Raw genomic sequence first — 55488 nt, 5'->3', positions numbered from 1 at the left:
TTCCCCATGGACGAGCTCGACACCGCCCGTCCCGACGACCCCGAACCCGGCCCCGCCCTGCTCGGTGACGTCGTCCTGTGCCCAGCCGTGGCGGTCCGCCAGGCACGCGCTGCGGGGCACACCATGGACGACGAGCTGATCCTGCTGGCCACGCACGGCGTGCTGCACCTCCTCGGCTACGACCACATGGAGCCGGAGGAGGAGAAGGAGATGTTCGGTCTCCAGCAGAAGCTCATCGAGGGCTGGCGAGCCGCTCCCCGTCAACCGGTGACCGGTGAGCCCGCGACCCGGGAGCCGCGCGCCTGATGGGCAGAGCCTGATGGACTCCGGTGCGATCACCCTGCTCGTGGTCGCGGTCCTGCTCGTCCCGCTCGCCGGTCTCTTCGGGGCCATGGACGCCGCCCTCCAGCGGGTGTCGAAGGCCCGGGTCGAGGAGCTCCGCCGCGACGGCGTGAAGCGGGCGGCCGCCCTGGAGGAGGTCGTCCTCGAGCGTGCCCGCCACGTCGCCCTGCTCCTCCTGCTGCGCATCGTCTGCGAGATGGTCGCCGCGGTGCTGGTCACCGTCGTGCTCTACGACCTCTGGGGCGGCGGGTGGCAGACGTTCCTCACCGCGGCCGGGGTGATGACCGTGATCAGCTACGTGCTCGTCGGCGTCGGTCCGCGCACCCTGGGCCGGCAGCACGCGTACAGCACCGCGCTGGCCACGGCCGGCGTCGTGAGGCTGCTCGGGCGCGTGCTCGGCCCGGTGGCGACGCTGCTCATCCTGGTCGGCAACGCGATCACGCCCGGCCGGGGCTTCCGCGACGGCCCGTTCTCCTCGGAGGTCGAGCTGCGAGAGCTGGTCGACATGGCCGAGGAGCGCGGGGTGGTGGAGTCCGGCGAGCGGAACATGATCCACTCGGTGTTCGAGCTGGGCGACACCATCGCCCGCGAGGTCATGGTGCCGCGCACGGACGTCGTCTACATCGAGCGGCACAAGACGGTGCGCCAGGCGCTCGCGCTGGCCCTGCGCAGCGGCTTCAGCCGCATCCCGGTCATCGGCGAGAACGTCGACGACGTCGTCGGCGTCGTCTACCTCAAGGACCTCGTCCGCCGGTCGCAGAACAGCACCGACCAGCGCGGGCCCAAGGTCGAGGAGCTGATGCGGACGCCGGCCTTCGTGCCGGAATCCAAGCCGGTCGACGAGCTGCTGCGGGACATGCAGGCACGGCGCATCCACATCGCGATCGTGGTCGACGAGTACGGCGGCTTCGCCGGCCTGCTCACCATCGAGGACATCCTCGAAGAGATCGTCGGCGAGATCGCCGACGAGCACGACGCCTTCCAGCGCCCGCCGGTCGAGGAGCTGCCCGACGGGTCGATGCGGGTCACCGCCCGGCTTCCGGTCGAGGACCTCGCCGAGCTGTTCGGCGTCGAGCTGCCCGAGGACGACGACGTCGAGACCGTCGGCGGCCTGCTGGCCCGCGAGCTCGGCCGGGTGCCCATCGAGGGTTCCGCCGCGGAGATCGGCGGCCTGTGGCTCATGGCCGAGAGCACCGGCGGGCGCCGGAACCGCATCGACACGATGCTGGTCCGCCGCGTCGAGCAGCCGGCCGAGGACGAGAGCGCCGAGCCGCGCGGGTCCTCCGGTCGGGGGGCCACCCGCTACGAGGAGCCTGCCCCGGTGGAAAGCTGACGCCCCGTGCCTGACATGGATGCGCCCGACCTCGATCCCGAAGACGCGAAGCTGGTCACCCTCGCCCGGTCCGCCCGGAGCCGCACCGGTGCGGCCGAGGGTGCCGCCGTCCGCGACACCGACGGCCGCACCTACCTGGCCGCGACCGTGTCGCTCCCGTCGTTGACGCTCTCCGCGCTCCAGGCCGCGGTCGCTGCCGCGGTGTCCAGCGGGGTCGAGGGCCTGGAGGCCGCGGCGATCGTCTCGACGGGCGACGACGTGGACGCCGCCGGGCGGGCCGCCGTCCGTGACCTCGCGCCGTCGGCGCCGGTGCACCTGGCCGGTCCCGACGGGAACCTGCGCGCCACGGTCTAGCGGAGCGCACCGTCCAGCTGCCGGATCAGCTCGCCGACGCGTCCGCCCACGGGCGGCGCCGCGGGGTAGCGCCCGAGCACATCGACCACGGCCGGGGTGGCCCGCCGGCACGCGCGCGCCAGGTGGTCGGCGGCGTCGCCGGACGTGAGCTCTGCCGCCCGCGCCGCGTGGGCCGCCGCCCCCAGGATGTGCTTGACCTGGTGCGCGTCGGCCAAGGGGTGCAGGTAGGCGGCCCCGGCCGCGGCCATCGCCGAGCGCGCCGCGTGCTCGGCGGCCGGGGTGCCCGCCTCCCGGGCGGCCCGGAGCGCCGCCCACGCGGTGTCCCGCAGCGCCTTCCCGCGCCGGCCTCCCCCGGCGAAGGCCCGCGCGGCGTCGATGGCCTCGCGCGGGCGCCGGTCGCCCGGGTGCGTCGTTTCGAAGAGCGCCAGGACGTCCTGGGCGCTCCCGGCGGCGAAGGCCGTGACAGCGCGGAGGTCGCCGGTGCTCAGCTCGATCGCGTCGGTCACGGTCGCGGCAGCGGGCGTCCCAGCGCCTTCGCGAAGGCATCCGGGTCGCGCACCCACCGGGTGACGGTCTCCTCGGTCCCGCCGTCCACGCTGCCGTGGCGGACCGAGACGCGGGTGCGGCCGGGCAGCCAGCCGCCGCGGCGGGCCGCCGTCGGCCAGTCCTCCGGCGGATGTCCGAGGCGCACCCCCCGCACGAGGACCAGCGGGACGACGCCGGACGGCGGGGTGCGGGTGGCGCCGACGTCCAGGGACATGCCGTGCGCCGAGATCGTGAGCCGGCCGACGTTGCACAGCAGCACCAGCAGGCCGAGGCCCAGGGCCAGCGGCGCCTCGTCCAGCAGCGCGGCCCGCCCGCCGCCCCACGCGAAGACGGCCAGCCAGATGACGACGACCACGACCGTGAACAGGACGGGCGTGACGCGCGGGAGGTCGTACTGCCAGTACCGCAGCGGCGCAGGCACGGAGGTGGCCCGGCGCTTGGGCCCCTGTCCGGCGAGGAACCGGTACGCGCGGACCTGCTCCAGGTGGAGGTCCCGCTCCCTGGCCGCCCGCATCGGGGCACCCTGCTGTCGCGCCATGCTCCCGATCATCCCAGCCCGCGGTACCGGCTCCCGGATGCCGTCGCACCCCGGTGGGAGACTGGAGCGGTGACCACCCCGGACCAGCCGCCGCACCGCAGCGGTTTCGCCGCCCTCGTGGGCCGCCCCAACGCCGGGAAGACCACGCTGACCAACGCGCTGGTCGGCGAGAAGGTCGGCATCGTCAGCAACCGCCCGCAGACCACCCGGCACGCGATCCGCGGGGTGGTGCACAAGCCGGGCGGGCAGATCGTCCTCGTCGACACCCCCGGCCTGCACAAGCCGAAGAGCCTGCTCGGCAAGCGGCTCAACGACGTCGTCCGCGACACCCTCTCCGACGTCGACGTGATCGTGTTCTGCATCCCGGCCGACCAGCCCGTCGGCACCGGCGACCAGTTCATCGCCCGGCAGCTGCGCGAGGTGAAGGCCCCGATCGTCGTCGTCGTCACCAAGACCGACGTGGCCTCCAAGAAGCAGGTCGCCGAGCAGCTGGTCGCCGCCAGCCAGCTGGTCGAGGCCGCCGAGGTGGTCCCGCTCAGCGCCGTCAGCGGCGACCAGGTCGGGCTGCTCGAGAACCTGCTGATCGGCCTGCTCCCGGAGGGCCCGCCGCTCTACCCGGAGGAGCAGACCACCGACGAGGACGTCGAGCGGCAGATCGCCGAGCTGGTCCGCGAGGCGGCGCTGGAGAAGGTGCGCCAGGAGGTGCCGCACTCGCTGGCGGTGACCGTCGAGGAGATCGTCCGCCGGCCCGACCCGAAGAAGGCCGGCAGCGAGCTGGTCGAGGTGCACGCCCTGCTGCACGTCGAGCGCAACAGCCAGAAGCCGATGCTGCTGGGCAAGGGCGGGCAGATCATCAAGGCCATCGGCAGCGAGGCGCGCGCCGGCATGGAGACGCTGCTCGGCGCCCGCGTGCACCTGGAGCTGCACGTGACCGTGCTCGGCGAGTGGCAGGACGACCCGAAGAAGCTCAACCGGCTGGGGTACTGATGCGCGCCGAGGACGACGGAGGAGTCGAGCCATGAGCACGACCCCGAAGGCGCTGTACCGGGACGAGGGCATCGTGCTGCGCACCCAGAAGCTGGGCGAGGCCGACCGCATCGTCACGGTGCTGACCCGCCGGCACGGCAAGGTCCGGGCGGTCGCGAAGGGCGTGCGGCGCACCAAGAGCAAGTTCGGCTCCCGGCTGGAGCCCTTCAGCCACGTCGACCTGCAGTTCTACACGGGGCGCAACCTCGACATCGTCAACCAGGCGGAGTCCATCCGCTCCTACGGCAACGACGTCGTCGACGACTACCCCTGCTACACCGCCGGCACCGCGGTGCTGGAGACCGCCGACCGGCTGACGTCGGAGGAGAAGGAGCCCTCGCTCCGGCTGTTCCTGCTGGTCGTCGGGGCGCTGCGGGCGCTGGCCGAGCGCACCCACCCGGCCGGACTGGTCCTCGACGCGTTCCTGCTCCGCGCGATGTCGGTGGCGGGCTGGGAGCCGGCGCTCACCGACTGCGCGCGCTGCGCCGAGCCCGGCCCGCACCGGCACTTCTCCGTCCCGGCCGGCGGCACGGTCTGCCCCGCCTGCCGCCCGACCGGCTCGGCCATGCCCAACCCGGTGACCGTCGAGCTGCTCGACGCGCTGCTCACCGGCGAGTGGGAGCGCGCCGAGGCCAGCCAGGGGACCAACCGGCGGGAGGCCAGCGGCCTGGTGGCGGCGCTGCTGCAGTGGCACCTCGAGCGCGGGCTGCGGTCCCTCCCCCTGGTCGACCGGTCGGAGTCGGCCGTTCCGCGCCGGGAAGCGAGCCCCGCGTGAAGCGCGAGGTGAAGGCGCCCAACCCGCACCCGTCGGGTGCCCGCCCGCCGCAGATCCCGGCGGACAAGGTCCCGAAGCACGTGGCGATCGTCATGGACGGCAACGGGCGCTGGGCGAAGCAGCGCGGCCTGCCCCGGACCGCGGGTCACGAGGCGGGGGAGTCCTCGCTGTTCGACTGCGTCGAGGGGGCGATCGAGCTGGGGATCACCTCGATCAGCGCGTACGCCTTCTCCACCGAGAACTGGCGGCGCAGCCCCGACGAGGTCCGCTTCCTCATGGGCTTCAACCGCGACGTCATCCGCCGGCGGCGCGACGAGATGCACGAGCTCGGCGTGCGGGTGCGCTGGGCCGGTCGCCGCCCGCGGCTGTGGCGCAGCGTCATCAAGGAGCTCGAGGTCGCCGAGGAGCTGACCCGCGACAACGACGTCCTCACCCTGACCATGTGCGTGAACTACGGCGGGCGGGCGGAGATCGCCGACGCGGCGGCGGCCATCGGGCGCGAGGTCGCGGCCGGCCGGCTGAACCCGGAGAAGATCGACGAGTCGACGATCGCCCGGTTCCTCGACGAGCCCGACATGCCCGACGTCGACCTGTTCGTGCGCAGCTCGGGGGAGAACCGCACGAGCAACTTCCTGCTGTGGCAGTCGGCCTACGCGGAGCTGGTCTTCCTCGACACCCTCTGGCCCGACTTCGACCGCCGGCACCTCTGGGCCGCGTGCGAGGAGTACGCCTCGCGGCAGCGCCGCTTCGGCAGCGCCTGAGGAAACGTCCGGGGAAACGTGCGTGCCGGAGCCGTATCCCGGTGCGGGCAGGTCGGCTCCTGACTACGGTGCTGATCCTCCGGGCGAGCACCGCCCACCCGCGCGCCGTCCGAGAGAGTGCCCGAGAGCCATGACGCAGCCCCCCGGTCCGTACGGCCCCCCGTACGGCGAGCCCACCAACCCCTACGGGACCCCCGGTCAGCCGCCGCCGGCCTACGGGCAGCCGCCGCCCTACGGTCAGCCGGGCCCGTACGGGCCGCCGCCCGGTCAGCCGCAGCCACCGAAGAGGAACCTGCTGCCGTGGCTGATCGTCGCCGGTGCGCTCCTGGTGTCCGGTGCCGGCATCGCGCTCGTCCTCCTGCTCTCCGGCGGCGACTCCGGCACCGAGGACCGTGCCGATGCGAGCACGTCGTCCTCGTCCTCGTCCCGGACCCCGTCGACGTCCAGCCCGGCGAGCCCCACCAGCGAGCAGTCCCTGGGTGATCTCCCCGGCGGTGCGCAGGTCGCGGAGCCGACCCTCACCGCCGGCAACGCGTTCGGCGGTTCCGACGAGGTGGCCCTCGCCTTCGTCGACGCCCTCGCAGACGGCAACTGGCAGACCGCCTACGACCTCTCCTGCGCCGAGGTGCAGGACGCCTCCACCGCGGCGGCGGTCGAGAGCGGCGACCCGGCGTACGAGCTGGGGCGGTACTTCTACGAGCAGGTGCTCGGCGGGGTCGGCTTCACCGGCGGGACGTTCGACAGCATCCAGTACGACGACACGACGAACACCGACGTCGGGGCCTTCACGCTGGACCTCGAGAACGGGGAGACGTTCACCCTGCTGGTCTACGTGCAGGAGGACCTCACGGTCTGCGACTTCTTCTGACGCCCGCCGTCGGATGCTCCTCGAGGGACGTGGCAACGTCTGCGACCGACCGGACGAGGAACGGGAGGACGGCGTGTTCGCGGTGACGCGGTTCCGGGCCGACGGCGACGACGGCCAGGCCCTGGCGGCTGCCGTCGGGCCGCTGCTGACCGCTCTCTCGGGCCGCCCCGGGTATCTGCACGGGGAGCTGGGGCGGTCCGCGGACGACGCGTCGCTGTGGGCGCTGGTCACCCGCTGGGACGGAGTCGGCTCCTACCGCCGCGCCCTCTCCGCTGCGGAGGTCAAGATCGCCGGCGCACCCGTCTGGGTCCATGCGCTCGACGAGCCGGGCGCCTACCTCACCGACTGAGCCCGCGGCTCTACGCTGCGGCCGTGGTGGTCCAGACGCGCCGGGCGAGGAGCGCCCGCAAGCGCCGGAGCCGGATGGCACGCGTCGAGCACGACCTCACCGCCGAGCAGTGGACGGCGCTGACGGAGGCCTGGGGCGGTGGGTGTGCCTACTGCGGGGTGACCGGCACCCCGCTGCAACGCGACTGCGTGCTGCCCATCTCCCGCGGCGGGCGCTACACCCTGGACAACATCGCGCCGGCCTGCCGGTCCTGCAACGCCAGCAAGTGCAACGACGAGGTGACGGGCTGGCTGCGGCGCAAGCGGCTCGACGAGCGCGCTTTCCTCGTGCGCCATGCCGCCGTCCGCAACGCCCTGGTGGCGAGGTTCACGGAGACGGTGGTCGCACCCGGGGCGTGAGCCGGCGCGACCCGGGGCAAGGCCCCTCCAGGCCGGGATCCCGGCCGACGACGGAGGTGCCATGACCGACGCAGACCCCGGGGACGTGCGCCCCCCGACGGCTGCCGACCCCACGATGCGGGTCGCCCGGCCGCCGGTGCCGGGCCGTGCCGTCCGTGCGGACCTGGCCGCCGGGAACCTGACCGCACCCCCTGTGCGCGAGGACGACCCCACGGTGGCGCTCGACGCCGCCGCCCGCATGCCTCCGCACCGCACGCTGGAGTTCGGCACCCCGGCCCCGGTGACGGTCACCGTCGGTCCGCGGCCCCGACGCCGGCGCCGGTACCGCACCTGGCCCTGGATCGCCGCCGTCGTCGTCGCGATGCTCGTCCTGGGAGCCGTGCTGCTGGTCATGATGCTGCGCGGGGCCACGATCGACGGCGACACCGATCTCGTCGGACGGTCCGCCACCGCGCTGTCCGCGGTCGGGCTCAGCCCGCCGTCCGCGGCCTGAGCGGGGTCACCAGAGCGGCTGCGGCGCGGGGGTCACGAGCAGCCGGTAGCTGACGTCGACGGTGAACCCGTACCCGTCGGTCCCCACCGCCCGCAGGTGGTGCTCGCCCGCGGGAAGGGCCGGCACCCGCTTCCACAGTCCCCACACCGTGACCGGAACGGGCTTGCGCCGACCGGTGACGCCGTTGAGCCGGGCCCCGGCGACGGTGAAGGGCACCGGCGTCGAGATCTCGTCGAGGTCCATGGCCACGCCGTCCACGACGAGGGAGCCGGACGGCCCCTCGAGCACGTTCGGCGGGCCAGCCGCGGGCCACTCCCAGAAGTTGAACACCGGCAGGAACAGGTCGCGGCCGACCGGGACGACGCACTGCCGCTCCATGCGCCTGCCCGACGTGCCGGCGAGGAACCAGACGTCGTCGGGCTGGTTGAGGCCCGCGTGCTCACCGGTCTCGTCCTCGACCGGGTTCTTCACCGGGCCCGCGGCGGCGACCCACTGCACCCACCGGGCGGCGAGCCCCTCGGGGGACTCAAGGTGGTAGGGGAGCACAGGCGCCTCGTCGGCGGGGGTCTTCCGGCTGAGGAACGGCATGGGGACGCACGCTAGGTCACGACGGGCCGGATCCGGCGCTGCGTACGGGCATGTCGAGGCGGGGGAGGGCGACCGGCGGGCGGCAACTACCGTGGACGGGTCAACCACCGACCGCCAGCCGGATGGAGCCCCCCGCCGTGAGCGAGAGCACCGCCAAGCACGACCCCGCCCGTCTCGACAAGGTGGTGAACCTCTGCAAGCGACGGGGCTTCGTCTTCCCGTCGGGGGAGATCTACGGCGGCACCCGCTCCGCCTGGGACTACGGGCCGCTGGGCACCGAGCTCAAGGACAACATCAAGAAGCAGTGGTGGCGCACCGTCGTCCAGAGCCGGGACGACATCGTCGGCCTGGACTCCTCGGTGATCCTGCCCCGCCAGACCTGGGTGGCGTCGGGGCACGTCGGCGTCTTCACCGACCCCCTGACGGAGTGCCAGAGCTGCCACAAGCGCTTCCGGGCCGATCACCTGGAGGAGGCGTTCGAGGAGAAGAAGGGCCGGCCGCCGGAGAACGGCCTGGCCGACATCACCTGCCCGAACTGCGGCACGAAGGGCGCGTGGACCGAGCCGCGCGACTTCAACATGATGCTCAAGACCTACCTCGGCCCGGTCGAGGACGAGTCCGGCCTGCACTACCTGCGCCCCGAGACCGCCCAGGGCATCTTCGTGAACTTCGCCAACGTCATGGGCGCGGCCCGCAAGAAGCCGCCGTTCGGCATCGGCCAGATCGGCAAGTCCTTCCGCAACGAGATCACCCCGGGCAACTTCATCTTCCGGACGCGTGAGTTCGAGCAGATGGAGATGGAGTTCTTCGTCGAGCCGGGCACCGACGAGGAGTGGCACGAGTACTGGATCGAGCAGCGCACCGCCTGGTACACCGGGCTGGGGATCGACCCGGCGAACCTGCGGCACTTCGAGCACCCGAAGGAGAAGCTGTCGCACTACTCGAAGCGCACCGTGGACATCGAGTACCGCTTCGGCTTCCAGGGCTCGGAGTGGGGCGAGCTCGAGGGCATCGCCAACCGCACCGACTTCGACCTGAAGACCCACAGCGAGCACTCGGGCACCGACCTGTCCTACTTCGACCAGGCGAGCAACACCCGCTGGACGCCCTACGTCATCGAGCCGGCGGCCGGCCTCACCCGTTCGCTGATGGCCTTCCTCATCGAGGCCTACACCGAGGACGAGGCGCCCAACGCCAAGGGCGGCGTCGACACCCGGACGGTGCTCAAGCTCGACCCGCGGCTGGCGCCGGTGAAGGCCGCCGTCCTGCCGCTGTCGCGCAACGCCGACCTGTCGCCCAAGGCCCGGGACCTGGCCGCCACCCTGCGGCGGAACTGGAACGTCGACTTCGACGACGCCGGCGCGATCGGCCGCCGGTACCGGCGTCAGGACGAGGTCGGGACGCCGTACTGCATCACGGTCGACTTCGACACCCTGGAGGACCAGGCCGTGACCATCCGCGAGCGGGACGCGATGAGCCAGGAGCGCGTCGGCCTGGACGCCGTCGAGGCCTATCTGGCGGCGCGCCTGCCCGGCTGCTGACCGATCGGCACCCGCCCACCCGACGCCCGGCTCCGAATCCACGGGAGCCGGGCGTCGGCGCGTCCGGGCGCATGTCCGGATCCGGCAAGCCGTGTGTCCCGCAGGTGGAAGACCGCGGCGCCGGGGGCGTCTTCACTTCTCCTCGCACCCGCCGACCCCGAGGAGGACCCCATGCCCGAGACGCCCGGTACCGAGTTCTGGCGCGACCTCAAGCCGATCGCGAACTCCATGAAGCCCGACGCGCAGCAGGAGGTCTTCCACCAGTTCGCGCCGCTGGAGGACGAGCGCTACTACGTGCCGCTGAGCCCGACCGTCGGCTCGCGCCCGCTGTGGATCTCCCCGCGCGACAACCGCTGGGCCGACATCCTCTGGGCGAAGGAGGCCGGCCTGGTCAACCGCCACTACCACCCGCACGAGGTCTTCGCGTACACGATCAGCGGCACGTGGGGCTACCTCGAGCAGCCCTGGACGGCGACGCAGGGGTCCTTCGTCTACGAGACCCCGGGTGAGGGCCACACGCTGGTGGCCTACGAGTCCGACGAGCCGATGCGCGCGTTCTTCGTCGTCACCGGGCCGCTGATCTGGCTGGACGAGGACGGCAACAGCGACGGTCACTTCGACGTCCACGACTACCTCGCGCTGTGCCGGAAGCACTACGACGAGGTCGGCATCGGCGCCGACTACATCGAGACGCTCATCCGCTGAGCCGGCGGGGCAGCCGAGGAGCTCTGGGTACCGTGTGCTGGTTCACACCCTCCCGGAGGTCCCCGTGCCTGCTGCCGCAGTGCTGTCGTCGGTGTCCACGCTGGGCGTCGAGCAGGGCGAACGGCTCGCGTTCTGGGAGCGCTACAACGCCGAGGCGCTGGTGGGGCTGACCTGCCGCACCTACGAGGCCGAGGGGCTGATCGCCCGCCAGGTCAACGTGGGCCTGGGCCGGCTGCGCGTCGCCGACATCGCCGGCAACGCGCACGTGATCGAGCGGCCCCCGGGCCTGGTGGAGGCGCGACCGAAGGACGCCACCTTCGTGAGCGTGCTGTTGGAGGGGGCGGGCTTCTTCTACTCCTCGGACAGCTGCCTGGCGCTCGCCGCGGGCGACGTCGTGGTCTACCGCACCGACCGCCCGTACCTCTTCGGGTTCAGCGGGCCGATGCGGCAGATCCTGGTCGACGTGCCGCACGGTCTGCTGCAGGAGCGGGACGTGGACGTCGAGGGCCCGCACCCGATCTCGGGAGCGGGACGCGGGCCGGCGGCCCGCCAGGCGCATTGTCTCCGTGAGCTCCTGCTGGGCGCCGTGTCCGGGACGGCGCAGGCGGGGCAGTCCGTGGCCGATCAGGTCCTGGACCTGGTCGGGGCGATGACGGGCGCTCCCGGCGGGACGACGGACGCCGTGCGCCTGCGGGCGGCGACAGCGCACATCGACGGCCACCTGCGGGATCCCGCCCTGTGCGCGGACGCCGTGGCGCGTGCGGTCGGTGTCACGGCCCGGCACCTCAACCGGGCCTTCGCCGCCGAGGGCACCACGGTCACCCGGTACATCCAGGGCCAGCGCCTGGAGCACGCCCGTCGGGACCTGTCCCGGTCCTCGCTGCCCACCGACCGCATCGTGGATGTCGCCAGTCGCTGGGGCTTCGTCTCGCAGGCGCACTTCGCCCGGCTCTTCCGCGACGCCTACGGCTGTACCCCGACGCAGTACCGGGCCGGGCACCCGCCGCGCACCTGACCTCCCCGACGGGGCCGGACGCGCAGCCGCTAGGTCCGACCATCCGCTCGCCCGACGAGGAGAACGATGTCCCACCCCAGCGCACCCACGTCCGAGGAGCCGCTGGCCTGGACCATGGCCGAGGCGGGGGAGCGGCTGGCGGCCGGAGAGCTGTCGCCCGTGGAGCTCACCGAGGCCTACCTGGCGGCGATCGCCGAGCGGGACGACAGCGTCAACGCCTACCTGACCGTCACGGCCGACCGGGCGCGCGAGGACGCCGTCCGGGCGGAGCAGGAACTGCGCAGCGGCGCCCGGCGCGGCCCGCTGCACGGCGTCCCGGTGGCGCTCAAGGACCTCATCGAGACCGCCGGCATCCGCACGACGGGCGGCTCCCGGATCCTGGCCGACCACGTGCCGCGGCGGGACGCGGTCCTGGCGCAGAACCTGCGGGCTGCGGGCACGGTGCTGCTCGGCAAGACGAGCACCCACGAGTACGCCTACGGCGGGACGAGCAACAACCCGCACTACGGGCCGACCCGGAACCCCTGGGACCGGGACCGGATCCCCGGCGGCTCCTCCGGCGGATCGGCTGCCGCGGTGGTGAGCGGGACCGCGCCCGGGGCCGTGGGCACCGACACCTGCGGCAGCGTGCGCATCCCGGCCGCGCTGTGCGGCTGCGTGGGCCTCAAGCCGACGCGCGGCCGGGTGAACCTGGACGGGATCCTGCCGCTGGCGCCGAGCCTGGACCACGGCGGTCCGATCACTCGGTCGGTGCGCGACGCCGCGCTGCTGCTGGACGCCATGACCGGGACGACGTCGGAGTGGACGGCCGCCACCGACGTGCCGGATCTGCGCGGCACCACCGTGGGCGTGCCGACGCGGTACTTCTTCGAGCTGGTCGATCCCGGCGTCCGCGCGGCGGTGCAGGCGTCGCTGGACCTGATGGCCGACGCCGGGGCGACCGTGCGGCCGGTGGACGTCGGCGACCTGCGTCCGCTGGTCGCGGCGATCTTCCTGCGGGTCGGGGCCGAGGCGCAGGAGGTGCACCGGGCGACGTTCCCCTCCCGCCGGGAGGACTACGGACCCGACCTGGTCGAGAACCTCTCCCGCCCGGCCCCGACCGAGGCCCGTCTCGCGGCCGCCGAGCAGGTGATCGCCGAGGGCGTCGCGGCGCTGCTGGCGGCCCTCGGCGAGGTCGACGTGCTCGCCACGCCGACCACGCCCCTGACGGCTCCGCCGATCGGGGCCCAGCGGGTCGAGGTCGCCGGGGAGGACCTGCACATCGAGGAGATGCTCACCGGCTTCACCTCCGCCTTCAACGCCGCGGGCGTGCCGGCCCTGACCGTCCCCTGCGGCCTCGTCGGCGGCCTCCCCACCGGGCTGCAGCTGGTCGGCCGGGCGGGGTCGGAGCCGACCGTGGTGCGGGTGGGTGCGGCCTACGAGGCGCTGCGCGGCCCGGCGCCGTGGCCGTTCCCCGGTCCGTCGTGAGGCCCGGCTCAGAAGGGGAACGAGCGGTCCTGCTCCCGCGAGGTGATCCACTGCAGGTCGCTGAACTCCTCGGCCGCGAAGCCGAGGCCGAAGCGGCCCCAGCCGCTGTCCTTGACCCCGCCGAAGGGCATGTGCGGCTCGTCGTTCACCGGCTGGTCGTTCACGTGGACGCTGCCGGCGTCCAGCCGCTGGGCGAGCTCCAGCCCGAGGTAGGTGTTGCCGGTGATGATCGACGCCGCGAGCCCGAGGTCGCTCTCGTTGGCCCGGGCCACCGCCTCCTCGGCGGAGTCCACGGCCTCCACGAGCACGACCGGTCCGAACGTCTCACCGAGGGCGAGCTCGGCGTCGTCGGGGACGTCGGTGAGCACGGTGGCCGGGTAGCACGGGGGAGCGGGGGTGCCGCCGGCGAGCACGCGCGCGCCCATCGACACCGCCTCGTCGACCCGGCGCTGCAGCAGCGCCAGGGCCCACTCGTTGATCACCGGCCCGACGACTGTTGCCGGGTCCCGCGGGTCGCCGGTGGGCAGTTGGGCCACCTTCGCGGCGAACGCCGCCATGAACCGGTCGGCCAGCGGGCGCTCGACGTAGATCCGGCGCGCGCACATGCAGACCTGGCCCTGGTGGATGAAGGCGCCGTAGGTGGCGGCGTCCACCGCGTAGTCCAGGTCCGCGTCGGCCAGCACGATCAAGGGGTTCTGGCCGCTGAGCTGCAGCACGGTCCGCTTGAGGTGGCTGCCCGCCTTCTCGGCGAGGCGACGGCCGGTGGGGGTCGAGCCGGTGAAGTTGAGCCGCCGGACGTGCCGGTGGGCGAGCATCGCGTCCCCGATGGCCCCCGCCTCCCCGGGCGCGTGGGTGACCACGTTGAACGCGCCGTCGGGGAGGCCGGCCTCCTGCAGGATCTCGGCCCAGAGCGCCCCGCCGGTGTAGGGGGACTCCTCCGAGGGCTTGAGGACGACGGTGTTGCCGAGGGACAGCGGACCGATGCTCGCCCGGCCGGCGAGCACGAGCGAGGAGTTCCACGGCGCGATGGCGGCCACCACGCCGACCGGACGGCGCACGGCCATCGCCCGCGTCCCCGGGACGTCGGAGGGCATGAGCTGCCCTGCGGGCTGGTAGCCCTGGGCGGCCGCCTGGCGGAGCAGGGCTGCCGCGAAGTCGACCTGGACGCGGCCGAAGTGGATGCCGCAGCCGGTCTCCAGGGCCAGCGCGAGCAGGATCTCGTCGCGGCGTCGCTCGATGATGTCGGCGGCCCGGAGGAAGACCCGCTGCCGCTGCGCCGGTGTCACGGCCGCCCACCCCGGGAAGGCGGCCTGCGCGGCGTCGATCGCGCGGCGGGTGTCCTCGCCGTCGCCGGCCGCCACGTTGCCCAGCACCTCGCCCGACCACGGCGAGTGGTTGGGGTACCAGCGGCCCGATTCCGCCTCCACCCAGGCGCCGGCGATGAAGTGGGTGACGTCCCGCTTCTGCCAGGCTGCCCCGGCATGCTCCGAGCGACTCATCGAACCCGTCTCCTTGCCCGCGCTGCCGTGCGACGACCGTGGCACCCGACGCTAGTCGCGGGTGCCCGCGCGGCTCCTCGGGGAACAGTCATGGAGGCATCGGACGCGGTCAACGCAGTGTTCGACCCAGTGGAACGCATCGACGCTATTCTGACCGCATGAGCAGCCCGCCGTCCACGCCCGGCGCCAAGGCCGACTTCTCGGTGTCCCTCGAGCGCGGGCTGAGCATCCTGTCGGCCTTCAGCGGGAACCGGCCGGTCCTCGGCATCGCCGACCTCGCGCGGGCGGTCGGGCTGACCAAGAGCACCACCCACCGGTACATCGCCACGCTGGTCAAGCTCGACTACGTCCAGCAGGACCCCGACACGAAGAAGTACTACCTGGGACCCCGCGTGGTGGACCTCGGGTTCGCCGCCATCGACTCGATGGAGCTCACCCGCGTCGCCGCCCCGTCGCTGCAGGCGCTGGCCGACGAGACGGGGTACACGGCCAGCATGGCGCTCTGCGACGGACCGGAGATCGTCTACATCGACCGCCGGCGCAGCGGACGGCGGCGCGCGCCCATGGCCATGGACCTCAACGTGCACATCGGGTCCCGGCTGCCCGCGTACTGCACGGCACTGGGCAAGGCGATGCTCGCGTACAAGGATCCGGCGACCTTGCGCGAGATCCTCGACCGGACCGACATGGCGCGGCGCGGGCCGAACACGATCACCAACCGGGAGCAGCTGATGGCAGCGCTCGCCAAGGTCCGGTCCACCGGGGTCGCGGTGAACAACGAGGAGCTGGCCCCGGGCCTGCGGTCGTTCGCCGCCCCCGTGCGCGACCGGACCGGCGCGGTGGTGGCCGCCGTGAACATCGCGGTGCACCTGAGCGTCGCGTCGTCCTCGGCGGAGGCGCTGGCCGGACGGCTGGAACCCCCGCTGCGACGCACCGCCGCCGAGATCTCCCGACGCCTGGGGCACCGCCCCGCGTCCTGAAGTGTTCGAGCCAGTGAATTCGCGTTCCGAAGGACCGAACACCTGCTTGTCGCGTGTGTGACGGCCCTCATACGGTTCGCCCGCTTCGCATGATCCGCTCCCTCCCCACCCGCCGCCGCGGGTGCGGCGAGGTGGCCCTCCCCGGCAGGGGAGCGCCGGCGGTCGCGCGGCGGACAGAACTCACACGCGGCTCGCCGCGCGATCCCCCAGGAGCACCCAGGTGACGAGCAGTACCACCGACGCGCCGCGCCAGGACGTCGACCCCGCCCCGGGCGCGACGTCCGGCGGAGGCCCTCTCGGCCTGATCAAGCGGGCCTTCGGCATGGAGTCCGCGAGCGTGCTCGTCGCCACCGTCGTGCTGATCCTGGTGATCGGCGCCATCCACCCGGACTTCCTGGACCCCCGCCAGCTGCGCGACGTGCTGCAGCAGTCGGTCTACGTGGCCGTGCTCGCGGCCGGCGTCGCCTTCCTGCTCGCCATGCGCGAGATCGACCTCTCCGTGGGTGCGATCTTCGGCCTCTCGCTCATCTGCTCGGCGATGCTGATGCGCGACGGGTGGAACCCCTGGGTCGCCGCCGTCGCGGGCATCGTGCTGGGCGCCCTGCTCGGCCTGGCCAACGCCGCCATCGTGCAGGTGTTCAGGATCCCGGCCATCGTGGCCACGCTGGCCACCCTGTCGATGTTCCGCGGGCTGTCGCTGGCGCTCAGCGAAGGGCAGCAGGTCGTCGGGCTGCCGCTGGACCACACCTTCTTCGAGTTCTTCGGTGGCCGGCTGTTCGGCATCCCGGTGAGCGTGCTGGTGCTGGTCGTCGTGGCGATCGTGCTGACGTTCGTCCTGCGCACGACACCGTTCGGCTACCGGGTCCGCTCCATCGGCTCCAACCCCGACGCCGCGGCCTTCTCCGGCATCTCCCTCGCCCGGGTGCGCATCCAGGCGCTGATGCTCATGGGCGGTCTCGCCGGTCTCGCCGGCATGCTCGGCCTGGCCTACTTCGGCTCCGGTGACCCGAACATCGGCAGCGGCTTCGAGCTGCTGGCCATCGCCGCCGCCGTCATCGGTGGCACCCCGCTGCGGGGCGGTGCCGCGACCGTCGTGGGCGCCATGCTCGGTGCGGTGCTGCTCAGCGTCGTGACCAGCGGACTCGTCTACTTCGACATCCCGGTGAACTGGAGCTCCTTCGCCACCGGCGCGGTCATCCTCATCGCGGTGGGGATTGACAGCCTCCTGCGGCGCCGGCGCGAGGCGCGTGCCGCCGCGGCCGGCCTCTGACCTCCGGCCCCCGCCGGACGCTCCACCCGCACCACTCCAGCAGCACCACTCCACCAGCACCCCGCAACGGCCCGCCGTCCACGGCGACGCCGCCCTCCGCCCTACCCGCTCCCAGAGAGAGAAGGCCCCATGCGATCCCTCCTCACCGCCGCACCGTCGCGGCGGCGTAACGCAGTCGTCGCGTTCGCGATCACGTCCACGATGGCCCTGACCGCGGCATGCGGATCGGAGGGCGGCGGCGACTCCGGTTCCGGGGGCTCGGCCGAGGAGGTCGACCTGTCCTTCGTCTACGCCACCTCCACCATCAACGCGATGCAGGAGATGGCCCTGGGCGCCAAGGCCGCAGCCGCCGAGCGCGAGGGCGTCAACTACAGCGAGGCCGCCCCGGCCGGCATCAACGGGCCGCAGCAGGTGTCCATGTTCCAGTCCGCCATGCAGACCTCCAAGGACGGCATCCTCTTCGAGACGCTGACCCCGGACCTGTTCACCCGCCCGCTCGAGCAGGCCACCAGCAGCGACATCCCGATCGTCTCGATCGACACCGCCCCGCCGGAGGGCAGCGGCGTCGAGTTCTTCGTCGGCAACAGCAACGAGGACGTGGGCCGCATCCTCGCCGAGGAGCTCGTGCGGCAGCTGCCGGAGGGACAGGGCGGCAAGGTCGTCCTCGCCAACGCCATCCCCGGCCTGCCCACCCTCGAGGAGCGCCTCGCGGGCATGGTGGACGTGCTCAAGACCGAGCGCCCCGACCTGGAGATCGTCGGCCCGCTCGCCACGGCGAACGAGCCGACCGAGAACTACAACGCCTGGAACAACCTGCTCAAGGCGCACCCGGACGCCGTCGCCTACCTCGGTGCCGGCGCGCAGGACTCCGTCTCGCTCGCCCGACTGCACGAGAGCACCGGCGGCACCTGGCTCGGCGGTGCCTGCGACCTGGACCCGGCCGCCCTGGAGGGCCTGAAGAACGGCCACCTGTTCGCGATCTCATCCCCGGAGCACTGGCTGAAGGGCTACATCGGCCTGCGGCTGCTGGCCCTCAACGCCCAGGAGGGCGAGGAGCTGCCCACCGGCTGGTGGAACCCCGGTGAGCTGCTCGTGACCGCGGACAACGTCGACGAGATCATCGAGCGGCAGACGGACGAGGCCTCGCGGCTCGCGTGGTTCGAGGACGTCGCCGAGGAGCAGTTCGCCAACATGGACGAGTACCTCACCGAGCTGGAGAACTGATGCTGTCCCTCGAGGCGCAGCACGTGCGCAAGACCTACGGCGGCGTCACCGCACTGGCCGACGCCGGGCTCCGGGTCCGCCCGGGCACCGTGCACGCCCTGCTGGGTGAGAACGGTGCGGGCAAGTCGACGCTGGTGAAGATCATCACCGGTGCGGTGCGCCCCGATGCCGGCGTGCTGCGCCTCGAGGGAACCGACGTCTCCTTCTCCGACACGGCCGACGCCGCCCGGCACGGGGTCGCCGTCGTCTCCCAGGAGCTGAGCCTCTTCCCGGACCTCGACGTCCTGAGCAACATGTTCCCGATGCGCGAGCCGCGGCGCGGCCCGTTCGTCGACCGCGGCCGGATGGCCGAGCTGGCCCGGCCGATCCTGGACCAGCTCGGCCTCCGCGTCTCGCTGCGCGACAAGGTCGGCGACCTGTCCCTGGCCCAGCGGCAGCTGCTCGAGGTGGCCAAGGCCCTGGTCACCGACCCCCGCGTCCTGATCCTCGACGAGCCCACCTCGGCGCTGGACTCGAAGACGGCGGAGGTCCTGCTCGACATCCTCCGCGTGCTCCGCGACCGGCAGGTCGCCGTCGTCTTCGTGTCGCACATCCTCGAGGAGGTCATGGCGCTCTGCGACGAGGTCACCGTGCTGCGGGACGGGAGCACCGTGCTGGACGCCGCACCGCTGGCCGGCCTCACCATCCCGAAGATCGTCGAGTCGATGCTGGGCGAGCGGCACGCGGAGCTCGCCGAGGTGCGCCCGCGCGCCACGGTCGACCTCAGCGGCGCGGTCGCCGCCCCCCGGGGCAGCGGCGCCCTGCGGGTGGAGAACGTCTCGGTGGAGGACCGGCTGAGCGACGTCTCCGTGACCGCGACCCCCGGGGAGGTCGTCGGACTGGCCGGTGTCGCCGGTGCCGGGCACCAGACGGTCCTCGAGCTGGCGGCCGGCCTGCGCCGTCCCACCGCCGGGTCCGTCCTGCTGCCGGACGGCAAGCCGGCACCCAGGGGTCTGCGCGCCGCCATCGCACGCGGCGTGGCGCTGGTGACGGGTGACCGCCGCCGGCTCGGGCTGATGCTGGACAAGCCCATCTGGGACAACGCCGGGCAGGTCCGGTCGGTCGCACTGGCCCGCGACGGTCTGCTCGTCCGCAAGCGGACGCTTCGCGAGCGGGCGGCCGAGCACGCCTCCCGCGTCAACCTGCGCACGTCGTCCCTGGAGAAGAGCGCGGGCCTGCTCTCCGGCGGCAACCAGCAGAAGGTCGTGCTGATGAAGTGGCTGCAGACGCACCCCTCGGTGCTGCTGCTCGACGACCCCACGCGCGGGGTGGACATCGGGGCCAAGGCCGAGATGCACGGCCTGGTCCGCTCGGTGGCCGACGCCGGCGCGGTGGTCCTCATGTGCTCCACGGACCTCGACGAGCTGGCGACCCTCTGCGACCGCGTCTACGTCCTGCACCACGGCCGCGTGTGCGCCGAGCTGGCGGGGGAGACGCTGCGCCAGCACGAGATCCTCGCCGCGATGAACACCGGCACCGTCCCGACCGCCTGACCCGCTCCACCACGCGGCCGACCTGCGCCCGGGCGGACGATGGGGTTGCCCCGTCGTCCGCCGGTCGCTGCGCCGGCCGCCGAACGACCCGACCCGTACTCATCCAGTTCCAGGAGTGACCGTGTTCGAGACCAGCCTGCTCATCGGCAGTGAGCCGTCGTCCGCCACCGGCGGACGGACCTTCACCCGCGCCAACCCGGTCTCCGGCGAGGTGGTGACGGTGTCGCCCGCCGCCGGCGTCGAGGACGCGGTCCGCGCCGTCGAGGCGGCCGCCGCGGCGTTCGAGTCCTGGGCCGCCGCCACCCCCAGCACGCGGCGCATGCTCCTGCTGAAGGCCGCCGACCTGCTCGAGGCGAGCACCGACCGTTTCGTCGAGCGGATGGCCGCCGAGTGCGGCGCCACCACCGGCTGGGGTCACTTCAACGTGCACCTCGCCGCGGGCATCCTCCGCGAGGCGGCGGGCCTCACCACCTCCGTCGGCGGCCAGGTCATCCCCTCCGACGTGCCCGGCAGCCTGAGCATGGGCATCCGCCAGCCCGCGGGCGTGGTCGTCGGCATGGCGCCGTGGAACGCGCCGGTGATCCTCTCGACCCGCGCCGTCGCCTTCCCGCTCGCCGCCGGCAACACCGTCGTCCTCAAGTGCTCCGAGCTCTCCCCGGCCACGCACATGCTCCTCGGGGAGGTCCTCCTGGAGGCCGGCTTCCCGGAGGGCGTCGTCAACGTCATCACCGTCGCCCCCGAGGACGCGGCCGACGTCACCGAGGCGATGGTCGCCCACCCGGCGGTGCGCCGGCTCAACTTCACCGGCTCCACCCGGGTGGGTCGCATCATCGGCGAGGTCTGCGCCCGGCACCTCGTGCCCGCGGTCCTGGAGCTCGGCGGCAAGAACCCGCTGCTCGTGCTCGACGACGCCGACATCGACGCCGCCGTCCAGGGGGCGACCTTCGGTGGCTTCGTGAACCAGGGCCACGTCTGCATGTCGACCGACAAGATCATCGTGGACGACTCGATCGCTGACGAGTTCGTGGCGAAGCTCGTGGCCAGGGTGGAGTCGCTGCCCATCGGCGACCCGCGCGAGGGCGACGTCGTCCTCGGCTCGGTCATCGGGCAGAGCACCGTCGACCACATCGGCCGGCTGGTCGACGACGCCGTCGCCAAGGGCGCGAAGGTGCTGACCTCGGGCGCGCCGGAGGGCACGATCATGCCCGGCGTCGTGCTGGACCACGTGACGCCGGAGATGGAGATCTTCTCGGAGGAGATCTTCGGCCCGGCCGTGACGATCACCCGGGTCGGCAACCAGGACGAGGCGATCGCCGCCGCCAACGACAGCGCGTACGGCCTGTCCGCCGCCGTGTTCACCCGGGACGCCGCTCGTGGCTTCCAGGTGGCCCGGCGCATCGAGTCCGGCATCTGCCACATCAACGCGCCCACGGTGCACGACGAGGCGCAGATGCCCTTCGGTGGCGTGAAGGACAGCGGCTACGGGCGGTTCGGGGGCCAGGCCGGCATCGACGCCTTCACCGAGCTGCGGTGGATCAGCATGCAGGTGGAGCCCCGCGTCTACCCCTTCTGACGGGAGCGCGACGGTCCGAGTGAGCAGTTGTGGTCGCCGACACCGCACGACCCGCCGGTAAGGCGGACCACAACTGCTCACTCGGCCGGGCGGCGAGATCCGGGCGGGCCGACGCCTACCCTGGACGCCGTGATCACGACGTCCCTGCCTGCCCTGAAGCTGGGCACGCTCGTCGTCGACCCCGCGGTCGTGCTCGCGCCCATGGCCGGCATCACCAACCCGGCGTTCCGCACGCTCTGCCGGGAGTTCGGGGCCGGGCTCTACGTCTGCGAGATGATCACCACGCGGGCGCTGGTCGAGCGCAACGAGAAGACGCTCCGGATGATCCGGGCGACCGCGGACGAGAAGGACGCGTTCTCCGTCCAGCTCTACGGGGTCGACCCGGCCACCGTGGGTCGCGCGGTCGAGATGCTGGTCGACGAGGGTGTGGCCGGTACCCGGCCCGCGCACATCGACCTCAACTTCGGCTGCCCGGTGCCCAAGGTGACTCGCAAGGGCGGGGGCTCGGCGCTGCCGTGGCGGCGGGTGCTCCTCCGCGACATCGTCCGCTCGGCCGTGCGCGCCGCCGGGGACGTGCCGGTCACCATCAAGACCCGCATCGGCATCGACGCCGACCACGTGACCTACCTCGACGCCGGCCGGATCGCCCAGGACGAGGGCGCCGCGGCGATCACCCTGCACGGGCGCACCGCCGATCAGCTCTACAGCGGGACGGCTGACTGGTCACCGATCGCCCGGCTGGTCGAGACCGTCGACATCCCGGTGCTCGGCAACGGCGACATCTGGGAGGCCGACGACGCCCTGCGCATGGTCGCCGAGACCGGCTGCGCGGGCGTGGTCATCGGCCGCGGCTGCCTGGGCCGGCCGTGGTTGTTCGGGGACCTGGCCGCAGCCTTCGCCGGCACACCGCGCCGCGCGCTGCCCACCCTCCGCGAGGTCGCCGCCGTCATGCACCGGCACGCCACGCTGCTCGCCGAGGAGCACGGCGAGCGGTACGGCTGCTCCGACTTCCGCAAGCACGTCGCCTGGTACCTGAAGGGCTTCTCGGTGGGCTCCGACACCCGCCGGGCGCTGGCGATGGTGAGCCGTCTCGACGAGCTGGCCGAGCTGCTGGCCGGCATCCCCGACCAGCCGTATCCGGCCGCCGTCCTGGGCGCACCGCGCGGGCGCACCACGGCTCCTCGCCCGGTCGCCCTGCCCCAGGGCTGGCTGGCCGACCGCGACGACCCCCGCCCGCCGGCGGGCGCCGAACTCGAGGTGAGCGGCGGATGACGGCTCCGGAAGGTCCGTACCTCTACGACGAGGGGCCCGCGCCCCTGCACACCGGAACCCCGCGCCGCAGGTCGGGCACGCTCCTGCTCGTCTTCGGCGGCACCGCGGCCTTCGCCGTCCTCATGGTGGTCCTGACCCTCCTGCTCAAGGGGTCCGGGTCCGACCAGGCGAAGGAGGTGGCCGGCGTCTTCGTCGCGGCTCTCGCGGCGGACGACGTCGAGACCGCCTACGACCTCCTCTGCCAGGAGGAGCGGGTCCGCCTGTCGCCCGAGGAGCTCGCTGCCGCCTACCTGGGCGAGGGCGCCGCCGAGGTGGGCACCCCCGTCCGCGACGGCGACGCCCGCCTGGTGCCGGTGGAGTGGGCGGACGGGACGACGACGGAGCTGACCGTCGTCGGCGAGGACGGCCTCCGGATCTGCGGGACCGCACCCGGCTCCTGAGCGACGGGCGCGGGTGATCCGTGTCACCCGGCGCGGGGTCGCGTCCATGGCGGTTGTCGGTCACGATCGACGCCTACGTCGATGGGACGTTTAGGACGTCTTGCCCGCAGGCGACAGGTCGGACGGAACGTGCCCGCCGAGGGCCGACGGATGCGGAGGTGTGCGGTGGCCGGGAAGAAGTGGGTCTACGACTTCAGCGAGGGCAGCAAGGACCAGAAGGACCTACTGGGTGGCAAGGGCGCCAACCTGGCGGAGATGACCAACCTGGGCCTGCCGGTCCCACCCGGTTTCACCATCACCACCGATGCCTGCCGGTACTACCTCGAGCACGCCGGCACCCCGCCCGAGCTCGACGCCCAGGTGACCGAGCACCTCGCGGCGCTGCAGGATGCCATGGGCAAGACGCTCGGCGACCCGGCCGACCCGCTCCTGGTCTCGGTGCGCTCCGGAGCGGCGGCCTCGATGCCCGGGATGATGGAGACCGTCCTCAACGTGGGTCTCAACGACGAGTCGGTCCAGGGCCTGGCGCAGCAGTCGGGCAGCGAGCGCTTCGCCTGGGACTCCTACCGCCGGCTGATCCAGATGTTCGGCAAGACCGTGCTCGGCATCGAGGGCGAGCTCTTCGACGACGCCCTGGACGCGGTGAAGGCCGAGCAGGGCACCGAACTCGACCTCGACCTGGACGCCGAGCACCTGAAGGACGTCGTCGACAGGTTCAAGGCGATCGTCCGGGAGCACACCGGCAACGACTTCCCGCAGGACCCGCGGGAGCAGATGGACATGGCGATCAACGCCGTCTTCGACTCGTGGAACTCCGATCGCGCGATCATCTACCGCCGCCGGGAGCGCATCCCCAGCGACGCCGGCACCGCCGTGAACGTCTGCTCCATGGTGTTCGGCAACCTCGGCTCGGACTCCGGCACCGGCGTCGCCTTCACCCGTGACCCCGGCAGCGGGGCGCAGGGCGTCTACGGCGACTACCTGCAGAACGCCCAGGGCGAGGACGTCGTCGCCGGCATCCGGAACACGGTGCCCCTGGCCGACCTCGAGCAGATCGACGCGGACGCCTACGACGAGCTGATGACGACGATGTCGCGCCTGGAGTCGCACTACCGCGACCTGTGCGACATCGAGTTCACGATCGAGCGCAATAAGCTCTGGATGCTGCAGACCCGCGTCGGCAAGCGGGGAGCAGCCGCCGCGTTCGTCATCGCGACCCAGCTGGTCGACGAGGGCCTCATCGACATGGACGAGGCCGTCCGCCGGGTGACCGGCGACCAGCTGGCCCAGCTGATGTTCCCGCGCTTCGTCTCCGGCGGGGACGCCACGCAGCTGACCCAGGGCATGAACGCCTCACCGGGCGCCGCCGTGGGCAAGGCGGTCTTCTCCTCGGAGGAGGCCGTGAAGTGGGCCGACCGCGGGGAGGACGTCGTCCTCGTCCGCCGGGAGACCAACCCCGACGACCTCTCCGGGATGATCGCCGCCCAGGGCGTGCTGACCAGCCGCGGCGGCAAGACCTCCCACGCCGCGGTCGTCGCTCGCGGCATGGGCAAGACCTGCGTGTGCGGCGCCGAGGAGCTGCAGGTCGACACCAAGGGCAGGAAGTTCACCGCACCCGGCGGGTCGGTGGTCAACGAGGGCGACGTCATCTCCATCGACGGCTCGACCGGCCGCGTGTGGCTGGGCGAGGTGCCCGTGGAGCCGTCGTCGGTCGTCCGGTACTTCGAGGGCGAGATCGATCCTGAGGCATCGGACACCGACGACGTCGTCCGCAGCGTCCACCGGATCCTCGCCCACGCCGACGAGCAGCGGCGGCTCGACGTCCGCACGAACGCCGACACCCCCGAGGACTCCGCCCGCGCCCGGCGCTTCGGCGCCCAGGGGATCGGCCTCTGCCGGACCGAGCACATGTTCCTGGGCAGCGACCGGCGGAAGCTGGTCGAGAAGCTCATCCTGGCCGACGGCCCCGAGGAGCGGCAGTCGGCACTGGACGCCCTGGAGCCGCTGCAGAAGCAGGACTTCCTCGAGATCTTCGAGGAGATGGACGGGCTGCCCGTGACCGTGCGGCTGCTCGACCCGCCGCTGCACGAGTTCCTGCCCGACCTCACCGAGTTGTCGGTCCGCGTCGCCCTCGCCGAGGAGCGCGGGGAACCCGACGAGGGCAGCCTGCGCCTGCTCGCGGCGGTGCGCGGCATGCACGAGTCCAACCCGATGCTGGGCCTGCGCGGCGTCCGGCTGGGCCTCGTCGTGCCGGGCCTGTTCGCCATGCAGGTACGGGCGATCGCCGAGGCGGCCTGCGACCGCCGCAAGGCCGGCGGCGACCCGCGGCCGGAGATCATGATCCCGCTGGTCGGCGCGGTGCAGGAGCTCGAGGCGATCCGCGAGGAGTCCGAGCGGGTGCTCGCCGAGGTCTGCGAGGCCGAGGGCGTGGACGTGCAGGCGACGATCGGCACGATGATCGAGGTGCCGCGGGCCGCCCTCACGGCCGGGGAGATCGCCGCCTACGCCGAGTTCTTCTCCTTCGGCACCAACGACCTCACCCAGATGACGTGGGGTTTCTCCCGGGACGACGTCGAGGCGGCGTTCTTCCACCAGTACCTGGACAAGGGGATCTTCGGGATCTCGCCGTTCGAGTCGCTGGACCGGGAAGGGGTCGGCCGGCTCGTGCAGATCGCCTCGGACGCCGGCCGGGCAGCACGGGAGGACCTGAAGCTCGGGATCTGCGGGGAGCACGGCGGTGACCCCGACTCGGTGCACTTCTTCCACGACGTGGGGCTCGACTACGTGTCGTGCTCGCCGTTCCGCGTCCCGGTCGCCCGGCTGGAGGCCGGCCGGGCGGCACTGGGCGGGGAGCGCGCCGGCTCCTGAGCGGTCACCTCCCGTCGACGGCGGTGCACCCGACGGAGATCAGCAGTCCACGGGGCAGCGGCACCTGCATCGTCATCCGGGTCGGTGGGTCGACCGGGAAGAAGTCGGCGAAGACGGCGTTCATCGCGGGGAAGTCGGCGTGGTCGGAGACCAGGACCGTCGTGCTGACCACGAGGCCCGGTCCGCTGCCCGCGACGCCCAGGACGGCCACCAGGTTGCTGAACGCCTGGCGCGCCTGCGGCTCGAAGGCGTCGGGCACCTCACCGGTCACCGGATCGATGCCGGGCTGCCCGGCGACGAAGACGAACCCGCCGGCGCGCACCGCGTGCGAGTAGGGGCCGATCTGCGGGGGGAGTCCTTCGCCCGTGACGACATGACGCTCCATGTCCCGGTCCTTCCGACGGCTGGTGCGGGCTGTCGGCGGGAGCCTCCTCCTCCGGGGCGCCCCATGGGGTGTGGACGACGACGCCACGGATCCCCAGGGGCCGCAGCACGTCAGGGCGGCGTGGTACCCATGACGCGTGGGGGTGCGCATCGGGAACCTGCTGAACCGGGTCGCCGGTGCCGCCGTCCTGGCCAGCATCCTGCTGGTCGTGTCGACCGGGCTGGCGATCTGGTGGACCGCCCGGCAGGACTCCCGTCCGGCGTCGGACGCGATCGTGGTCCTCGGCACGGCGCAGTACAACGGCGTCCCGTCCTCCTTCTTCGAGGCGCGGCTGGAGCACGCCATCTCGCTCTACGAGGCCGGCGTCGCCCCGGTGATCGTGACCGTCGGCGGCCGCGCGGAGGGCGACGAGTTCTCCGAGGCCGAGGCCGGCCGCGCCTACCTCGCCGCGGGCGGTGTGCCGGAGGACGCTCTGCTCGCCGTGGAGGAGGGCGTGGACACCCTGGAGAGCATGCGTGTGGTGTCGACGGCCTTCGCCGAGCGCGGCTGGGCGAGCGCGGTCCTGGTCACCGACCCGTGGCACGCCATGCGCGCCCAGCGGATGGCCGAGGACTCCGGCATCGAGGCGGAGAGCTCGCCGACCCGGCAGGGCCCGGCCGTCCAGACCCGCGCCACGCAGTTCCGCTACATCCTGCGGGAGACTGCTGCCTATCTGCTCTACCGCGTGACCGGCGAGAGCGTCGCCGGCGCACCCGGCATCGGCTGAGGGGGAGACGCGTGCTCGAACTGGGGAAGGCCGGGACGGCAGGGACCGAGAAGGGCGTCCTGCCGGTGTTCCGCGACGGGTCCGTCGTCGCGACCCTGCGCGCCTCGGACTGGAAGGAGGCAGCCACGGCCGTCGTCGGCGACCGGGAGTGGCTGTTCAGCAAGCGCAAGGGCGAGCTCCGGGGCCGCTGGGCCGCCGAGCCGGAGGACTCCGCACGTCTGCGTGCCCGGCAGACGTCGATGTGGAAGGGCACCTGGACGGCGGATCTCGACGGGACGCAGGTCCAGGTGCAGAGCCTGTCCTACTGGAAGGGCACGCACCGCTTCGTCTCCGGCGGCCGTCAGGTCGCCGAGAGCGGCTCGACCGGTGGGTGGTCGCCTCGACCCACGCTGAGCCCCGAGCCGGACCTTCCCCTCGACCACCAGGTGTTCCTGCTCTGGCTGGAACTGGTCATCAGCCGACGCAACACGGCCGCGGTGACCGCGGCGACGACGGCCGGCGCAGTGGGCAGCAGCTGATGGCGGGCCGGGGACGCATCCGGGCCGCCGACATCGCGCTGGTCCGCGAGCGGTCGAAGATCGACGAGATCGTCGGGGAGCACCTGCAGCTCAAGCGCGCCGGCGGGGGCAGCCTCAAGGGGCTCTGTCCTTTCCACGACGAGAAGTCGCCGTCCTTCCAGGTCACCCCTTCGCGCGGGCTGTGGCACTGCTTCGGGTGCGGGATGGGCGGCGACGTCATCTCGTTCATCCAGCAGATCGACCACCTCTCGTTCTCGGAGTCGGTCGAGTTGCTGGCCGGCCGGGCCAACGTCGAACTCCACTACGAGGACGACAGCGGCCGCGCCACCGGTGCTCCCGACCGGGCGAACGTCGGCCAGCGGGCCCGCCTGGTCGCCGCCAACACCGCCGCCGCGAACTTCTTCGTCGAGCAGCTCGGCACGCCCGACGCCGCGCCGGCCCGCCAGTTCCTCGCCGAACGGGGCTTCGACCGGCAGGTGGCCGTCGACTTCGGCTGCGGCTACGCCCCCGGCGGCTGGGACGGCCTGACCCGGCACCTGCGCGGCAAGGGGTTCACCCAGGCCGAGCTGGTCACCGGCGGGCTGGCCAAGGAGTCCTCGCGCGGCACGCTCATCGACCGCTTCCACCGGCGCCTCGTGTGGCCGATCCGCGACATCACCGGCGACGTCATCGGGTTCGGCGCCCGCAAGCTCATGGACGACGACCCGGGCCCCAAGTACCTGAACACCCCCGAGACGCCGCTCTACAAGAAGAGCACCGTGCTGTACGGCATCGAACGGGCCAAGCGCGACATCGCCCGCCGGCACCAGGCCGTGGTCGTCGAGGGTTACACCGACGTCATGGCATGCCACCTGGCCGGCGTCACCACCGCGGTCGCCTCCTGCGGGACCGCGTTCGGCGGTGAGCACATCAGCGTGCTGCGCCGGCTGCTCATGGACCAGGACGAGTTCCGGGGCGAGGTCGTCTACACCTTCGACGGCGACGCCGCGGGCCAGGCGGCGGCCATGAAGACCTTCGCCGAGGACCAGCGCTTCGTCGGGCAGACCTTCGTCGCGGTCGAGCCGAACGGCAACGACCCGTGCGAGCTGCGCCAGGAGCACGGCGACGCCGCGGTCCGCGACCTCATCGCCCGCCGGACGCCGCTGATCGAGTTCGTGCTCAAGACGACGCTGGCCGAGTACGACCTCGACACCGTCGAGGGGCGCGTGCACGCGCTGGAGAAGACCGCGCCGCTGCTCGCGCAGATCAAGGACCACGCCCTCCGTCCCGCCTATGCCCGCCGCCTGGCCGGACTGCTCGGGCTGCCGGACGAGTCGGAGGTCATGGAGCGTCTCCGCCGGTTGTCGGGCGGCGCCGAGGAGCGCCCGCGGCAGCGGCAGCGCAGTCCCCAGCGGACCCCCGACGACGCCGCGGTCGAGGTCGAGCGTGAGGCGGTGAAGGCCGCGCTGCAGGTGCCGGAGATCGCCGGCCCGTCCTTCGACGCGATCCCGTTCGACGCCTACACCGACCCGGACTACTCGGCGGTGGCTGCCGCGGTCGCCGCTGCCGGGGGAGCGGCGGCTGCCCGGGTGACCGGTCCGGAGTGGCTGGACCAGGTCGCCGCCGAGTGCCCGCGCGAGTCGGCACGAGCCCAGCTGACGGCGCTCGCCGTCGAGCCGATGCGCTCGGTCGGCGAGGCGGACGCGCACTACGTGAACGCCGTCATGGCCCGGCTGCAGGAGATGGCGACCGTCCGCCAGGTGGCCACCCTCAAGGGGAAGCTGCAGCGGATGAACCCGGTCGAGGCCCCCGACGAGTACACGAAGGTCTTCGGCCGTCTCGTCGCGCTCGAGGCCCAGGCCCGGTCGCTGCGCGAACGCGCGATGGGTGGGCTGACGCCGTGAGCCTCGTCGACAAGGTCAAGCGCCGGTTCGCCCGGCCGCCGGAGCCGGTGCGGGTCGCCGTCCTGGCGTCGTCGGACCCGGACGAGCGGGTGCTCGCCTGGGGAACGCTGGCCCGCGACGAGGGCTGGCTGGTCGCCACCTCGCGCGGCCTGCGCGCGGTGCCGCTCGAGGTCACGTCGGTCGAGGACGTGCGGGTGCTCCGCTGGCACGAGGTCGCCGAGGCCCGCTGGACGGCGACCGGCGACGGCGGAGGCAGCTTCGTCGTGACCGCCCTGGTCGAGGTGGAGCCGGGGGTCCAGGCGCGGGAGCGGGCGCAGCGCCACGTGCTCACCGATGCCGGCGATCTGCCGGCGATCGTGCGCCGGCGGGTCGACGAGACGGTGGTCGCCAGCCAGCGGTCACCGCTGCCCGGCGGGGGAGGGGTGCTGCTGGTGGCCCGGCGGATCCCCGGTCAGCCTGTCCGGGAGTGGACCGTCGTCTTCGACGACGACGAGCGGCGCAGCGATCCGGAGGCCCGCGAGGCGGCCCGCAGGAAGCTCGCCGACCTGGTGGCGGCCGACCAGGTCGACTGACCGGCCGGGCGGATCAGCGGGGCGGCTCGCCGCCCATGCGGGTGCGCAGCGAAGCGAGTGCGTCGTCGGCCTTGGCCTGGGCGACGCCGGCGATGCTCTGCAGGCGGGGGTCGTCCTTGGCCTGCTCCCAGCCGCGGCGGATCTGCTCGTACCGCTCGCGGCCGGCCTTCGAGCCGAGGACGTAGCCGGCGCCGAATCCGGCGATAAAGGACAGCTTGGCCACGAGAACCTCCACAGGCGGACGAGCGAGTTCGATGATCACGCTACCCGGGCCGCGCGCGTCACGAACCTGGGCGAGGGGGTCCCGGGAGGGCCGCCGGCCGTGGGGTAGTCTCGTCGGGCCAGCGGGTCGTACCCGCTCGTCCCCCGTAGCTCAATTGGCAGAGCATGCGACTGTTAATCGCAGGGTTATAGGTTCAAGTCCTATCGGGGGAGCAACACAAGGCCCTTGACCAGCGGAGACGCCGGTCCGGGGCCTTTGTCGCTCTCGGTACAGGTTCGGAGACGCGACTTTCTCCCGACTGACGTCTGCCGGCCTCTGCTTGCGAGCGGTGGTTCGGTGGCGTGTCACCGGACGACTCGTCCTCGTGCGACGAGTGCGCTGCGACCATCGCCGGGTGAGCATCGACCTGCACGTCTTCGGCCGCAGCGAGAAGGTCGCCTCGGCGCTCGTCGACGTTCTGCGTGACCAGATCGTCGAGGGGAGCGAGGGCTTCCGACTTGTGTCCCGCAGGGTCCGCGGAGCAGTACGTCCGGCCTTCTCCATAGAAGGACCCCTGCGCGTCGAACGCGAGGACGTTCCGGCTGAGGTGCTCACACGCATCATGGGACCGGACGTGCAGTTCCAGGTATCCGTCTCGGAAGCCTCCGGGACGTCGATCACGCTGGCTCGCCGCACGTGCCTTGCTCTGGCCAAAGCCATCGACGGCGCTCTCTACGACCCTCAGGACGACGACGTCGTATGGCCCGCCTCATCCAGGCGGCGAGCGGCGGCGGTGCCGCAGAACACCGATCGGATAGATGCGCTGGTCATCGAGTGGACGACGCTTCGTGCTCCTACGCAGGACACGGTCACCGGGTTGCTGAACCTGTTGCTGTCGCTGCCGGAGGCAGCCCCCGTCCGGTTCGGTCCGTTCGAGCCGCTGCAGTACAGGTTGGACACTGACGGCCCCGATGCTTTCGTGCGGGCTGTGATGGAGGAGGACCATCTCTCCTGGCGAGCCCGGCGTCCCTTCGTGTGGGGACACACCGGCCGGATGACCTGGCCGGGTGCGCCGACCGAAAGGCGTCCCCTCTACGTCGTCGGGCTCAACTTGCTCCTGCCGGCGCTGGACGATGCCGGGTGGCGGTAGGAGGTCGTGCACCTGTTCCGGCGGGTCGCCGAACAACTCGACTGCTTCCACGCCCAGGCGGCCGTGAGTCGGGATCACTGCGGCACCGGCCTGGCCAGCGACACCCGAACGGTTCTGCCGACGAACCTGGGGAACGTCCACGGGTGGCGCGGGTTGCCCGACCACCCGGTGTGGCTGACGTGGTTCGGCGAGCCCTACGCGTCACTGGTCGCGCCGCACGTCGGGACGCTGCCCCTCCTGCGTACGGCTGAGCACCCGAACGACGCCCACCCGCTGCCCGTGCCGTCGGAACTGCAGTTGTCGGGCTTTCGCAACGTCGACGGGGAACCTGAAGGCACGCCGGCGCGGCTCGTGCCGCTAGCTTTGCCCGCCTACAGGCCGCCTCCTGCCCGTGACTGGTGAGTGACCGGCGTCAGTGACCGGAGACAGTCACAGGCCGTTCGGAGCACGTCCGCCGCACCCCCCAGAAGGACCGCTATCATCGCCCGATGACGATGACAGCGTCCGACGTCGTGGTTCGTCGAGCACCTGGAGGTGAGCTCTCCGCGTTGTCCGCAGCCGGCTGCATGTTCCGCAGTCTCGGGGATCCCGCCCGGCTCGCGATCCTGCGCCACCTGGCCGCAGGAGAGCACAAGGTGGTCGACCTGACCGCACACCTCGGCCTCGCGCAGTCGACGGTGTCGGCCCATCTCGCCTGCCTCCGCGACTGCGGCCTGGTCGCGTCCCGGCCGCAGGGGCGCGCGTCGCTGTGGTCGCTGACCACGGCGCCCGAACTGCTCGATCTCCTGGCCACCGCGGAGCGCCTGCTGGCCGTGACCGGCGACGCCGTCGCCCTGTGCCCGGTCTACGGCGAGCAGGCGTGACGACCGTCGTGCGCGACGCCGACCAGCGCGCGCGGCTGGGCCGCCGGGCGCAGCTGCTCGCCGGGGCGTCGGTCACCTACAACGTCGTCGAGGCGGTCATCGCCGTGAGCGCCGGTCTCGCGGCAGGGTCCGTCGCGCTCGTCGGGTTCGGGCTGGACTCGGTGGTCGAGGTGTCCAGCGGACTGATCATCCTGTGGCAGTTCCGCCACCGGCTGCCGGAGAGCCGCGAACGTCAGGCGCTCCGCCTCATGGCCGTTGCCTTCTTCGCCCTGGCGGCCTTCGTCGCGGTCGAGTCGGCCCGGGCGCTGTTCTCGGGCAGCGAGCCGGACGCCTCGCCGGTCGGCATCGGCCTGGCGGTGGCGTCCCTGGTCGTCATGCCGTTCCTGTCGTGGGCCCAGCGCCGCACCGGCCGGGCACTCGGCTCCGGCGCGGTGGTCGCCGACGGCACGCAGACACTGCTCTGCACGTACCTGTCCGCGGTCCTGCTCGTCGGGCTCGTCCTCAACGCGACGCTCGGCTGGGGATGGGCCGACCCGGTCGCCGGCCTCGTCATCGCCGTGGTCGCCGCACGGGAGGGTGTCGCGGCGTGGCGTGGCGAGTCCTGCTGCGCGCCCGTCCCGGGCGCGGCGGAGGACGGGTGCGGCTGCGCCGGGTCCTGCTGTGCCGCCACGGCGCGGGAGCAGTCGACTCCCGCGCCGTGACGCCCGCGAGCGCTCAGCCGCAGGTGAGGCCCCGGCGGAGAGCCGTCAGGTTCGCCGCCATCAGCTCCGGATAGGTCTCGTCCGCCGTCACGCGCTCGATCGGGTGCAGCACGTCGGTGGCCAGCCCGAGGTCGGCGGCCAGGACCTCGGCCACGGACGACCCCGCCGCCGCCTCGAAGAAGATCGTCCGCGCGCCGGTCTCCTGGACCGCCTCGGCGGCGTCGCGCAGCCGGCTGGGCGGTGGCTCGACGTGCGGGTCGAGCCCGGCCACGCCCACCTGTCGCAGGCCGTAGCGCTCGGTCAGGTAACCGAACGCCTCGTGCGCCGCGACGAGGGTGGCTCCGCGGCAGGGGGCCAGCGTGTCGGCGTACTCCCGGTCCAGCTCCTGCAGCGACCGGGTGAGGCGCTCACCCCGCGCGGCGTAGTCCGCCGCGTGCTCGGGGTCGACCTCCGCGAGCTCGTCGGCGACCTGCTCGCCCAGAGCGGCCAGTCGGAGCGGGTCGAGCCAGAAGTGCGGGTCCGCACCCCGGTCGGCCACCGATGCGGCGTCGACCAGGTGGTCCGGCCGCTCCTGGGCCAGCGCCTGGTCGACCGCGGGCTGCATGCCGCCCGACAGGTGGACCACCAGGTCGGCCTCCCCGAGCGCCGCGACGTCGCGGGGTGCCGGTTCCAGGCCGTGCGTGTCGCCGCCCGGCGGCGTCAGGTTCGCGACGGTCACCTGCGCACCGCCGACCTCCTCCACGACGTACTGCAGCGGGTAGGACGAGACGAGCACCTCCAGCCGCTCGTCGCCGTCGGACGCCGTCCCGCCGCAACCGGCGACGGCGGCCAGGAGCAGCCCGGCCACGGCGGCGCGCGACCGGCTCACTCGTCGTGCTCGTCGTCGTGGTCGTGGTCGGCGTGCTCGTCGGCGTCACCCGAGACCCCGGACAGCTCGTTCGGGACCACGTCGAGCTGGGTGGACTTCCAGATCTCGCCGGTCGCGACGTCGACGGCGTGCAGCATCTGGGCGGCCGGCTCGGTCACGTACGCGATGCCGTCGACCACGACGACGTTCGGGTGCGGGTCCTGCCAGTCGTCGGACTCCTCCCACGGGGCGGTGACCGGGATGGAGCGGGTCACGGTGCCGGAGACGGGGTCGATCACCTGCAGAGCGCCGTCGTAGGTGAGGACCAGGCCCTCGCCGTCCGCCCCCCGCGCGAAGGAGCGGTACCAGTACGGCGCGGGGAGATCGACCAGGCGCAGCTGCGCGGTCGTGGTGTCGATGAGGGCGACCGTGCTGGACCTGTCCTCCGCGCTGCGTTCGTAGTCACCGAGCACGATCGGCGAGTCCTCGGTGCCGAACTGGTTGCCGATGCGGCCGTAGGCGTCCGGGCTGGCGATCTTGGTCAGTTCGCCGCCGGCGTACAGCACGGCGCCGTTCTCGCAGCCGATGACGATCGCCTCGTCCGCGGCCACGGTCTCGCCGTGCACGGCGGGGCAGTCGTCGGTGGCGGCGATCTCCTCGCCGTCGGCGTCCAGGATGCGGACGCCGGTGCGCTCGTCCTCGGTGCCCTCGGAGACGAGCATCCTGCCGTCCTCGAGCTCGACGGCGACGCCGTGGTGCGCCTCGGGGGTGGAGAACTGGAGCATCTCGCGGTCCGGGTCGGCGAGGTCCGCGCTGTCGAAGGCGGTGACCTCTCCGGTGCCGTCGTCGAACAGCACCGTCCGGCCGGCGTGCGCGACCACGTGTCCCGGCTTCTCGGCGTCGAACATGACGTCGGTCAGCTCGGGCTCGACGGTGTAGTAGTGCGCGTGGTCGCCGTGCGGCTCGCCCCACGCCCCGCCGTCGAGCAACTGGAACCCGCCCTGCGTCGACACCAGGAAGTGCCGGTCGTCGCCGGCGGGGTTCAGCCGGTTGAAGCCCTCCAGCGACTCGTCCGCGAGCACCTCGAGCGTCGTGGCGTCCAGGACCTGGATGCCGCCGTCGTAGGTGAGGGCGAGCCGGGGGGAGGCGGCGCCGACCTCGGTGGGTTCGGCGGACGCGGGGGACGAGGACGAGGACGCGGCCTGGTCGCCGTCGTCGGAGGCGCAGGCGGCGACGAGGAGGATCGGCAGCGCCGCGGCGACCGCGGCGGTTCGGCGGGAGAGGGACGGGAGGGGACGCACGGGTTGCTCCTGACGTGGCGGGTAGAGACCGTGTCAGGTTAGCGCGAGTGAGAATCGTTCCCAACTAGGGGGGCCGGCGGCTCCACCGGCAGTCGGCTCAGACGCCGGCGCCACCCGCGCGCTGCCGGACCCGGGAGGCGGCTGCCAGCTCCTCGAGGAGGGCCTCCGTGGTGGCCGGGTCGACGCAGGCGTCGGTGACGCTCGTGCCGTACGCCAGCGCCTCGGGATGCTCCTGGTCGAGGTCCTGCCGTCCCGCGACCAGATTGCTCTCCACCATCACGCCTCGGATCGCGGCCTCACCGCCCGCGATCTGCCCGGCCAGGTCGTGCACGACGTCGATCTGGCGGAGGTGGTTCTTCTGGCTGTTGCCGTGCGAGGCGTCGACGACGAGCACCTCCGGCAGCCCGCGCGCCCGGAGCCGCTCCCGGGTGTGCGCGATGTGGGCGGCGGAGTAGTTGGGGCCGTCCTTGTCCCCGCGCAGGATCACGTGGCCGGTGTCGTTGCCCGTCGTCGACAGCTGGGCGGAGATCCCGTGCCGGTCCACCCCGAGGAACTCGTGCGGTGCCCGGGCGGCGATGACGGCCGAGATCGCGGCGTCGATGCTCCCCTCCGGGGAGTTCTTGAACCCGACGACGGCGGAGAACCCCGACACCCGCTCCCGCGCCGTCTGGTCGGTGACGTTGCGCGCGCCGACACCGTTGTAGGTCACCAGACCGTTCACGTACTGCGGCGTGAGGGCGTTCAGCGGCTCGGCGGCGACCGGCACCCCGAGCGCCGTGATCCGGCACATGAGCATCCGGGTGGCGACCAGACCGACGCTGATGCGGTTGGACCCGTCGAGGTAGGGGTCGTAGGCGAACCCCTTCCAGTCCACCTCCGTCCGCGGCTTCTCCGTGTAGGTGCGCATCACGATCTCGAGGTCGTCCGCGTGCCGGGCGCGCATCCGCTGCAGGAACTCGGCGTACTCCAGCGTCGCGACCGGGTCGTGGATGGAGCACGGGCCGGCGACGACGGCGAGCCGCCCGTCCCGGCCGCCGATGATGTCGGTCATCGCCCGCCGCCCGGCCCGGGTGGTCGCGGCCGACGCCTCCGTGAGCGGCACGACGGAGGCCACCGCCTCCGGGGTGACGACGATGCTCATGCCGGCGATCCGGGCGTTCATCAGGCCGGCCAGGTCGACGGTCTCGGTGTCCTCCAGGCCGAGCTGCGCGCGGACGCCGGGCAGCAGCTCGGCGTGCATCGCGTCGATCTGCCGGTTCACCTGCCGCTGCACCTCGAGCAGCTGGTCGGCGATGCGGGCCGCGACGTCGAGGATCCGCGTCGCCGGGGTGTCCTCGTGCTGGGCCATCGATGCACTCCTCCGATCGGCGCGGCAGGGGACCGCCGCGCTCAGCGGGAGTTTCCCACCGCCGCCTCGGCCACCCGTGGGCCGGCCGCCGGCGACGGCGTCCCGGCGAGGTCCACGACGTCGCCGACGACCCAGACGGCGGGTGGCCGGACGGCCTCGTGGGCCATGGTCGCGCCGAGCCCGGCGAGCGTCGTGCGCAGCACCCGCTGGGTCGGGCTCGCCCCGTCCACGACCACGGCGACGGGCGTCGCCGGCGCCCGGCCGTGCTCCACCAGGGCCTCGGCGATCCGGGCGGCGGTGTCCACGCCCATGAGGACGACGACGGTGCCCCGGAGCCTGCCGAGCGCTGCCCAGTCGACCAGGGACGACGGATCGCCCGGCGGCACGTGGCCGGAGACCACCACGAACTCGTGGGTCAGCCCGCGGTGGGTGACCGGCACGCCCGCCAGGGCGGGGACGGCGACGGCGCTGGTCACGCCGGGGACGACCTCGACGGGGACGCCGGCCGCGGTGCACGCCTCGAGCTCCTCCATGCCGCGGCCGAAGACGAACGGGTCGCCGCCCTTGAGCCGGACGACGCGTCGCCCCGCCCGCGCGTGCGCCACCAGCAGCTCGTTGATCCGCTCCTGCGCCATGGCCCGGCCGCGCGGGAGCTTGGACGCGTCCACGACCTCCACGTGCGGCGCCAGCGACGAGAGCAGGCCCTGCGGCGCGAGGTGGTCGACGACGACGACGTCGGCCTCGTCGAGGGCCCGCTGCCCCCGCACGGTGATCAGCCCTGGGTCGCCCGGACCGCCCCCGACGAGCACGACGCCTCCGGACGACGGCAGGTCCGGCGCCGGTCGCGTCTCGTCCCAGGTGTAGTGGATCCGCGCCGCCTCGGCGTCGCGGGCCACGACCGCGTCGACGGCGGGATCGCCGGTCGCCGCGACGGCGAACCAGGCGCCGTCGAGATCGCCCGTCGCGTACCGGCGCGGCCGCCGGTCCACGCGCCCAGCGGCGACCAGCGACTCGAGCGCCGGTGTGAGCGCGGGCGCGACCAGCGTGACCCGGGCGCCGGCCGCGACGAGCCCGGCCACGTGCCGATGTGCGGCTCCGCTGCCACCGACGACCACCACGCGCCGGCCGGAGAGCTGCAGCTCCGCGGGGTACGGCGTCATCGCCCCGCCTCCAGCACCTCGGCGAGCGCCCGCGCGAAGGCCCGGGACGTCTCCGGATCCCGGACGGCGACGCGCAGGTGATCGGGGGAGAGGCCGGGAAAGGTGTCGCCGCGCCGCACGGCCCAGCCGCGGCCGCGCAGCGCCGCCCGCACCCGCTGGCCGTCGGGCACCCGGAGCAGCACGAAGGACGACGCCGGGCTGCCCTCGACGGACACCCCCGCGGGCAGTGCGTCGAGCAGCGCGGCGCGGTGCCCGGCGAGTGCCCGGGCGGCGGCCCCGGCCTCCGCGCGGGCGTCCGGGGCGCTGCAGGCCGCGAGTGCCGCCAGCGCCGGGCTGGACACCGGCCAGTGCGGCTGCTCGGCGGCCAGCGCGGTGACCAGGTCGGCAGCGCCGAGCGCGTAGCCGACGCGCAGCCCGGCCAGCGCCCAGGTCTTGGTCAGGCTGCGGACCACCAGCAGCCCCGGGAGGTCCGTGCGGGCGGCCAGTGACTCCGGCTCCCCGGGCACGGTGTCGGCGAACGCCTCGTCCACGACGACGACGCGGCCGGGTCGCGTCAGCCGGGCCAGGTCGGCGGCCGGGTGCAGCACCGACGTCGGGTTGGTCGGGTTGCCGATCACGACGAGGTCCGCGTCGTCGGGCACCGCGGCGGGGTCCAGCCGGTAGCCCTCCTGGGCGCGCAGCTGCAGCCGGGTCACCGGGTGCCCGGCCCGGCGCAGTGCCAGCTCCGGCTCGGTGAAGGACGGGTGGACCACCACGGCACGGCGCGGCGCGAGGGCGCGGGCGAGCAGGACGAAGACCTCGGCCGCCCCGGCGGCGAGCAGCACCTCGTCCGGGGAGCGTCCGTGCGCCGCCGCGACAGCGGCCCGGGCGGGCGCCGGATCGGGATAGGCGGCGCTGTCGTCGACGGCCCGGTGGAGCACGCGGCGCAGCCACTCCGGCGGACCGCCCGCGCGCACGTTCACCGCCAGGTCGACCAGTCCGGGCGCCAGTTCGGCGTCCCCGTGGTGGCGCAGGTCGACGTCCCGCGCCACCGCGACGGTGACCCGGCCGTGCACCGTCTTGCCGACGACGAGGTCGCCCCCGCCGAGCAGCGCCGCCGCCTCCGCGACCGAGGGCGTCCCGACGAGCGAGGCGACCCGAGCCGACGGAGCCGGGACCGCGATCGTGGCCAGCTCGGCGGCGGGATGGCCGGTCAGCGCCCAGCCCCGCTCGACCGCGGCCGCCCGCGCCCCCGGCTCGGCGGCGCGGGCATCCAGGGTGGCCAGCCGGACGCCCGCGGCCCCGGGCGGCAGCACGGCGTCCACGGCGGCGAGCACCTCCTCGGCCGTCACTCCGGGGACGGCGCCGAAGCCGACGGTGATCACGACAGCACCCCCGGGTGCTCGGGCAGGGCGGCGAGCAGTCCGGCGGCGTCGCGGGGGAGCGACGGCCCGGTCAGCAGGCCGAGGTCGCGCAGCCGGGCGCCGACGGTGAGCGTCCAGGGCCGTTCGAGCCGGGCGCGGACGAGCAGGCCGTCGTCGCCGAGCACGTCCTGCGGCTCGCCCTGCACCACGGCGCGGTCGACGACGACGGCGACCTCGTCGGCCCAGCGCAGCGCGAGGTCCACGTCATGGGTGCTCATCACCACGGTGGAGTCGTGCTCCTGGAGGCGGGCGAGCGCGGCGAGGGTCTCCGCGACCGCGGAGGGGTCGAGGCCGGCGGTCGGCTCGTCGAGCAGCAGGACGCAGGGCCGCATCGCCACCGCGCCGGCGATCGCCACCCGCTTCCGCTCGCCGAACGACAGCTGGTGGGTGGGTCGCGCGGCCAGCGAGTCGACGGCCAGGAGGGCCAGGGCCTCGGCGACCCGCGCGCGGACGTCGTCCTCCGGCAGTCCCAGGTTGAGCGGGCCGAACGACACGTCCTGCGCGACCGAGGCGCTGAACAGCTGGTCGTCGGGATCCTGGAGCACCAGCTGCACCTCCTGCCGGTGCGCCCGCAGCCCGCGCCGCGAGTGCTCCAGCGGCACGCCGTCCAGGGCGACGGTGCCTGCGGCCGGCCGCAGGGCACCGGACAGGCACCGCAGCAGGGTGGTCTTGCCGGACCCGTTGGCCCCGAGCACGGCGAGCCGGCGGCCGGCGGGGACGGTCAGCGACGCGCCGTCCAGCACCGGCCGGCCGCGCTCGTACCCGGCGACGAGCGCCTCCGCGGTCAGGTGGCGGTGGCTCATGGGACGAGCACGCTCGCCGCGACGATCCCGGCGAGGCCGGTCACCGAGGTGGCGAGGAAGGCCCGCGACGACGGCAGCACCTCGGGCAGGACCCGCAGGCCGGTCTCCATCCCGCGCCCGGCCAGCCCCTCCTGCATCCGCCGGGCGCGGTCCCACGAGCGGGTGAGCACCGCGGCGGCCAGCACGCCGGTGGAGCGGTAGGAACGGCGCAGCGACGAGTGACCCATCCGCGCGGTCTGCGCCTCCCGGATCGTGCGGAGGCTCTGCAGCAGCACGAACAGCAGCCGGTAGACGACCGAGGCGACCTCCACGACCGCCGCCGGCACCCGCAGCCGCCGCAGCGCCGGGAGCAGGTCCGACATCGGCGTCGTGGTGGCCAGCAGCAGCACCGCCGCGCCCCCGGCGACGGAGTGCCCGAGGAGCGACGCCGCGCGGCTCGCCGCGTCAGGCGCCCAGCCGAGCCCGTCGCCGGACACGGAGACCACGGCGGTCAGGGCACCGACGGTGACGAACGCCAGCGGCAGCCGGACCGCGCGCCCGAAGGTGCGGGCGGGGACCCGCGCCGGGCCGAGCGCCAGGCCGACCGCGACCAGACCGACGAGGACGCTGCCGGGCCACGCCGGCAGCACGAGGGCGCAGCCGACGAGACCGCCGCAGAGCAGCAGCTTGTCGCCGGGGGAGCGGCGCCGCCAGGCGCTGCTCCACGCGGCGTCGTCGACGGCCAGCCCGGTCACGGCGCCGCGGTCCCCGCGTCCTGCGCCAGCCGTCGGCCGCGCAGCCGGCCCAGGACGTAGCCCAGCGCGCCGCCGCCGATCGCGGCCTGCAGCGCGAACAGTCCCGACTCGACCTCGCCGGCCGGGCTGAACAGCGAGTCGAACCAGGGCGTGTAGCCGTCCGCCTCGAGTTCCTGGGTGACCGTGGCGTCGGTGCCGCCGTACTCCGAGGTCCCGCCGTCGAGCAGCAGCGGAACGGCGAACAGCGCGACCACGGCGAGGACGATCAGGGCGTCGACCAGCGAGCGGCGGTTCACGCGGCACCTCCGGCAGCCGGGACCGGAGCGGGGGACAGCAGTCCGAGCCGTTCCAGCTCGGGACGGGCGTTGACCGTCAGGACCCGGAAGAGCAGGACGCCGAGCAGCCCCTCGCCGATCGCGAGCGGGATCTGGGTGAGCGCGAAGACGCCGAGGAACTTCGCCGCCGCGCCGGCCAGGCCGGTGGTGGCGTCGGGGAAGGCCAGCGCCAGCTGCAGCGACGTCGTGACGTAGGTGGCCAGGTCGGCGAGCACCATGCCGGCGAAGACCCCGGGCAACAGCCCGCCGCCGAGCCACCGGGTGAGCCGGTAGGTGCCGTACCCCACCCAGGGCCCGACGACGGCGAACGCGAACGCGTTCGCACCGAGCGTGGTGAGCCCGCCGTGGGCGAGCAGCAGCGCCTGGAAGAGCAGGACCACCGTGCCGAGCAGCGCCATGACCGGTGGCCGGAACAGGATCGCGCCGGCGCCGGTGCCGGTCGGGTGGCTGGAGCTGCCGGTGACCGACGGCAGCTTGATCGCGCTCAGCACGAACGTGAACGCACCGGCGGCGCCCAGCAGCAGCGTCGACTCCGGGTTCTCCCGCACCTCCTTCACGACGGCCCGGGCGCCGTGCACCACGAACGGCGCGGCGGCGACGGTCCAGCCGACCGCGTGCCCGGCCGGGAGGAACCCCTCAGCGATGTGCATGGTGCCGTCCTTCGGTCAGCCGTGCGGCGGCGGCGACGAACCGGGAGGCGAGCCCCGGGGATCCGGCCCAGTTCAGGTGCAGGTAGGAGGCGTGCACGCCGCCGGAGACGAAGCCCTCGGGGCCGGACGGCGACCACTCCCAGGCAGGGGTGCCGCCGGCGCCCGGCTCGGCGCGGGTGCGGTGGAACTCGTGCCCGCGCACGGCCGTGCCGGCTGCCGCCAGGACGGAGTCGGATGCGGCGACCGCCGCCCGGTAGCCCAGCGTCAGGCGCTCGGACATCGCCGTCCGGACGTCGAGGACGCCGCACATCGGCAGTCCGTCGAGTTCGCGCGCGAGGTAGAGCAGGCCGGCGCACTCCGCGGCGACCGGGCCGCCCCGGCCGGCGAGCGCGGCGACGTCGGCGCGCAGCGACTCGTTCGCCGACAGCTCGGCGGCGTACACCTCGGGGAAGCCGCCGCCGACGACGAGGCCCGCGGTGCCGTCGGGCAGCGCCTCGTCCCGCAGCGGGTCGACCGTCACCACGTCCGCGCCGGCGGCCGCCAGCAGCTCGGCGTTCTCCGCGTAGCCGAACGTGAACGCGGGTCCGCCGGCCACGGCGATCCGGGGTCGGCCGGGTACCTTCTGCACCTCGGCAGCGGGGTCCCAGGGAGTGGCGTCCAGCGCGGGGGCGGTCCGGGCGAGCGCGAGCACGGCGTCGAGGTCCACCCCCTCGGCGACGACGGCGCCGAGTCGCTCGACGGTCGCCAGCGCCTCGGCCGAGCGCTCCGCCGCGGGCACGAGGCCCAGGTGCCGCGAGGGCGTGTGCAGCTGGTCGAGCCGGCGGATCGCGCCGAGGACGGGCATCCGCGTGCCGGCCAGCGCCTGCCGGAGGATCTCCTCGTGCCGGTCGCTGCCGACCCGGTTGAGGATCACCCCGCCGATCCGCACCGCCGGGTCGAACGTCGTGAAGCCGTACACCAGGGCCGCGACCGAACGCGCCTGCGAGGACGCGTCCACGACCAGCACGACCGGAGCGCGGAGCAGCGCCGCCACGTGGGCGGTGGAGGCGTAACCCGGCGGGACCGAGGGGTGCGCGGCGCCGTCGAACAGCCCCATGACCCCCTCGACCACGGCGACGTCGGCGGACCGCGCCCCGTGCAGGAACAGCGGGGCCACCCGGTCCTCGCCGACCAGCCACGGATCGAGGTTGCGGCCCGGGCGGCCGGCGGCCAGCCCGTGGTACCCGGGGTCGATGTAGTCGGGCCCGACCTTGTGCGGCGAGACGGCGAGGCCACGCGCGGTCAGTGCGGCGATCAGCCCGGTGGTGATCGACGTCTTGCCGGCGTTGCTCGACGGCGCGGCGAGGACGAGCCGCGGCAGGGTCACCACTCGATCCCCCGCTGGCCCTTCTGGCCGGCGTCCATCGGATGCTTGACCTTGGTCATCTCGACGACGAGGTCGGCGGCCTCGACCAGCGCCGGGTGGGCGTCGCGCCCGGTGATGACGACGTGCTGGTTGCCGGGACGGTCGCGCAGGGTGCGCACCACCTCGTCGACGTCGACCCAGCCCCACTTCATGGGGTAGGTGAACTCGTCGAGGACGTAGAAGCGGTGCGCCTCGGCGGCGAGGTCGCGCCGGATCTGCGCCCAGCCCTCGGCGGCGTCGGCGGCGTGGTCGGTCTCCTCGCCGTGCTTGCGCGACCAGCTCCAGCCGCTGCCCATCTTGTGCCAGACCACCGGGCCGCCCTCGCCGGTCTGCTCGTGCAGCCGGCCCAGCGCGGTGAGGGCGTTCTCCTCGCCGACCTTCCACTTCGCGCTCTTGACGAACTGGTAGACCGCGATCGACCAGCCCTGGTTCCACGCCCGCATGGCCATGCCGAACGCGGCGGTCGACTTGCCCTTCATCTCGCCGGTGTGGACGGCGAGCAGCGGTCGGTTGCGGCGCTGGCGGGTGGTGAGGCCGTCGGCGGGAACGGCGGCGACCTGTCCCTGGGGCATCAGGCTGCCTGGCGGACGGAACGCACGGTGGCCGCCAGCGAGTCCGCGGCCAGTTCCTCCAGGCGCAGCGTCTGCGCGCCGAGGTGGACGCCGAGCGTGGCGGCCAGGCCGAGCCGCACCGGTCCGGACTCGCAGTCGACGACGACGCTCGCCGTGCCCGCCATCGCCAGCCGGGCGGCCGCGGCGTGCGAGTCGGCGACGTGCGTGCCGCCGCGCGGGCCGGTCGCCCGGCCGTCGGTGACGACGACGAGCAGCGGGCGGCGCTGCGGGTCACGCACCCGCTCGACGCGCAGCACCTCGGCCGCCCGGAACAGGCCGGCGGCCAGGGGCGTCCGGCCGCCGGTCGGCAGGTCCGTCAGGCGGGCCGCGGCGGCCTCCACCGACCACGTCGGCGGGAGCGCGAGGTCGGCGCCGGCACCCCGGAAGGTGACCAGCCCGACCTTGTCGCGGCGCTGGTAGGCGTCCAGGAGGAGGGACAGGACGGCGCCCTTGACCGCGCCCATGCGCGCCCGGGAGCCCATCGACCCGCTGGCGTCGACGACGAACAGGACGAGGTTGCCCTCGTGTCCCTCGACGGTGGCCTGGCGGAGGTCCTCCCGCGCGAGCCGCAGCCCCAGGCCGGTGCGCCCGCGGGCCACCTGGTGCGGAGCGGCCGCGAGCACCGTGTCGGGCAGGTGCAGCCGGGTGACCGTGCCCGAGGGGCGGGTGGAGCCGACGACCCGGCCACGCTCGCTGCGCGCCCGCGAGCGCCGGCCCGCGGCACCGGCACCGATGCCCGGCACCTCGAGCCGGCGGGTACGGAACGGATCGGTCGGTGCGACCGCGGCGCGCTCGGGTGCCGGCGCCTGCGCGGCCTCGGTCGAGCCGCCGCCTTCCCCGCGGGGCGCCGTCGTCGGCGGCTCGGAGGAGGGGCCGACATCGCCATTTCGGCTCTCAGGGGTGCCCCCGCCGTCGGGAGTGCCCCCGCCGTCGGGAGTGCCACCGCCGTCGGGGCCGCTGCCGTCGTCGTCCGGACCCTCGTCGTCCGGGCGCGCGTCGGTGAGTGCCTGCTCGAGCGTCTCGTCGTCCAGGCCGGGGGCGTCGAACGGGTTGCGCCGGCGGCGGTGGGGGAGGGCGAGGCGGGCGGCGACCCGGACGTCTTCTTCCGTGACCTCGTCGCGTCCGCACCAGGCGGCGTGGGCGAGGGCCGCGCGGGCGGTGACCAGGTCGGCGCGCAGCCCGTCGACGTCGAAGGCGGCGCAGATCGCGGTCACCTGGCGCAGCGCGGCGTCGGAGAGGACGACGTGCGGCAGGCGTGCGCGGGCCGCGGCGATCCGGTCCGACAGCGCCGACTCCTCGGCGGCCCAGGAGGCGGCGAAGCCGGCGGGGTCGGCGTCGAAGGCGAAGCGGCGGCGGACCACCTCGGCGCGCAGGTCCGGGTCGCGGGGTGCGGTCACCTCCACGGTGAGGCCGAAGCGGTCCAGCAGCTGAGGCCGGAGCTCGCCCTCCTCGGGGTTCATCGTCCCGACCAGCAGGAAGCGGGCCGCGTGCCGGACGGACACGCCCTCCCGCTCGACGTAGGCGGTGCCCATGGCCGCGGCGTCCAGGAGGAGGTCGACCAGGTGGTCGTGCAGCAGGTTGACCTCGTCGACGTAGAGCACGCCGCGGTGCGCGGCCGCGAGCAGGCCGGGCTCGAACGCCTTCACGCCCTCGGTGAGCGCCCGCTCCAGGTCGAGCGCGCCGACGACGCGGTCCTCCGAGGCGCCGACCGGCAGCTCCACCAGCCGCGCCGGACGGGTGAGCCCCGGGGCGCCGGGATCGTGCGGGCCGTTGGGGCAGGCCGGGTCAGGAGCGTGCGGATCGCAGGCGAACCGGCAGCCCGCGACGACGTCGACCGGGGGCAGGACGGCGGCGAGCGCGCGCACCGCCGTCGACTTGGCGGTGCCCTTCTCGCCGCGCACCAGCACACCGCCGACGGCGGGGGAGACGGCGTTGAGCACCAGGGCCAGCCGCATGTCGTCCATGCCGACGACGGCGCCGAAGGGGAAGTTCACGAGTCGCTGACCGGGCAGCCGCGCATGGCGCAGTCCTCTCCCCGGGTGTCCACGCCCGGAGGTGGCAGGTGCGCGACGGCGGGAGTTCCTGACTCACCGGCTCAGAGCCGGCTCACAGTGGCGGGACCGCGCCGGAATCTCACCGGGCTTCCTCCACTGCCGTCGCGTGTGGCGTCGCTATGCAACCACAGCGGGGAGTCGCTCCGACAGCCGCCCGGATCAGCGCGCGGCGGACCCCGGGGGCAGGAGCGGCAGGCCGGCCGGGGCGCCGGAGTCGATCAGCCGCCACAGCGCGTCGGTGTCGGCATGGTCGGCGATCAGGTCGCCGAGGCGGTCCAGCCGCGCCTCCCGGACGGCGGCGAAGTCGGTGTCCGGGGCGACGACGAAGCGCCGCCCGGCGATGGCCGCGACCTCGCCGAGGAAGGCCCGGCGGAACCCGTCGTTCTCCAGCGCGCCGTGCCAGGTGGTGCCGAAGACGGAGCCGGATCGGGCGCCGTCGAGGAACGCCTCGGCGGCGTCGTCGACCGTGACCACGCCGTGGTGGATCTCGTAGCCGTGCACCGGCTGCCCGAGCGCGGTGCCGACCGGTCGGCCGAGGGTCTTCTCCGGGGCGAACCGCACCGTCGTCGGCAGCAGATCCAGCCCCGCGACCGTGCCGGCGCGGGACTCGACGTCGTCGCTGATGGTGCGCGCCAGCATCTGGTGGCCCCCGCAGATGCCGAGCAGCGGCCGTCCCGCGGCGGCGTGGCGGGCGGCCGCGTCGGCCAGCCCGGTCTCCCGCAGCCAGCCGAGGTCGGCGACGGTGGAACGGGTGCCCGGCAGCACGACCAGGTCGGCGTCGGCGAGCTCCTCGGGCCGGGTCGCGTACCGGACGAGGACGCCGGGCTCCGCGGCCAGCGCGTCGAGGTCGGTGAAGTTCGACAGGCGGGGGAGCCGGGCCACCGACACCCGCAGCACCTCCTCGCCGCGCGGACTCCCGCCGGAGGACGCCGCGGGGACGTTCAGCGAGTCCTCGACGTCGAGCTCGAGGCCGCCCTGCCACGGCAGGACGCCGAGCGTCGGCCGGCCGGTCAGCCGCTCGAGCTCCGCCAGCCCCGGTTCGAGCAGCCGGACGTCGCCGCGGAACTTGTTCACCAGGAAGCCGGCGACGAGCCGCTGGTCGGCCGGCGGCATCAGCGCCACCGTGCCGTAGAGGGCGGGGAACACGCCGCCGCGGTCGATGTCGCCGACCACGACCACGGGCAGGTCGGCCGCCGTCGCGAGGCCCATGTTGGCGATGTCGTCGGCGCGGAGGTTGATCTCGGTGGGGGAGCCGGCGCCCTCGCAGACGACGACGTCGAACCGCGACCGCAGGTCCGCGAGGGACGCGAGCACCTGCTCCAGCAGCGCGGCCTTCATCGGCCGGTAGGACAGCGCGGTGACGTCGGCGACCGGCCGGCCGAGGACGACGACCTGGCTGGAGTTGTCGCCGCCGGGCTTGAGCAGCACCGGGTTCATGGCCGCCTCGGGCTCGACGCGGGCGGCGGCGGCCTGCATGACCTGCGCGCGGCCGATCTCCGCGCCGTCGACGGTGACCATCGAGTTGTTGCTCATGTTCTGCGCCTTGAACGGCGCGACCGAGACGCCCTGACGCGCCAGCCAGCGGCAGATCCCGGCGGTGACGACGGACTTGCCGGCGTCCGACGTCGTCCCCGCGACGAGGATCGCCCGGCCCATTCCGCTGGTGGTCACGGCGTCCATGATGCCGAGGGCCCTCGGCGGGCCTGCCTAGGATCGGCCGTCATGCATCCCGCCAGCCCGTCGCAGGTCGTCGTCGTGGGCATCGGCGCCGACGGGTGGGACGGGCTGCCGACATCGTCGCGGGCGGCGATCGAGCGGGCCGAGGTGCTCCTCGGCAGCGCCCGCCAGCTCGCCCTCGTCGCGGATTCCGTCCGGGCCGAGCGGGTGCCGTGGCCGTCGCCGCTGAGCGAGGCGCTGCCCGGGCTCGTCGACCGGCATTCCGACCGCGCGATCGTCGTGCTGGCCAGCGGAGACCCGATGCTGTCGGGGATCGGGACCACCCTGACCCGCCTGCTGGGCCACGATCGGGTGCGGGTGCTGCCGGCGCCGTCGTCGGTCTCGCTGGCGTGCGCGCGGATGGGCTGGCCGGTCGAGGAGACCCCCGTCGTCACCCTCGTCGGGCGGCCGGTCGAGCTGCTGCACCCGCACGTCCAGCCGGGTCGCCGGCTGCTCGTCCTGGGGTCGGACAGCGCCGCGCCCGCCGCGATCGCGGCCCTGCTGACCGAGCGCGGGTTCGGGGACAGCACCCTCGCCGTCCTCGGCGACCTCGGCGGTCCGGACGAGACGGTGCGCTCCGGAACCGCGGCGGGCTGGTCGGGGCCGGGGCCCGCCCTCGCCGTCACCGCCGTCGAGTGCCGCGCCGACCAGGGCACCGTGCCCCTGCCGACCACGCCCGGGCTGCCGGACGGCGCCTACGAGTCCGACGGCCAGCTGACCAAGGCCGACGTCCGCGCCGTCACGCTGGCCCGGCTGGTGCCGGTGCCGGGGCAGCTGCTGTGGGACGTCGGGGCGGGCGCGGGCTCCGTCGGCATCGAGTGGATGCGGGTGGACCCGGCGTCGCGGGCCGTGGCCGTCGAGTCCTCGCCGGAGCGGGCGGCTCGGATCAGCCGCAACGCCGCCCGGCTCGGCGTCCCGGCGCTGCGGGTGGTGACCGGCAGGGCACCCGAGGCGCTGGCCGGTCTGCCCCGCCCGGACGCGGTCTTCATCGGCGGCGGGCTCACCGTGCCCGGGGTGCCGGAGGCCTGCTGGGAGGCGCTCCCGTCGGGGGGCCGGCTGGTGGCGAACGCGGTGACCGTGCAGAGCGAGACGGTCCTGGCCGCGTGGTCGGCAGGTGTGGGAGGTGACCTGGTGCGCATCGGCGTGCAGCACGCGGAGCCGGTCGGTCGGTTCACCGGCTGGAGGCCGGCCATGCCGGTGACGATCTGGTCGGTGGTCAAGCCGTGACGGTGCACTTCATCGGTGCCGGACCGGGTGCCGCGGACCTGGTCACCGTCCGGGCGGCACGGATCATCGCGAGCGCGCCGGTCTGCCTGTATGCCGGTGCGCTCGTGCCGCGCGAGCTGCTCGACACCGCCCCGGCCGGCGCCCGGCTGGTCGACACGGCGAACCTCGACCTCGACGCCATCACGGCCGAGCTGCTGGCCGCGCACGAGGCCGGCCTCGACGTCGCCCGGCTGCACTCCGGCGACCCGTCGGTGTACAGCGCGATGGCGGAGCAGATGCGCCGGCTCGACGCGATCGGCATCCCCTACGACGTCGTCCCCGGGGTGCCGGCGTTCGCGGCCGCCGCTGCGTCGCTGAAGCGGGAGCTGACGGTTCCCGGCGTGGGCCAGACGGTGATCCTGACCCGCACCTCGGCGCGGTCGACGCCCATGCCGCCGGGGGAGGACCTGGCCACGCTCGGCGCCTCGCGGGCGACGCTGGTGCTCCATCTCGCGGTGCAGCGGATCGCCGAGCTCGTGCCGGAGCTCGTCCCGCACTACGGCGCGGACTGCCCGGTCGCCGTGGTGGCGCGCGCCAGCCGGGACGACGAGCTGGTCCTGCGTGGGACGCTCGCCGACATCGCGGCGCAGGTCGAGGAGGCCGGGGTGAAGCGGACGGCGGTGGTGATCGTCGGCGCGGTGCTGACCGCGGGGCAGTTCCCCGACAGCCACCTCTACTCGACCAGTCGCCGTCGGTGACGGCCGCGCTGCAGGGGCCCGACGCGAGCCTGCGAGCGGTGGGGGGCAGCGGGGTCCTTTCGCTAGCTCCGGCCGACGATCGTGCCCCCGCGGTCGATGACCACGACGTCGACCTCGACGGGGGCGCCGCGGAGCACGCCGAGCGCGGTGTCCCGGGCGCCGGCCGCGACGAGGTCGCCGAGGGGGAGACCGGCCGCCTGGCACTGCTGCAGCGCATCGAGGGCGGTGTTGGCGGCGCGTACGCCCTCGACCAGCTCCGGGGAGCCGCCCGCGGTGTCCACCCTCGCCGCGAGCGAGTCCGTCGACACCTGCGAGCGCCCGGAGTGCAGGTCGAGGTGACCGTCGGCGAGCTTGGCCAGCTTGCCGATCCCACCGGCCACGGTCAGCCGGGGGACCGGGTGCCGGCGCAGGTACTTGAGCACGGCGCCGGCGAAATCGCCCATGTCCAGCAGCGCGTCCTCGGGCAGGCCGTACAGCTCGCCGACCACGCGTTCGCTGGTGCTGCCGGTGCACCCGGCCACGTGCTGGTGGCCGGCCGCCCGGGCGACGTCGATGCCGCGGCGGATCGAGTCGATCCACGACGAGCACGAGTACGGGACGACCACCCCGGTGGTGCCCAGGATGGAGAGCCCGCCGACGATCCCCAGCCGCGGGTTCCACGTCTTCCGGGCCAGCTCCTCGCCGTTCTCCACCGCGATCTCGACGACGACGTCACCGCTCCCGCCGTGGCTCGCGGCGACCGTCGCGACGTGCTCGCGGATGAACCGGCGCGGCATCGGGTTGATTGCCGGCTCGCCGACGGGCAGGGGCAGACCGGGCTTGGTCACGGTGCCGACGCCGGTCCCCGCGCGGAACGTGACACCGGTGCCGGGCTCGCCATGCGTCGCGCGCGCCGAGACGAGGGCGCCGTGCGTGACGTCGGGGTCGTCACCGGCGTCCTTGACGATGCCGACCGTGGCCGCGCCGTCCTCCAGCAGTTCCTTCGCCAGCGCGAACGACGGGTGCTTGTCGCCCGGGAGGTCGATGGTCACGGGGTCGGGGAACTCGCCGGTGAGGAGGGCGGTGTAGGCGGCGGTGGCCGCGGCGGTCGCGCAGGCGCCTGTCGTCCAGCCGTAACGCAGCCCGGTGGCGCCGTCCCTGCTCACGTGGTCAGCATGCCTGGGCGGTGCGGGTGACCGGCCGGGTGCTCGTCCTCGGGGGGACCGGCGAGGCGCGGCGGTTGGCGACGGCGCTGGTGGCCGACGGCGTCGACGTCGTCAGCTCGCTGGCCGGCCGGGTGGCCGATCCGCTGCTGCCGCCGGGCGAGGTGCGCGTCGGCGGCTTCGGGGGAGCCGTCGGCCTGGCAGCGTGGTTGGCGGCGAACCCGGTCGCGGCGGTGGTGGACGCGACGCACCCCTTCGCGTCCACGATGACGGCGTCCGCGGCGTCGGCCTCCGCGGTCACGGGCGTCCCGCTGCTCCGGCTGCAGCGGCCGGGGTGGACGGAGCAGCCGGGCGACGACTGGCGCTGGGTGGACTCGCTCGAGGAGGCCGCGGTGGCGGTCGCCGGGTTCGGGCACGTGTTCGTCACCACCGGCCGGATGGGTCTGGGTGCCTTCGCCGGGCTGACCCAGGAGGTGCTGGTCCGGTCGGTCGACCCGCCGGAGCCGCCGCTCCCCGCGCGCACCACCGTCATCCTCGAGCGTGGGCCGTTCAGCCTCGCCGACGAGCTCGCGCTGCTGCGGGAGCACGGTGTGGACGTCGTGGTCACCAAGGACTCCGGCGGGCACATGACGGAGGCCAAGCTCACTGCTGCCCGCGAGCTCGGGGTGCCGGTCGTGCTGGTCCGGCGGCTGCCCGTACCACCCAGGGTGCCGGTCGTGGCCACTGTCGAGGAGGCCGTTGCGTGGTTGTCCGCGCTCCCGTGAGGCGGTACCACGCGACCGTCCGGGTCAGTCGCAGGTGCTCGGCGCCATCCCCGCCGGGGCCCTGGCGATGATCCCGTCCAGCTCCGAGCGCGCGGCTTCGAGCCCGTGGATCGCGTCGGTGAGCCGGTCGCGCTCGCGCTGCAGTTCGTCGAGCACCTCTGCGCAGTCGGGTACCACCAGCCGGTCGCCGTCCGTGGCCAGGCACGGCAGCACCTCGGCGATGGTCGCGGTCGGCAGGCCCGCGGCGAGCAATGTGCGGATGTGCTGCACGGTGCGGACGTCGCCTTCGGCGTACTCGCGGTAGCCGGACGCCCGGCGCATCGGCGTCAGGAGGCGCTGCTCCTCGTAGTAGCGCAGCAGGCGCTGGTTCACACCGGTCCGGCGCTGGAGTTCTCCGATGCGCACGTCATCCCGCCCCCAGGCTTGACTCTGACATCGATGTCAGACTCTAGCGTTCTCACCATGACGATCGACAGCACGAAGACATCGGTGACGGTGGTGGGGCTGGGTGCGATGGGAGCGGCGCTGGCGAGCGCGTTCCTGGAGGCCGGGCACCCCACCACCGTCTGGAACCGGACCCCTGCCCGCGCCGAGCCACTGATGGCGGCGGGTGCGCTCCGCGCCGGCAGCGTCGCCGCGGCGGTCGAGGACGGTGGCGTCACGATGCTGTGCGTGCGCGACCACGCCGCCGTGCGCGAGCTGCTCGATCCGCTGGCCGATCGGCTGGCGGGAAAGGCAGTGGTGAACCTGACCTCGTCCACCCCGGAGGACGCCCGCTCCACGGCCGAATGGGCCGCCCGGCACGGGGTGCGCTACCTCGACGGCGCGATCATGGTGCCCGTCCCGCTGATCGGCGGTCCGGACGCGCAGGTGCTCTACAGCGGGTCGGCCGAGGTGTTCGAGGAGCACCGTGGAACGTTGCTCGCGCTGGGCGGGGAGGCGGAGTTCCTGGGCGCCGAACCGGGGCTGGCCTCCCTCTACGACCTCGGCATGCTCGACGTCTTCTTCGCGGGAATGGCGTCGTTCCTGCATGCCGCCGCCGTGATGACCGCCGACGGGGTGACTGCCCGGACCTTCCTGCCCTACGCCAACCGGGTCATGGCGATCCTGCCGGCGACGCTCGAAGGGCTGGCTCGCGACGTGGACCAGGGGCGTTACCCGGGCGACGAGGACACCCTGGACATGAACGACGCGGCGCTCGAGCACATCGTCGTCACCAGCCGGGCGAGGGGCGTCGACCCCGGGCTGCCGGCTCTCGTCCGGGCGCTGACCCGCGGAGCCATCGCCGATGGGCGGGGTGGCGAGGGCTTCTCCGCGGTGGTGGAACAGCTTCGCTCCCCGGGCGCGGCTACCCCGGGTAGGTCCTCGGCGTGAAGACGGCCCCGCCGCGGCCGACGCGGGTCTGCGAGGACCCGATGATGAGCAGGCAGCGCATGTCGACGGTCTCCGGGTCGAGGTCGCCCAGGGTCGTGATCGTGAGCTGCTCCTCGGGGCCGCCGACGTCCCGGCCGACCACCACCACGGTGTCGGTCGACCGCGTCTCCAGGAGCACCTTCTGGGCTTCGCCGAGCTGGTGCGGGCGGTGCTTCGAGCGCGGGTTGTAGAGGGCGATGACGAGGTCCGCCGCGGCGGCGTGCCGGAGCCGGTCGACGACGACCTCCCACGGCTTGAGGACGTCGGACAGCGACATGACGCAGAAGTCGTGGCCGAGCGGGGCGCCGACCTTCGACGCGACCGCCTGGGCGGCGGTCAGCCCCGGGACCACGCGGACCGGCACGTCGGCGAACTCCGGCCGGCCCGCCACCTCGAGCACGGCCGCGGCCATGGCGAAGACACCGGGGTCGCCGCTGGAGACGACCGCGACCCGGCGGCCCGAGCGCGCCAGCTCGAGGGCGTGCGCGGCGCGCTCGGCCTCGACCCGGTTGTCGCTGGGGTGGCGCTCCTGTCGCGGGTTGACGGCGACGCGGTCCAGGTAGGGGCCGTACCCGATGAGGTCGTCCGCGGCGTCGAGCGCGGCCGCGGCCTCCGGGGTGGTCCAGCTGCGCGAGCCGGGGCCGAGCCCGACGACGACGACCTCGCCGTGGCTCCCCGCGTCGCCCTCGGGCGGGGCGGGGTCGTTCCCGGGTCCGGTGAGCGCGCTGGGCAGCAGGGCGAGGGAGAAGTACGGGACGGTGGCCGGGTCGACGTCGGCCAGGGGCATCGTGCGCTGCCGGTCGGTGGTGGCGCGCTCGACGTACAGCGCGCGGTCGAGGACGCCGGCGCGGTCGAAGGCCTCCCGCACGTCGGGGAAGGTGCGGCCGAGCTTCATCACGGCGGCGGAGTCGGTGGTGGCGAGCCACTCGGCGAGCTCGTCGGCGCCGAGCGTGCCGGGCAGCACGGTGAGCACCTCGTCGCGCTCGACCAGCGGGCGGCCGACCGCCGCCGCGGCGCCGCTCACGCTGGTGACCCCGGGGACGACCTCGGTCGGGTACCGGTGGGCAAGGCGCTTGTGCATGTGCATGTAGGAGCCGTAGAAGAACGGGTCGCCCTCGGCCAGGACGACGACGTCGCGGCCGGCGTCCAGGTGCGCGGCGAGCCGGGCAGCGGCGGACTCGTAGAACTCGTCGATGGCGCCCTGGTAGCCGCCGGGGTGGTCGGTGCTCTCGGTGGTGACCGGGTAGACGAGCAGCTCCTCGATCTGCCCCTCGCGCAGGTACGGCGCGGCGAGCCCTCGGGCCACCGACCGCCCGTGCCGGGCGGCGTGGAAGGCGACGACGTCGGCCGCGCCGATCAGTCGCGCGGCCTTGACCGTGACCAGCTCGGGATCGCCCGGGCCCAGCCCGACGCCGTACAGGCGACCCGTGCTCAACGCCTGCCCTTCGCTCATTCGACGTCGCTCCCGATCGCGTTCACCGCTGCGGCGGTCATCGCGCTGCCACCGCGGCGGCCGCGCACGACGAGGAAGTCGAGGTCGCTGGCGGCGAGCGCGTCCTTCGACTCGGCCGCACCGATGAAGCCGACCGGGATGCCGAGGACAGCGGCGGGGCGTGGGCCACCGGCCGCGACCAGCTCGAGCAGGTGGAACAGGGCGGTGGGGGCGTTGCCGATGGCGACGACCGCCCCGTCGAGCCGGTCGCCCCACAGCTCCAGCGCGGCAGCGGTGCGCGTGGTGCCGAGGTCGGCGGCCAGGCCCGGCGTGCGCGGGTCGTTCAGCGTGCAGACGACGTCGTTGTCCTTCGGCAGGCGCCGGCGGGTCACACCGGAGGCGACCATCTGGGCGTCGCAGAACACCGGTGCTCCGGCGTTCAGGGCCTCCCGCGCGCGCTCGACGACGGCGGGGGACCAGGCGATGTCCCGCACCAGGTCGACCTGGCCGCACGCGTGGATCATCCGGACCGCGACCCGGGCGACGTCCTCGGGCAGTCCGTCGAGGTCGGCCTCGGCGCGGATGGTGGCGAACGACTGCCGGTAGATCTCGGCGCCGTCCTTCTCGTACTCGTACATGCGGTGCGCGGGTTCCCGTCGGCTCGATGGCGGCGCGGGGCAGCGCCGTGCGGGGCGAGGCTACGTCGCCGGCCCGCGGGCACCCTGAGCGACCGCGTCACACGAGCAGTGGTCGGCCGATCACGATCTCGGTGTCGTCGGGGCGGAAGGTGCGCCATCGGCCGTCGGGTCCTCGCTGGACCCGGAATCCGTGATGGACCTTCGTATGGTGCCGCTCGCACAACAGCGCTGAGTTCTCCAGCGACGTCTCCCCGCCGAAGATCCAGTGGATCAGGTGGTGCACGTCGCACCAGTACTTCGGGGCTCCGCAGCCGGCGAAGACGCACGCCTCGTCCCGCAGTTCGACGGCCTTGCGCAGGTGCGGTGGCACGACCCGGTGGGTGCGGCCCATGTTCAGCGGCTTGCCGTGCTCGTCGATCCGGACCGGGGTAACGCTGCCGTCGCAGGCCAGCATCCGCGCCGTCGCGGCGGAGATCAGGCTGCCGAAACCGGTACTCACCGTCGCCGCGCCGTTCGCCCGGGCGAACAGGTCGGCGTCCCGGGTGGTGACGACGACGTGCGGCTTCACCGTCCGCAGCAGCGGCAGCTTCCCCGCCGCCAGCTGGCTATCGGCCAACTGCACCAGCGCGTCGGCGTTCTGCTGGGCGCGGGTCCGCCGATCCCCCTGGGGGCCGGTCGGCCTGCACCACCGACTCGATCGCGGTCGTCAGCTTCTCCCCGCCGACCGCGTCGAGCTGGCCGCGGATCACCACCGTGCCGTCGGCGAGCGTCGACAGGGTCAGCGACCGGTCCTCGGTCGGGTCCGGCTCGGGCCCGTCGGGGTCGAGGCGGGACAGGTAGTGGTGCACCACCCGGGCCAGCTGCTCGATCCGGCGTTCGGCGGCGACGGTGCTGAACGTGCGGTCGACCTCGGCCAGGTCGACGCCCTGCTCCAGCGCCGCCGCCATCCGCTCCGGCCGCACCACCGGCGC

The 55488-nt window shown here is 73.8% G+C and carries 58 protein-coding genes, 1 tRNA gene, 1 pseudogene and 1 riboswitch (1 of these 61 only partly in view); of the genes and pseudogenes, 35 read left to right on the top strand and 25 right to left on the bottom strand.

Annotation, left to right across the window (positions count from 1 at the left end; genetic code table 11):
- The 3 genes in view from ybeY to CRP30_RS16375 are tightly spaced (at most 15 nt apart) and all read left to right on the top strand, a layout consistent with a single transcriptional unit that may run on beyond the window.
- On the top strand, positions 1 to 306 hold the 3' portion of the coding sequence (gene ybeY / locus CRP30_RS16385; protein ID WP_097185348.1) for an rRNA maturation RNase YbeY. Its footprint begins 195 nt before the window's first position; 306 of the gene's 501 nt are visible here — the last part of the coding sequence; its start codon lies off the left edge, out of view; it ends in the stop codon at positions 304 to 306.
- 13 nt (positions 307 to 319) lie between these two features.
- On the top strand, positions 320 to 1675 hold the full coding sequence (locus CRP30_RS16380; RefSeq protein ID WP_097185088.1) for a hemolysin family protein: 1356 nt from the start codon (positions 320 to 322) through the stop codon (positions 1673 to 1675).
- Positions 1676 to 1690: 15 nt separating this feature from the next.
- Positions 1691 to 2029 carry a cytidine deaminase-like protein gene (locus CRP30_RS16375; RefSeq protein WP_097185087.1) on the top strand — a complete coding sequence of 113 codons (339 nt, stop codon included), beginning with the start codon at positions 1691 to 1693 and terminating at the stop codon, positions 2027 to 2029.
- Here CRP30_RS16375 and CRP30_RS16370 read toward each other — a convergent pair.
- Together CRP30_RS16370 and CRP30_RS16365 are read right to left on the bottom strand one after the other, a co-directional pair.
- The gene (locus CRP30_RS16370) at positions 2026 to 2535 is read right to left on the bottom strand and encodes a putative immunity protein (RefSeq protein WP_097185086.1); all 510 of its coding nucleotides are present in this window, start codon (positions 2533 to 2535) and stop codon (positions 2026 to 2028) included. The genes CRP30_RS16375 and CRP30_RS16370 overlap by 4 nt on opposite strands.
- On the bottom strand, positions 2532 to 3113 hold the full coding sequence (locus CRP30_RS16365) for a hypothetical protein (protein ID WP_143278483.1): 582 nt from the start codon (positions 3111 to 3113) through the stop codon (positions 2532 to 2534). The genes CRP30_RS16370 and CRP30_RS16365 overlap by 4 nt, the downstream gene beginning before the upstream one ends.
- Before the next feature lie 69 nt (positions 3114 to 3182).
- On the opposite strand from CRP30_RS16365, the gene era reads away from it, so the two are divergent.
- From era to CRP30_RS16330, 7 genes are all read left to right on the top strand, one after another.
- Positions 3183 to 4100 carry a GTPase Era gene (era, locus tag CRP30_RS16360; protein WP_097185084.1) on the top strand — a complete coding sequence of 306 codons (918 nt, stop codon included), beginning with the start codon at positions 3183 to 3185 and terminating at the stop codon, positions 4098 to 4100.
- A 31-nt stretch (positions 4101 to 4131) separates the two neighbouring features.
- The gene (recO, locus tag CRP30_RS16355; protein WP_097185083.1) at positions 4132 to 4914 is read left to right on the top strand and encodes a DNA repair protein RecO; all 783 of its coding nucleotides are present in this window, start codon (positions 4132 to 4134) and stop codon (positions 4912 to 4914) included.
- The gene (locus CRP30_RS16350; protein ID WP_097185082.1) at positions 4911 to 5675 is read left to right on the top strand and encodes an isoprenyl transferase; all 765 of its coding nucleotides are present in this window, start codon (positions 4911 to 4913) and stop codon (positions 5673 to 5675) included. The genes recO and CRP30_RS16350 overlap by 4 nt, the downstream gene beginning before the upstream one ends.
- Positions 5676 to 5805: 130 nt before the next feature.
- Positions 5806 to 6543, top strand: a complete 738-nt coding sequence (locus CRP30_RS22315; protein ID WP_143278482.1) for a hypothetical protein — start codon at positions 5806 to 5808, stop codon at positions 6541 to 6543.
- 73 nt (positions 6544 to 6616) lie between these two features.
- Positions 6617 to 6892 (top strand): antibiotic biosynthesis monooxygenase, encoded by a 276-nt coding sequence (locus CRP30_RS16340; protein ID WP_200814812.1) that lies wholly within the window; start codon positions 6617 to 6619, stop codon positions 6890 to 6892.
- Positions 6893 to 6915: 23 nt separating this feature from the next.
- The gene (locus CRP30_RS16335) at positions 6916 to 7290 is read left to right on the top strand and encodes an HNH endonuclease (RefSeq protein ID WP_235003485.1); all 375 of its coding nucleotides are present in this window, start codon (positions 6916 to 6918) and stop codon (positions 7288 to 7290) included.
- Positions 7291 to 7351: 61 nt separating this feature from the next.
- Positions 7352 to 7783, top strand: a complete 432-nt coding sequence (locus CRP30_RS16330) for a hypothetical protein (protein ID WP_097185080.1) — start codon at positions 7352 to 7354, stop codon at positions 7781 to 7783.
- Positions 7784 to 7789: 6 nt separating this feature from the next.
- On the opposite strand, the gene CRP30_RS16325 is transcribed toward CRP30_RS16330, so the two are convergent.
- Positions 7790 to 8371, bottom strand: coding sequence for a hypothetical protein (locus CRP30_RS16325; RefSeq protein WP_097185079.1), 582 nt, complete (start codon positions 8369 to 8371; stop codon positions 7790 to 7792).
- 137 nt (positions 8372 to 8508) lie between these two features.
- Between CRP30_RS16325 and CRP30_RS16320 the strand changes: the two genes are divergently transcribed.
- The 4 genes from CRP30_RS16320 (at position 8509) to CRP30_RS16305 (ending at position 13099) form a co-directional block, all read left to right on the top strand.
- The gene (locus CRP30_RS16320) at positions 8509 to 9912 is read left to right on the top strand and encodes a glycine--tRNA ligase (protein WP_235003484.1); all 1404 of its coding nucleotides are present in this window, start codon (positions 8509 to 8511) and stop codon (positions 9910 to 9912) included.
- A gap of 171 nt (positions 9913 to 10083) precedes the next feature.
- The gene (locus tag CRP30_RS16315; RefSeq protein WP_097185077.1) at positions 10084 to 10617 is read left to right on the top strand and encodes a 2,4'-dihydroxyacetophenone dioxygenase family protein; all 534 of its coding nucleotides are present in this window, start codon (positions 10084 to 10086) and stop codon (positions 10615 to 10617) included.
- Between the two features lie 64 nt (positions 10618 to 10681).
- A complete protein-coding gene (locus CRP30_RS16310) occupies positions 10682 to 11632 on the top strand; it encodes an AraC family transcriptional regulator (protein WP_159961758.1) in 951 nt (316 codons plus the stop codon).
- A 66-nt stretch (positions 11633 to 11698) separates the two neighbouring features.
- Positions 11699 to 13099, top strand: a complete 1401-nt coding sequence (locus CRP30_RS16305) for an amidase (protein ID WP_097185075.1) — start codon at positions 11699 to 11701, stop codon at positions 13097 to 13099.
- 8 nt (positions 13100 to 13107) lie between these two features.
- Here the strand turns inward: CRP30_RS16305 and CRP30_RS16300 are convergent, their stop codons facing one another.
- Positions 13108 to 14598, bottom strand: a complete 1491-nt coding sequence (locus CRP30_RS16300) for an aldehyde dehydrogenase family protein (RefSeq protein ID WP_097185346.1) — start codon at positions 14596 to 14598, stop codon at positions 13108 to 13110.
- 158 nt (positions 14599 to 14756) lie between these two features.
- Here CRP30_RS16300 and CRP30_RS16295 point away from each other — a divergent pair, with 158 nt between their 5' ends.
- From CRP30_RS16295 to ppdK, 8 genes are all read left to right on the top strand, one after another.
- Entirely contained in the window at positions 14757 to 15578 is an 822-nt protein-coding gene (locus tag CRP30_RS16295) for an IclR family transcriptional regulator (protein ID WP_097185074.1), read from the top strand.
- Between the two features lie 220 nt (positions 15579 to 15798).
- Positions 15799 to 16848 (top strand): ABC transporter permease, encoded by a 1050-nt coding sequence (locus CRP30_RS16290; RefSeq protein WP_200814811.1) that lies wholly within the window; start codon positions 15799 to 15801, stop codon positions 16846 to 16848.
- Between the two features lie 129 nt (positions 16849 to 16977).
- Positions 16978 to 18072 (top strand): sugar ABC transporter substrate-binding protein, encoded by a 1095-nt coding sequence (locus CRP30_RS16285; RefSeq protein WP_200814810.1) that lies wholly within the window; start codon positions 16978 to 16980, stop codon positions 18070 to 18072.
- Positions 18072 to 19604: a sugar ABC transporter ATP-binding protein gene (locus tag CRP30_RS16280; protein ID WP_097185072.1), complete on the top strand. Its 1533-nt coding sequence runs from the start codon at positions 18072 to 18074 to the stop codon at positions 19602 to 19604. The genes CRP30_RS16285 and CRP30_RS16280 overlap by 1 nt, the downstream gene beginning before the upstream one ends.
- A gap of 121 nt (positions 19605 to 19725) precedes the next feature.
- Positions 19726 to 21177, top strand: a complete 1452-nt coding sequence (locus CRP30_RS16275) for an aldehyde dehydrogenase (RefSeq protein ID WP_097185071.1) — start codon at positions 19726 to 19728, stop codon at positions 21175 to 21177.
- 129 nt (positions 21178 to 21306) lie between these two features.
- The gene (gene dusB / locus CRP30_RS16270; protein ID WP_097185070.1) at positions 21307 to 22449 is read left to right on the top strand and encodes a tRNA dihydrouridine synthase DusB; all 1143 of its coding nucleotides are present in this window, start codon (positions 21307 to 21309) and stop codon (positions 22447 to 22449) included.
- Positions 22446 to 22889 (top strand): hypothetical protein, encoded by a 444-nt coding sequence (locus CRP30_RS16265; protein WP_097185069.1) that lies wholly within the window; start codon positions 22446 to 22448, stop codon positions 22887 to 22889. The genes dusB and CRP30_RS16265 overlap by 4 nt, the downstream gene beginning before the upstream one ends.
- Positions 22890 to 23054: 165 nt before the next feature.
- Positions 23055 to 25757, top strand: a complete 2703-nt coding sequence (gene ppdK / locus CRP30_RS16260; RefSeq protein WP_235003483.1) for a pyruvate, phosphate dikinase — start codon at positions 23055 to 23057, stop codon at positions 25755 to 25757.
- A gap of 4 nt (positions 25758 to 25761) precedes the next feature.
- On the opposite strand, the gene CRP30_RS16255 is transcribed toward ppdK, so the two are convergent.
- Entirely contained in the window at positions 25762 to 26142 is a 381-nt protein-coding gene (locus CRP30_RS16255) for a RidA family protein (protein ID WP_097185068.1), read from the bottom strand.
- Positions 26143 to 26278: 136 nt separating this feature from the next.
- Between CRP30_RS16255 and CRP30_RS16250 the strand changes: the two genes are divergently transcribed.
- Genes CRP30_RS16250 through CRP30_RS16235 form a run of 4 tightly spaced genes read left to right on the top strand, consistent with a single transcriptional unit; the run spans position 26279 to position 29881 of the window.
- Positions 26279 to 26908, top strand: a complete 630-nt coding sequence (locus CRP30_RS16250) for a YdcF family protein (RefSeq protein WP_097185067.1) — start codon at positions 26279 to 26281, stop codon at positions 26906 to 26908.
- Positions 26909 to 26919: 11 nt separating this feature from the next.
- Positions 26920 to 27426, top strand: coding sequence for a hypothetical protein (locus CRP30_RS16245; RefSeq protein ID WP_097185066.1), 507 nt, complete (start codon positions 26920 to 26922; stop codon positions 27424 to 27426).
- Complete coding sequence (gene dnaG / locus CRP30_RS16240; protein ID WP_097185065.1) at positions 27426 to 29309, top strand: DNA primase; 1884 nt, start codon at positions 27426 to 27428, stop codon at positions 29307 to 29309. Before CRP30_RS16245 ends, dnaG begins: the two co-directional genes overlap by 1 nt.
- Entirely contained in the window at positions 29306 to 29881 is a 576-nt protein-coding gene (locus CRP30_RS16235; RefSeq protein ID WP_097185064.1) for a hypothetical protein, read from the top strand. The genes dnaG and CRP30_RS16235 overlap by 4 nt, the downstream gene beginning before the upstream one ends.
- Before the next feature lie 13 nt (positions 29882 to 29894).
- Here the strand turns inward: CRP30_RS16235 and CRP30_RS16230 are convergent, their stop codons facing one another.
- Positions 29895 to 30104, bottom strand: coding sequence for a hypothetical protein (locus CRP30_RS16230; RefSeq protein ID WP_097185063.1), 210 nt, complete (start codon positions 30102 to 30104; stop codon positions 29895 to 29897).
- 139 nt (positions 30105 to 30243) lie between these two features.
- Here CRP30_RS16230 and CRP30_RS16225 point away from each other — a divergent pair.
- The 5 genes from CRP30_RS16225 (at position 30244) to CRP30_RS16205 (ending at position 32797) form a co-directional block, all read left to right on the top strand.
- A tRNA-Asn gene (locus CRP30_RS16225) sits at positions 30244 to 30316 on the top strand.
- A 182-nt stretch (positions 30317 to 30498) separates the two neighbouring features.
- Positions 30499 to 31233 (top strand): hypothetical protein, encoded by a 735-nt coding sequence (locus tag CRP30_RS16220; protein WP_097185062.1) that lies wholly within the window; start codon positions 30499 to 30501, stop codon positions 31231 to 31233.
- Between the two features lie 6 nt (positions 31234 to 31239).
- Positions 31240 to 31635 (top strand): hypothetical protein, encoded by a 396-nt coding sequence (locus CRP30_RS16215; protein ID WP_097185061.1) that lies wholly within the window; start codon positions 31240 to 31242, stop codon positions 31633 to 31635.
- Between the two features lie 86 nt (positions 31636 to 31721).
- The gene (locus tag CRP30_RS16210; RefSeq protein WP_097185060.1) at positions 31722 to 32096 is read left to right on the top strand and encodes an ArsR/SmtB family transcription factor; all 375 of its coding nucleotides are present in this window, start codon (positions 31722 to 31724) and stop codon (positions 32094 to 32096) included.
- The gene (locus CRP30_RS16205; RefSeq protein WP_097185059.1) at positions 32093 to 32797 is read left to right on the top strand and encodes a cation diffusion facilitator family transporter; all 705 of its coding nucleotides are present in this window, start codon (positions 32093 to 32095) and stop codon (positions 32795 to 32797) included. Before CRP30_RS16210 ends, CRP30_RS16205 begins: the two co-directional genes overlap by 4 nt.
- A gap of 13 nt (positions 32798 to 32810) precedes the next feature.
- On the opposite strand, the gene CRP30_RS16200 is transcribed toward CRP30_RS16205, so the two are convergent.
- From CRP30_RS16200 to CRP30_RS16140, 13 genes are all read right to left on the bottom strand, one after another.
- On the bottom strand, positions 32811 to 33665 hold the full coding sequence (locus tag CRP30_RS16200) for a metal ABC transporter substrate-binding protein (RefSeq protein ID WP_097185058.1): 855 nt from the start codon (positions 33663 to 33665) through the stop codon (positions 32811 to 32813).
- Positions 33662 to 34945 (bottom strand): zinc metallochaperone AztD, encoded by a 1284-nt coding sequence (aztD, locus tag CRP30_RS22540; protein WP_097185057.1) that lies wholly within the window; start codon positions 34943 to 34945, stop codon positions 33662 to 33664. Before aztD ends, CRP30_RS16200 begins: the two co-directional genes overlap by 4 nt.
- A gap of 97 nt (positions 34946 to 35042) precedes the next feature.
- Positions 35043 to 36293: a 3-deoxy-7-phosphoheptulonate synthase gene (locus tag CRP30_RS16190; protein ID WP_097185056.1), complete on the bottom strand. Its 1251-nt coding sequence runs from the start codon at positions 36291 to 36293 to the stop codon at positions 35043 to 35045.
- Positions 36294 to 36334: 41 nt separating this feature from the next.
- Positions 36335 to 37453, bottom strand: coding sequence for a uroporphyrinogen-III C-methyltransferase (gene cobA, locus CRP30_RS16185; RefSeq protein ID WP_097185055.1), 1119 nt, complete (start codon positions 37451 to 37453; stop codon positions 36335 to 36337).
- Entirely contained in the window at positions 37450 to 38817 is a 1368-nt protein-coding gene (cobC, locus tag CRP30_RS16180) for an Rv2231c family histidinol phosphate aminotransferase CobC (RefSeq protein ID WP_235003482.1), read from the bottom strand. Before cobC ends, cobA begins: the two co-directional genes overlap by 4 nt.
- Positions 38814 to 39659: an energy-coupling factor ABC transporter ATP-binding protein gene (locus CRP30_RS16175; protein WP_097185054.1), complete on the bottom strand. Its 846-nt coding sequence runs from the start codon at positions 39657 to 39659 to the stop codon at positions 38814 to 38816. Before CRP30_RS16175 ends, cobC begins: the two co-directional genes overlap by 4 nt.
- Positions 39656 to 40393, bottom strand: coding sequence for a cobalt ECF transporter T component CbiQ (cbiQ, locus tag CRP30_RS16170; RefSeq protein ID WP_097185053.1), 738 nt, complete (start codon positions 40391 to 40393; stop codon positions 39656 to 39658). The genes CRP30_RS16175 and cbiQ overlap by 4 nt, the downstream gene beginning before the upstream one ends.
- Positions 40390 to 40689 (bottom strand): energy-coupling factor ABC transporter substrate-binding protein, encoded by a 300-nt coding sequence (locus CRP30_RS16165; RefSeq protein ID WP_097185052.1) that lies wholly within the window; start codon positions 40687 to 40689, stop codon positions 40390 to 40392. Before CRP30_RS16165 ends, cbiQ begins: the two co-directional genes overlap by 4 nt.
- Positions 40686 to 41378 carry an energy-coupling factor ABC transporter permease gene (locus CRP30_RS16160; protein WP_097185051.1) on the bottom strand — a complete coding sequence of 231 codons (693 nt, stop codon included), beginning with the start codon at positions 41376 to 41378 and terminating at the stop codon, positions 40686 to 40688. Before CRP30_RS16160 ends, CRP30_RS16165 begins: the two co-directional genes overlap by 4 nt.
- Entirely contained in the window at positions 41365 to 42744 is a 1380-nt protein-coding gene (locus CRP30_RS16155; protein WP_097185342.1) for a cobyrinic acid a,c-diamide synthase CobB, read from the bottom strand. Before CRP30_RS16155 ends, CRP30_RS16160 begins: the two co-directional genes overlap by 14 nt.
- Positions 42741 to 43355, bottom strand: a complete 615-nt coding sequence (gene cobO, locus CRP30_RS16150; RefSeq protein WP_097185050.1) for a cob(I)yrinic acid a,c-diamide adenosyltransferase — start codon at positions 43353 to 43355, stop codon at positions 42741 to 42743. Before cobO ends, CRP30_RS16155 begins: the two co-directional genes overlap by 4 nt.
- Positions 43355 to 45388, bottom strand: a complete 2034-nt coding sequence (locus CRP30_RS16145) for a putative cobaltochelatase (RefSeq protein WP_097185049.1) — start codon at positions 45386 to 45388, stop codon at positions 43355 to 43357. Before CRP30_RS16145 ends, cobO begins: the two co-directional genes overlap by 1 nt.
- 71 nt (positions 45389 to 45459) lie before the next feature.
- A riboswitch (adenosylcobalamin (AdoCbl) riboswitch) is annotated at positions 45460 to 45555 on the bottom strand.
- A gap of 52 nt (positions 45556 to 45607) precedes the next feature.
- Positions 45608 to 47119 (bottom strand): cobyric acid synthase, encoded by a 1512-nt coding sequence (locus CRP30_RS16140; protein WP_235003481.1) that lies wholly within the window; start codon positions 47117 to 47119, stop codon positions 45608 to 45610.
- A 51-nt stretch (positions 47120 to 47170) separates the two neighbouring features.
- On the opposite strand from CRP30_RS16140, the gene cbiE reads away from it, so the two are divergent.
- Both cbiE and cobM read left to right on the top strand, forming a co-directional pair.
- Positions 47171 to 48391, top strand: a complete 1221-nt coding sequence (gene cbiE / locus CRP30_RS16135) for a precorrin-6y C5,15-methyltransferase (decarboxylating) subunit CbiE (protein ID WP_097185048.1) — start codon at positions 47171 to 47173, stop codon at positions 48389 to 48391.
- Positions 48388 to 49128 carry a precorrin-4 C(11)-methyltransferase gene (gene cobM, locus CRP30_RS16130; RefSeq protein ID WP_097185047.1) on the top strand — a complete coding sequence of 247 codons (741 nt, stop codon included), beginning with the start codon at positions 48388 to 48390 and terminating at the stop codon, positions 49126 to 49128. The genes cbiE and cobM overlap by 4 nt, the downstream gene beginning before the upstream one ends.
- Before the next feature lie 62 nt (positions 49129 to 49190).
- Here cobM and CRP30_RS16125 read toward each other — a convergent pair whose 3' ends face one another.
- Positions 49191 to 50273: a cobalt-precorrin-5B (C(1))-methyltransferase gene (locus CRP30_RS16125; RefSeq protein WP_097185046.1), complete on the bottom strand. Its 1083-nt coding sequence runs from the start codon at positions 50271 to 50273 to the stop codon at positions 49191 to 49193.
- A 20-nt stretch (positions 50274 to 50293) separates the two neighbouring features.
- Between CRP30_RS16125 and CRP30_RS16120 the strand changes: the two genes are divergently transcribed.
- Positions 50294 to 51034 carry a cobalt-precorrin-6A reductase gene (locus CRP30_RS16120; protein ID WP_235003480.1) on the top strand — a complete coding sequence of 247 codons (741 nt, stop codon included), beginning with the start codon at positions 50294 to 50296 and terminating at the stop codon, positions 51032 to 51034.
- A 24-nt stretch (positions 51035 to 51058) separates the two neighbouring features.
- On the opposite strand, the gene CRP30_RS16115 is transcribed toward CRP30_RS16120, so the two are convergent.
- Complete coding sequence (locus CRP30_RS16115) at positions 51059 to 51439, bottom strand: MerR family transcriptional regulator (RefSeq protein ID WP_097185044.1); 381 nt, start codon at positions 51437 to 51439, stop codon at positions 51059 to 51061.
- 57 nt (positions 51440 to 51496) lie between these two features.
- On the opposite strand from CRP30_RS16115, the gene CRP30_RS16110 reads away from it, so the two are divergent.
- Positions 51497 to 52408, top strand: coding sequence for an NAD(P)-dependent oxidoreductase (locus tag CRP30_RS16110; protein WP_097185043.1), 912 nt, complete (start codon positions 51497 to 51499; stop codon positions 52406 to 52408).
- Here CRP30_RS16110 and CRP30_RS16105 read toward each other — a convergent pair.
- The 4 genes and pseudogenes from CRP30_RS16105 to CRP30_RS23370 all read right to left on the bottom strand — a co-directional run.
- Positions 52383 to 53900 carry a precorrin-2 C(20)-methyltransferase gene (locus tag CRP30_RS16105; RefSeq protein ID WP_097185042.1) on the bottom strand — a complete coding sequence of 506 codons (1518 nt, stop codon included), beginning with the start codon at positions 53898 to 53900 and terminating at the stop codon, positions 52383 to 52385. The genes CRP30_RS16110 and CRP30_RS16105 overlap by 26 nt on opposite strands.
- On the bottom strand, positions 53897 to 54517 hold the full coding sequence (locus CRP30_RS16100; protein ID WP_097185041.1) for a precorrin-8X methylmutase: 621 nt from the start codon (positions 54515 to 54517) through the stop codon (positions 53897 to 53899). The genes CRP30_RS16105 and CRP30_RS16100 overlap by 4 nt, the downstream gene beginning before the upstream one ends.
- A 97-nt stretch (positions 54518 to 54614) precedes the next feature.
- A complete protein-coding gene (locus tag CRP30_RS23375) occupies positions 54615 to 54908 on the bottom strand; it encodes an HNH endonuclease signature motif containing protein (protein WP_369406767.1) in 294 nt (97 codons plus the stop codon).
- Positions 54909 to 55464, bottom strand: a pseudogene (locus CRP30_RS23370) (DUF222 domain-containing protein); the annotation flags it as partial.
- Positions 55465 to 55488 lie beyond the last annotated feature (24 nt).

The organism is Blastococcus haudaquaticus, from assembly GCF_900230285.1.
Classification (GTDB): Bacteria; Actinomycetota; Actinomycetes; order Mycobacteriales; family Geodermatophilaceae; genus Blastococcus_B; species Blastococcus_B haudaquaticus.
Note: the sequence above shows the minus strand (reverse complement) of the source record. Positions and strands in the feature narration are given on the sequence as shown.

Excerpts from the sequence above, each read along its gene's own strand:
- CRP30_RS22315 (WP_143278482.1), top strand. The coding sequence starts at position 5,806 with ATGACGCAGCCCCCCGGTCCGTACGGCCCCCCGTACGGCGAGCCCACC.
- cobO (WP_097185050.1), bottom strand. The coding sequence starts at position 43,355 with ATGCCCCAGGGACAGGTCGCCGCCGTTCCCGCCGACGGCCTCACCACC.
- CRP30_RS16325 (WP_097185079.1), bottom strand. The coding sequence starts at position 8,371 with ATGCCGTTCCTCAGCCGGAAGACCCCCGCCGACGAGGCGCCTGTGCTC.
- CRP30_RS16110 (WP_097185043.1), top strand. The coding sequence starts at position 51,497 with ATGACGATCGACAGCACGAAGACATCGGTGACGGTGGTGGGGCTGGGT.
- CRP30_RS23375 (WP_369406767.1), bottom strand. The coding sequence starts at position 54,908 with ATGGGCCGCACCCACCGGGTCGTGCCACCGCACCTGCGCAAGGCCGTC.
- recO (WP_097185083.1), top strand. The coding sequence starts at position 4,132 with ATGAGCACGACCCCGAAGGCGCTGTACCGGGACGAGGGCATCGTGCTG.
- CRP30_RS16175 (WP_097185054.1), bottom strand. The coding sequence starts at position 39,659 with ATGAGCCACCGCCACCTGACCGCGGAGGCGCTCGTCGCCGGGTACGAG.
- CRP30_RS16380 (WP_097185088.1), top strand. The coding sequence starts at position 320 with ATGGACTCCGGTGCGATCACCCTGCTCGTGGTCGCGGTCCTGCTCGTC.
- CRP30_RS16330 (WP_097185080.1), top strand. The coding sequence starts at position 7,352 with ATGACCGACGCAGACCCCGGGGACGTGCGCCCCCCGACGGCTGCCGAC.
- cbiE (WP_097185048.1), top strand. The coding sequence starts at position 47,171 with ATGCATCCCGCCAGCCCGTCGCAGGTCGTCGTCGTGGGCATCGGCGCC.
- cobA (WP_097185055.1), bottom strand. The coding sequence starts at position 37,453 with ATGACGCCGTACCCCGCGGAGCTGCAGCTCTCCGGCCGGCGCGTGGTG.
- CRP30_RS16300 (WP_097185346.1), bottom strand. The coding sequence starts at position 14,598 with ATGAGTCGCTCGGAGCATGCCGGGGCAGCCTGGCAGAAGCGGGACGTC.
- CRP30_RS16315 (WP_097185077.1), top strand. The coding sequence starts at position 10,084 with ATGCCCGAGACGCCCGGTACCGAGTTCTGGCGCGACCTCAAGCCGATC.
- CRP30_RS16265 (WP_097185069.1), top strand. The coding sequence starts at position 22,446 with ATGACGGCTCCGGAAGGTCCGTACCTCTACGACGAGGGGCCCGCGCCC.
- dnaG (WP_097185065.1), top strand. The coding sequence starts at position 27,426 with ATGGCGGGCCGGGGACGCATCCGGGCCGCCGACATCGCGCTGGTCCGC.
- CRP30_RS16255 (WP_097185068.1), bottom strand. The coding sequence starts at position 26,142 with ATGGAGCGTCATGTCGTCACGGGCGAAGGACTCCCCCCGCAGATCGGC.
- CRP30_RS16105 (WP_097185042.1), bottom strand. The coding sequence starts at position 53,900 with ATGAGCGAAGGGCAGGCGTTGAGCACGGGTCGCCTGTACGGCGTCGGG.
- CRP30_RS16160 (WP_097185051.1), bottom strand. The coding sequence starts at position 41,378 with ATGCACATCGCTGAGGGGTTCCTCCCGGCCGGGCACGCGGTCGGCTGG.
- CRP30_RS16295 (WP_097185074.1), top strand. The coding sequence starts at position 14,757 with ATGAGCAGCCCGCCGTCCACGCCCGGCGCCAAGGCCGACTTCTCGGTG.
- CRP30_RS16280 (WP_097185072.1), top strand. The coding sequence starts at position 18,072 with ATGCTGTCCCTCGAGGCGCAGCACGTGCGCAAGACCTACGGCGGCGTC.
- CRP30_RS16365 (WP_143278483.1), bottom strand. The coding sequence starts at position 3,113 with ATGGCGCGACAGCAGGGTGCCCCGATGCGGGCGGCCAGGGAGCGGGAC.
- CRP30_RS16285 (WP_200814810.1), top strand. The coding sequence starts at position 16,978 with ATGCGATCCCTCCTCACCGCCGCACCGTCGCGGCGGCGTAACGCAGTC.
- CRP30_RS16190 (WP_097185056.1), bottom strand. The coding sequence starts at position 36,293 with ATGGCCCAGCACGAGGACACCCCGGCGACGCGGATCCTCGACGTCGCG.
- CRP30_RS16375 (WP_097185087.1), top strand. The coding sequence starts at position 1,691 with ATGGATGCGCCCGACCTCGATCCCGAAGACGCGAAGCTGGTCACCCTC.
- CRP30_RS16305 (WP_097185075.1), top strand. The coding sequence starts at position 11,699 with ATGTCCCACCCCAGCGCACCCACGTCCGAGGAGCCGCTGGCCTGGACC.
- CRP30_RS16210 (WP_097185060.1), top strand. The coding sequence starts at position 31,722 with ATGACGATGACAGCGTCCGACGTCGTGGTTCGTCGAGCACCTGGAGGT.
- CRP30_RS16100 (WP_097185041.1), bottom strand. The coding sequence starts at position 54,517 with ATGTACGAGTACGAGAAGGACGGCGCCGAGATCTACCGGCAGTCGTTC.